Below are 57,671 nucleotides of genomic sequence, written 5' to 3' on the forward strand. Positions count from 1 at the left end.
CCGTCGATGACCACGTGACCGGCCCCGAAACCCTGCGGCCCGAAACCCTGCGGCCCGAAACCCTGCGGCCCGAATCCACCGGGCGGGAACGTACGGCCCGAGGCCACGGCCGTCTCGACGCGCCGGGCGGCGGACCGGGCGATGACCGGACGCAGCAGCGCGCGGGTCAGCGGGATCATCAGCAGCAGGCCGAGGACGCTCGAGACGAGACCGGGGATCGTCAGCAGGACCGAGCCGAGGGCCACGAGCGCACCGTCCGCGACCGCGCCGCCGGGTGAGCGGCGTCCGGCGTTGGCCGAGCGCAGTTCCGAGAGCACGCGCCGACCCTGGGAGCGGATCGCGACCATGCCCAGAGCGGACAGTGCGATCACCACGAACACCGTCCACAGGATGCCGATCGCCGAGCCGAGCCACACGAGGGCGCTGATCTCGACGACGAGGTAGAGGAAGAAGTAGAGCAGTGGCATCGCGGGAGTCCTTTCGGCGACTGGTCGAACCCGTCTGCCGTGTCAACGCGCGACCGCCTCGTTTTTCTCCCGGCCGGTCAGGCGCCCGGAGTGACCAGTCCGAGCTCGTAGGCGAGCACGACGGCCTGGACGCGATCGCGCAGCCCGAGCTTGGTGAGCATGCGGCCGACGTGGGTCTTGACGGTCGCCTCGGACAGGAACAGCTCACCCGCGATCTCGGCGTTCGACTTGCCGGCGGCGATGAGCAGCAGCACCTCGCGCTCACGGTCGGTCAGCGACTCGACGGCTGCCGATCGTCCGGGAACATCGCGCGGTTGCCCGGCGACGATGCGGGAGAGCAGACGTCGGGTCACCCGCGGCGAGACGACGGCGTCCCCTGCCGCCACGCTGCGGATCGCGGACACGAGGTCCTCCGGAGGCGTGTCCTTGAGGAGGAATCCGCTGGCACCGGCACGCAGTGCGCCCAGGGCGTGTTCGTCCAGGTCGAAGGTCGTCATGACGATGACCCGCACCTCGGGTTGCGCCGCGATGATGCGTTCGGTGGCCGAGACACCGTCGATACCGGGCATGCGGACGTCCATCAGCACGACGTCCGGTTCGAGGCGCGCGGCCGCGGCGATCGCAGTGGCACCGTCGGGCACGTCGCCCACCACGTCGATGTCGGGCTGCGCGCCGAGAACCATCGACAGACCCATGCGCATCAGTTCCTGATCGTCGACCAGGAGCACCGAGATGGACACGGGAGACAACCTAGCGGTCCGGGTGGTCCTGGTCGACGCCCAGCGCGGCCTTCAGTTCGAGGGGCAGCGTCGCGGCCACGCGCCACCGGCCGTCCGGCAGCGGACCGGCGCGGAGCTCTCCGCCCAGCACGGCGACACGTTCGCGCATGCCGATGACGCCGAAGCCGCTGGTGGTGGGTGCGGCGTGGATGTCGACGGCCGGGCCGGTGTCGTCCGAGGAATTGATCACCGACACCGTCACCGCGGACGGTTCGCGGCGCACGGCCACCACGGCTCGGGGCCGCTCACCGCCGTGGCGCAGCACGTTGGTGAGCGATTCCTGCACCAGCCGGTGCACCCCGAGCGACACCGCCGGCGGCAGGTCGTCGAGTTCGCCCGTCTGCTCGATGGACACCCGCAGCCCGGCGGCGCGCATCAACTCCACGATCTTGGCGAGGGCCGCGGTGCCGTACTCGGGGTGGGACTCGGACGACTCGTCGGTCCGCAACAGCGACACCGTGCGTCGGAGTTCGGTGAGTGCGGTGCGGCCGGTCGCGGAGATGTTCGCGAGTGCCGCCGCGGCCCGCTCCGGGTCCGACCGCAGCGCGTAGGACGCCCCGTCCGCCTGCACGATCATGACGCTCACCGCGTGGGCCACCACGTCGTGCAGTTCGCGGGCGATGCGGGTGCGCTCGGCGGACACCGCCTCGACGGCGCGTCGGTCACGATCGGATTCGGCGACGGCGAGCCGTGCGCTGACCTCGGCGACGTAGGCCCGGCGAGTCCCGAGGAACTCCGCCGTGATGTAGGCCAGGGCGTAGAGGAGGACGAAGAAGATGGTGGAGGTCCAGTCGGACCCGAGCACGAGTCGCACGACGACGATGTCGGCCGCGAGGCCCAGCGCGAAGAGGAGGGTCGTGCGCCGGTCGGTGTACACGGCCAGCGTGTAGAGCATCACCACGAAGCCGAGCTGCCCGGGCGGCAGCGTGCGCGGTTCCTCCGATGCCCACACCATCAGAGTCGCGACCTGGCCGAGTGCGAGCGCCGTCCAGGCGGCGGCCACCGGGTAGCGGCGGCGCCAGGCGATCGGCGTGGACACGGCGACCGCCATCGCCACGTAGACGAGTGGCTGCTCCACGGCAGCGACGGCCGTGAGCTCGATGAGGAAGAGTGACACCGCCAGCGCACAGTCGACCGCGAACGGACGGTGGCGGAGCCATTCGCTGAATCGGCGCATCGTGGTCGAAGCGTAGCGCGGGAGCTGTGATCGAATGTCCGCCATGGGTGCTGGTGACTGGTCGGTGTTGCTGGCTGCCGCGCTGGCGGCGGGTTGGGTGGACGCCGTGGTCGGTGGCGGCGGGCTCATCCTGCTGCCCGCACTCCTGTTGGTCACGCCGGCGGCCACGACCCAGCAGACCGTGCTGGCCACCAACAAGCTGGCCTCCGTCGCCGGCACCACCGCCGCGGTGCTGACCTTCTCCCGCAAGGTCCCGATGAACTGGCGGCTCCTCGCACCCGCCGGAGTGGTGGCCGCGGTCGGCGCGGCGTTCGGCGCCGCCACCGTCAGCCTCATCGACAAGGACCTCTTCATCCCCATCGTGCTGGTGGTGCTGGTCGGCGTCGCGGTGCTGGTGACGCTGCGCCCCACCGTCGGCGTCGTGGTGGGTGATCCGCCGACGCGCCGCCGCATCACCATCGTGGTGGTGGTGGCCGCCGTCGCCATCGGGTTCTACGACGGCATCCTCGGTCCGGGCACCGGCACCTTCCTCATCATCACGTTCGCCACCCTGCTCGGCACCGAGTTCGTGCGCAGCGCGGCGATGGCGAAGGTGCTGAATCTGGGATCCAACATCGGCGCCCTCCTGTACTTCTCGGCGACCGACGACGTCCTGTGGTTGCTCGGCCTCGCCATGGCCGTCGCGAACGTCGCGGGCTCGCTGGTCGGCTCACGCATGGCGATCTCGCGGGGCGCCGGGTTCGTGCGCATCGTGTTGCTGGTGGTGGTGTTCGCGCTCGTCATCCGACTCGGGTGGCAACAGTTCGGCTAGCGTCACCGATGTGAGAGACGTCGACAGCGATTTCGTCGCCCTGCCACTGCACGCGCTCGCGGACGCGGCGCTGACAGCGGCACGTGCGTCCGGTGCCACGCATGCGGATCTGCGGGTGCATCGACTGCGGACGCAGTCGCTCGCTCTCCGCGACGGCGAGGTGCAGTCGAGTGTCGAGGCGACGACGCTCGGCCTCGCGGTCCGGGTGATCGTCGACGGAACCTGGGGATTCGCGTCCGGTGCGGTACTGTCGGTGGACGAGGCCGTCTCCGTCACCTCGCGCGCCGTGCTCGTCGCACAGGCGTTGCGCGACCTGAACCGGGATCCCGTCGTGCTCGCCTCCGAGCCGGTGTACGAGAACGTGTCGTGGGTGTCGGACTACGAGATCGATCCCTTCGACGTCCCCACCACCGACAAGGTCGATCTGCTGGGCGAGTACTCCGGCCGTCTGCTGGCCTCGGACGGCGTCGACCACGTGAGTGCCTCCGTGCTGCAGGTCAAGGAGCAGTCGTTCTACGCAGACCTCGCCGGGTCGCGCATCACGCAGCAACGGGTGCGACTCCACCCGCAGATCGACGCCGTGTCCGTCGATTCCGCGTCGGGTGGCTTCGATTCGATGCGCACCCTCGCTCCCCCGACGGGACGTGGCTGGGAGTACCTGACCTCCGACGGGACCGGCGCCGACGGACTGTGGGACTGGGACGACGAACTCTCGCGCATCCCCGACTGGCTCGCCGAGAAGACGAAGGCCCCCGGCGTGGAGCCGGGTCTCACCGATCTGGTGATCGACCCGACCAACCTGTGGCTCACCATCCACGAGTCCATCGGCCACGCCACGGAATACGACCGAGCCATCGGCTACGAGGCCGCCTACGCCGGAACGTCCTTCGCGACGCCCGACCAGCTCGGCACGCTGCGCTACGGCAGTGAGTCGATGCACGTGACCGCCGACCGCACCGAACGCCACGGGTTGTCCAGCATCGGGTGGGACGACGACGGCGTGGCCTCGCAGTCGTGGGATCTGGTGCGCGACGGGGTTCTCGTCGGCTACCAGCTCGACAGGGTGTTCGCGCCCCGCCTCGGGCTCGAGCGGTCGAACGGGTGCTCGTACGCGGACTCGCCCCACCACGTCCCGATCCAGCGAATGGCCAACGTCTCGCTGCAACCGGACCCGCACGTCGATCGCAGCGTGGACGATCTCATCGCCGACGTCGAGCACGGCGTCTATGTGGTGGGTGACAAGTCGTGGTCGATCGACATGCAGCGCTACAACTTCCAATTCACCGGCCAGCGCTTCTTCCGCATCGAGAACGGGGCTCTCGCGGGCCAGGTCCGGGACCTGGCGTACCAGGCGACGACCACCGATTTCTGGGGCTCGATGGAGGCGGTGGGCGGACCGTCCACGTGGCGTCTGGGCGGCGCGTTCAACTGCGGCAAGGCGCAGCCCGGTCAGGTGGCGGCGGTGTCGCACGGCTGCCCCGCTGCTCTCTTCCGTTCGGTCAACGTCCTCAACACACGAACGGAGGCGGGTCAGTGAGCGTCAGCACTCCCCTCGGCGGCCACGATCTGGTGGAGCGTGCGCTGTCGTACGCCACCGTCTCGGACACCGTCGTGATCGTCGCCGACATCTCGGAGGCATCCCTGCGGTGGGCCGGGAACTCGATGACCACCAACGGCGTGGGTGACTCGAGGTCCTGGACCGTCGTCTCGATCGTGCGGGACGGCACGGCGGCGCGGGTGGGAACGGTCTCGTCCACGAGCATGGATCCGGATGATGTCGCCGGCGTCGTGGCAGCCGCCGAGGACGCCGCTCGTGCGGCTCAGCCCGCCACCGATGCGATGCCCCTCGTCCAGGGCGCCCCGACGCCGGACTCCGGATGGGGCGACGTCCCGCTCCGCACGGGGATCGACGTGTTCGACTCCGTGGTACCCGGCCTGGCGCGGGGATTCGACGGAGCCGATGCGTTGTACGGCTTCGCGCATCACACGGTCCGTACCGTGTGGCTGGGCACGTCCACCGGGGTGCGGCGGCGCGTCGTCGAACCTGTCGGGTCGCTCGAGATCAACGGTAAGAGGGGTGGTCTCTCGGGCGGTGCCAGTGCCTGGGTGGGCACCGGTACCCGAGACTTCCGCGACATCGATCTGGATGCGTCCCTGGCCGAACTGACGCGCCGGCTCGACTGGTCCGCCCGGACCGTCGACCTTCCCGCGGGACGCTACGAGACGATCCTCCCACCGTCCGCGGTCGCCGATCTGATGATCGATCTGCTGTGGTCGATGGACGGCCGGGGCGCGCAGGAGGGCCGCACCGCCCTGTCCGCTCCCGGCGGCGGCACCCGCGTCGGTGAGGTGCTCGGACACCTCGGTCTCACACTGTACTCCGACCCGTCCGAGAACGGCCTCGAGTACGCCCCGTTCGTGGTCACCGGATCCTCGAGCGACGCGGTGTCGGTGTTCGACAACGGAATGGACGCCGGCCGCACCGACTGGATCCGCGACGGTGCAATCACTTCCCTTGCCTACCCACGTTCCGCCGCAGCAGAATTCGGGGCCACACCCACTGTGCCCGGTGACAACCTCGTCATGGTGGGCGGCGCCGGCGGTTCCGTCGACGACCTCGTCGCGCGCACCGAACGCGGACTCTTGTTGACGACCCTCTGGTACATCCGCGAGGTGGACCCGACGACCATGCTCCTCACCGGGTTGACGCGGGACGGCGTCTACCTGGTCGAGGACGGCCGGGTGACTGCTGCCGTGAACAACTTCCGGTTCAACGAGAGCCCGCTCGACATCCTGCGCCGCGCGACAGAGGCGGGTACGACCGTTCCCACCCTGCCGCGTGAGTGGTCGGATTGGTTCACCCGCGCAGCGATGCCCCCGATGCGGATCCCCGACTTCCACATGTCGTCCGTGAGCGCGGCCCAGTAGGAGGGGTCTCACTCGCCGGGTGCGGTGAAGTAGTCGGTGCCGTGCGAGTCGCGGACATGGACGATCCCGTCCCGGACCATGCGGTGGTGCCACTGCCGCCGGGTCTTCAGGCCGTGGTGCCGGCGGCACAGCGGCGTGAGGTTGCCGGTGACGGTCCAGCCGCCTCTCCGGGGGTCGGTGTGGTCGAACGGGACCACGTGGTCGAGGTCGCAGTCCGCACTCGGTACAGCACACCCCGGATGGATGCATGTCGGATACAGGGCTGTCACCAGGGCGGCGATCGCCTCGGACGGCCGGTACGTCAACGCCCCGGCCGGGGGCACGGCGAATCCCCCATGTCCGTTGGGGTCTGCGACGGCACGGTCCAACGCCGATGGTGCGAGCGTGCGGAGGTACTCGACCTGCTCCCTGACTTTGCGGGCTGTCGTGCTGCCCAGTTTCCCCTTGATGGGGGTCCACCCCGCGGGCATGCGGCGGGTGCGGCGGACTTCCCGCCCGGCGGCGGGCACCGGCGGGCCCGGTGGTTCGGAGTCGGTCGGTGGGTCGTGCTCCGGGCATCGGCAGCTGCACCCCGCCCGCGGTTCCGCGACCTCCGCGGCGGTGATCATCGCCTGCCACGTCGCATCCCCGGCAATTCTCCGGGCTACATCAGCCGGTACCGGTCCCCAGCCGACGAGGTGGCCGGGTTCCCCCGCCAACCCTGCCGCGGTGGCAGCATCGAGGACGATCACGGCACGGGCCGGCGTACACGACACGGCCCCGGTCAAGAGCGCGTGCGCGGCGTCGAACAACCGAGCCGGCAACGACGTCGGATCGGTCACCCCGCGTGCGGCGGCAGCGGCGATGTTCCGCCACAGTGCGGCGACTTTGTCGGCCGGACCACGGATCTTCAGCTCGGCCTGATCGCGCGGGAGCTTGCGCACCGTCGCCGACCGCTCCAATGCTGCCCGTTCACGGATGATGCGGTGCCAGTCGGCGTCGAAGTCGGCGAGGATCCGGTCGATCGCCGACGCGACCGCACCCGGCGTGCACCGGGCTGCGACAGCAATGACCCGCTGCAGTAATGCTTCGGTCGCATGATGGAACCCGGCCAGGGATCGGCAGACCGTGCGGAACGCCGCGTACGCCAACCGGCCCGCATCGAACGCCTCCGCCACCGCAGGATGCGCGGTGCGGGTCAGAAACAGCCACTCCGTGACAGTGCGCGTCGAGACCGCCAACGCCGCCGCGACCTCCGCCACCGCACAGGTCTCGGCGGCTTCCGCATCGAACACCCCACCCGGACCGAGCACCGCCGGCCGACGCGACGACTCCTGCACGTACGCACACGACGCCGACACGGACCGGGCGAACGAGGCCTGAGCGTCAACCTTCGCCGACACCAACACATCCGTCGAAACCACTGTGTCGTACACGAATTCACCCCCCGGTGATGCCCCGATCAGACCGCCCCCCGACGACCTGACCAGACAGTAACCGACACCACCGACACGGAATCAGGCCGCGCGCAACGCCAACCCGACGGTGCTGCTCTTACCCTTGAAGAGCGAGCTCATCGTCACCACGATGCGGCCGGTGATGCCGTACTTCTCGATCACCACGTCGCGGGTACGCGCGGTGCCTGCGTCGTCCAGCACCTCGGCGACAGCGTCCATGGCCGGGCCCACGTTCTTTCCACTGCGATCGCAGGTGGCCACCGTGACGCGGGGAGTGTTGCGGATCCGCTTGACCTTCCACGACTCCCGTTGCGTCCACATGAGGAGCCGATCCCCGTCGAGGGCCGCCCAGATGGGTGTCGGCTTGGGGGTGCCGTCCTTGGTGAACGTGGTCAGGAGGACGTACTTCGCGGTGCCGACGTCACCGAACGGGTTGCTCATACGAGACAGGATAGGCCGGTCAGTCGCCCTCGAGCTCGCCTTCGCTCTCGAGGTAGGCCGCACGGAGGTCCGCGAGCACTGCCGGGTCCGGTTCCGCCCACATGCCGCGTTCCACGGCCTCGAGCAGTCGCTCGGAGATTCCGTGCAGCGCCCAGGGATTGGACGTCGACATGAACTTCCGATTGGTCTCGTCGAGGACGTACTCCTGCGTGAGCTTCTCGTACATCCAGTCCTGCACGACTCCCGTGGTGGCGTCGTACCCGAACAAGTAGTCGACCGTCGCGGCCATCTCGAATGCGCCCTTGTACCCGTGCCGCCGCATCGCGTCCATCCAGCGCGGGTTGACGACGCGCGCACGGAACACGCGGGACGTCTCCTCGTGCAGCGTGCGGGTGCGCACCGATTCCGGGCGGGTGCTGTCGCCGATGTACGCCTCGGGAGACGTTCCGGTGAGCGCACGCACGGTCGCCACCATGCCGCCGTGGTACTGGAAGTAGTCGTCGGAGTCGGCGATGTCGTGCTCGCGGGTGTCGGTGTTCTTCGCCGCCACCGCGATGCGCCGGTAGGACGAACGCATGTCGTCCGCTGCCGGGACGCCGTTCAGTCCGCGGCCGTACGCGAAGCCGCCCCACGTCGTGTAGACCTGCGCCAGATCCTCGTCACTGCGCCAGCTCTTGCTGTCGATCAACTGCAGCAGTCCGGCGCCGTACGTGCCGGGCTTGGATCCGAAGATGCGGGTGGTGGCTCGGCGGTCGTCGCCGTGCTCCGCGAGATCGGCCTGTGCGTGCGCACGCACATAGTTCTGCTCGTCGGTCTCGTCCAGGCCCGCGACCATGCGGACGGCGTCGTCCATCATCGCGAGCACGTGCGGGAATGCGTCGCGGAAGAAGCCGGAGATGCGGACCGTCACGTCGATACGCGGCCGTTTCAGCTCGTCCAGAGCGATCGGTTCGAGGTGCGTGACGCGGCGCGACGCCTCGTCCCACACGGGCAGCACGCCGAGCAGTGCGAACACCTCGGCCACGTCGTCACCCGAGGTACGCATGGCGCTGGTCCCCCACACCGACAACCCGACAGAGCGCGGGTACTCGCCGTGATCCTGCAGGTAGCGGGCCACGAGCGACTCGGCCATCGCCTGGCCGGTCTCCCACGCGAGCCGCGACGGCACCGCCTTGGGGTCGACCGAGTAGAAGTTGCGGCCGGTCGGCAGCACATTGATGAGTCCACGCAGCGGCGACCCGCTGGGGCCGGCCGGGATGAATCCGCCGTTCAGCGCATGCAGCACACGGTCGATCTCCTGGTCGGTCCCGCGCAGACGGGGAACCACCTCGGTGGCCGCGAAGCGGAGGATCTCGGCGACGGTGTCGGGCAGTCCCGCGGTGATGCCGTCGACGGCGTCCACCGACCAGTCGGCGCGGTGCAGTGCCGCAACGAGACCACGTGCCTGCTCCTCGACGGCATCGACCGACGTACGGGCCTCGTCGCCGTCCTCGCTGAGACCCAACGCTTCCCGCAGACCCGGAACGGTGCGCTCCCCGCCCCACATCTGACGGGCCCGCAGCATGGCCAGCACGAGGTCGACCTCCGCCTCACCGCGCGGAGCCTGCCCGAGGACGTGGAGCCCGTCGCGGATCTGCACGTCCTTGATCTCGCACAGCCAGCCGTCGACGTGCAGCAGCATGTCGTCGAACACCTCTTCGTCGGGGCGTTCCTCCAGGCCGAGGTCCTTGTGCATCTGGGCCGCTGTCATGAGCGTCCAGATCTGCTGACGAATCGCCGGCAGTTTGGCCGGGTCCAGCGTCGAGATGTTCGAGTGCTCGTCGAGCAACTGCTCGAGGCGGGTGATGTCGCCGTAGCTCTCGGCGCGGGCCATCGGCGGGATGAGGTGGTCGACGAGAGTCGCGTGCGCGCGGCGCTTGGCCTGTGTCCCCTCGCCCGGGTCGTTGACCAGGAACGGGTAGATCAGTGGCAGATCGCCCAACGCGGCGTCGGTGCCGCACGAGGCGGACATGCCGAGAGTCTTGCCGGGCAACCACTCGAGGTTGCCGTGCTTGCCGAGGTGCACGACGGCGTCCGCGGCGAAACCGCCGTCCTCCTCCGGGGCCGCGAGCCAGCGGTAGGCGGCGAGGTAGTGGTGGCTGGGGGGAAGATCCGGATCGTGGTAGATCGCCACGGGGTTCTCGCCGAACCCGCGAGGCGGCTGCACCATGAGGACGACGTTGGAGAACCGCAGTGCGGCGATGACGATCTCGCCCTCCGGATCCGCCGAACGGTCGACGTACAGCTCGCCCGGTGCCTCGCCCCAGTGTTCGACGACGCCGGATCGCAGGTCCTCCGGCAGCGTGTCGAACCAGCGTCGGTAGCGCGCGGCCGAGATACGGATGGGGTTGCCCTCGAGTTGCTCGGCGGTGAGCCAGTCGGCGTCCTGCCCACCGGCGGCGATGAGCGCGTGGATGAGGGCGTCGCCGTCCTGCGCGGCGAGGCCGGGCACCGCGTCGTCACCGTCGACGGGTCCGATGTCGTAGCCCAACTCGCGCATCCGCGTCAGCAGACCGATCGCCGACGCCGGGGTGTCGAGTCCGACGGCGTTGCCGATGCGGGCGTGCTTGGTCGGGTACGCGGACAGCATCAGCGCAACGCGCTTGTCGGTTGCGGGAATTCGGCGCAGTCGAGCATGCCGGACCGCGATGCCGGCGACACGCGCACAGCGCTCGTGGTCGGGTACGTACGTGCTGAGGCCGTCGGCGTCGATCTCCTTGAACGAGAACGGCACCGTGATGATGCGACCGTCGAACTCGGGCACCGCGACCTGGGTCGCGACGTCCAGCGGGGACATGCCGTCGTCGTTCGCGTCCCACATCGCGCGGGAGCTGGTGAGGCACAGGCCCTGCAGGATCGGCACGTCGAGCGCGGCGAGCTCGGCGACGTCCCAGGCCTCGTCGTCGCCACCGGCGCCCACGTTGGCGGGACGGGTTCCGCCGGCCGCGAGCACGGTGACCACCATGGAGTCGGCTTCGCGCAACGCCTCGAGCAGTTTGGGTTCCGCGCTGCGCAGCGACGCACAGTAGATCGGGAGCGCGCGGGCGCCCTTCGCCTCGATGGCGTCGCACAGGGCATGGATGTAGTCGACGTTGCCCGCGAGGTGCTGGGCTCGGTAGTACAGGACGGCGATCGTGGGCTCCGACGACGAAGTGCGCGCACGGGTACGCAGCACACCCCACGCCGGGAGATGGGCGGGCGGGGCGAACCCGTGGCCCGTCAGCAGCACCGTGTCGGACAGGAAATAGGCGAGCTGCTCGAGGTTGTCCGCGCCGCCCTCGGCCAGGTACTGGTGCGCCTGCGCTGCCACATTCGCGGGAACCGTCGACAGTTCCATCAACTCGGCATCAGGAGCCTGCTCGCCGCCCAGCATGACCACCGGAACGGGGCCGCGGAGCACCGCGTCGATACCGCTCTCCCACATCCGGCGCCCGCCGAGAATGCGCACGACCACCAGGTCGACACCGTCCATGAGCGTCGGCAGATCGGCGTCGACGAGGATGCGGGACGGGTTGGCCCAGCGGTACTCGGCGCCGGACGCACGTGCGCTCAGCAGGTCGGTGTCGGATGTCGAGAGCAGCAAGATCACGGTGGTGGAGCCTTCCCTGGGGTTTTCGCGCCCCGTCGGCGTCGGTGTGCACCCCAGGTCTGACTTCTCCGGAGACGCTGGAGTCACAGTGGCGCGACCGCGCCGGAGTCTCACCGGCTTCCGGGGTGCTTCGCGATGATCGTACGTCGTAGCCTGGACTGCATGAGTGATGCCGGGGACAGGACCAGACGGGACGCCTGCCCCGGGGCGCTCCAACTGCACGAGGCGAAGGACGGCTTGCTGGCTCGGGTGCGTCTGCCCGGCGGCGCGCTCAGCGCCGAGCAGATGGGTGTGCTCGCGGCGGCGTCGACAGATTTGTCCGACGGTGAGTTGGTGCTCACCTCCCGGGGGAACGTCCAGCTCCGCGCGGTACGCGATCCCGACGACCTGGCCGACCGGCTCGCGGCCGCGGGACTTCTGCCGTCGGAGACCCACGAGCGGGTCCGCAACATCCTGGCGTCGCCACTCTCGGGTCGTCTCGGCGGAACGGCCGACGTCCGCGACCTGGTGTCCTCGCTGGACACCTCGCTCACGAGTGATCCTGAGCTGGCCGACCTGCCGGGTCGGGTGCTCTTCTCGGTCGACGACGGCCGCGGCGATGTGACGGGTTTCGGCGCCGACATCGGCGTCCACGCCGTCGACGAGGACGCCTTCGCCCTCATCCTCGCGGGCGCCGACAGCGGCGTCCGGGTCCCGCGGGCCGACGCGGTCGCGGTGATGCTCGACGCGGCGCGCGGGTTCCGCCGCGAGCGGCAGGGGCACTGGCGCATCGCGGAGATGCCGAACGGTGTGGAGGCTGTGCTCGGTCACGTCGATCACGCTGTCGGCGACCACCCTCGGGTCGCCGTCGAGACGTCGGTGGAGCCGCCGATCGGATGGTTCGTGCAGGACGACGCCACCGTCGCGCTCGGTGCCGCACTCGCCCACGGCGTGCTTCCGGCCCGCACCGCCCTCTTCCTCGCGGCGGTCGAGAAGCCGATCCACGTCACGCCGTGGCGCGGCATCGTGCTCCTCGATCTCGACGAGGGCGTCGCCGAGCAGGTCGTGCGTGTGTTGGCCCCGATGGGCCTGATCTTCGACGCGGAGTCACCGTGGGTGCGGGCCAGCTCGTGCGTCGGCTCTCCCGGCTGCGCGAAGTCGCACTCCGACGTGCGCGCCGATCTCGACGCCGCCCTGGAGAACGGCGAGGTGGGCGACGGCCGGGAGCACTGGGTCGGGTGTGAGCGCCGATGTGGCCGACCCCGCGGTGAGGTCACCGACGTGGTCGCGACCGAGAGCGGTTACCAGCGCTCCTGAGCCGCCTGCATCCGATCAGGAGCCCGGTGCGGTCACGATCAGGTAGTACAGCGTGGCACCGATAGCCAGTATCTGTTGGCCCGGGAAGGCGTAGTTGTCGACCAGCCAGTGGCCGGCGAGGTCGAACAGATCGCTCGGAAACATGGTTCGGCTCCGTTCTCGTCGACGACCCCGCGGTCGTTCGTCTCGGCAACGTTACGGACGATGCAGCGCGACCGGAACAGACCGAGCGTCACGATTCGGTGTCGATCCGTGGTGCCTCCCCCCGGCGCCGCGGCGCCGGACCCTGGCCGACCGCGGCGCGTCGCCGCTCCCTATCGTGGAGTCATGCACGACTACATCCGCGACGGCGACGAGATCTACCGGCGCTCCTTCGCGACCATTCGCGAAGAGGCCGATCTGTCGGCCTTCTCCGACGATGTGGCACAGGTCGTCGTGCGCATGATCCATGCCTGCGGCGAGGTGAATCTCGCACAGTCGATCGCGTCCACACCCGACGTCGTGGCCAAGGGTCGCGCGGCACTCCGCGCCGGGGCCCCGGTGCTGTGCGACGCGACGATGGTCGCGTCCGGCATCACCCGTCGACGGCTTCCAGCCGACAACGAGGTGATCTGCACCCTCAACGCACCGGACGTCCCGGAGACGGCGCGCGAGCGCGGCACCACCAGAACGGCCGCAGCGGTGGATCTGTGGGTCGACCACCTCGACGGCGCCGTCGTCGCGATAGGCAACGCACCCACCGCACTGTTCCGGCTCATGGAGTTGATCCAGCAGGGCGCTCCGCGCCCGTCCGCGATCCTGGGTGGGCCCGTGGGCTTCATCGGCGCCGCGGAGTCGAAGGACGATCTCGTCGCCTCCGGTCTCGGCCTCGACCACCTGCTCGTCCTCGGCCGCCGCGGTGGCAGCGCCATTGCCGCAGCCGCCGTCAATGCCATTGCGACGGAACGCGAATGAGCGGCAAGCTCTGGGGTGTCGGTATCGGCCCGGGTGATCCGGAGCTGGTGACGGTCAAAGCCGCGCGGGTCATCACCGCCGCCGACGTCGTCGCCTTCCACAGCGCCCGGCACGGCAAGAGCATCTCTCGCCGCACTGCGGAGCCGTACCTGCGCGAGGGTCAGATCGAGGAGCACCTGGTCTACCCGGTGACCACGGAAGGCACCGACCACCCCGGCGGGTACGACGGCGCTCTCGCGGACTTCTACGTCGAAGCGTCCGAACGTCTGGCGGCGCACCTCGAGGCCGGTCGCTCGGTCGCGCTGCTCGCCGCCGGCGACCCGATGTTCTACAGCTCGTATCAGCACATGCACGTTCGTCTCGCGCACCGCTTCGACACCGAGGTGATCCCCGGCGTCACGTCGGTCAGTGCGGCGTCCGCGGCGGTCGGGGAACCGCTCGTCGAGGGTGACGAGGTCCTGACCATCCTGCCGGGGACCCTGCCCCGCGCTGAACTCACGCGGCGACTCGAGGACACCGACTCCGCCGCGATCCTCAAGCTGGGCCGCACGTATCCCGCTGTGCGCGAAGCCTTGCGCGACAGCGGCATGATCGACCGCGCCCGCTACGTCGAGCGCGCGAGCACCACCGGCGAACGCGTTCTCGCCGCCGACGATGCGACGGACGTTCCGTACTTCTCCATCGCCGTGGTCTCGAGCCCGTCCTACGTGGTCAGCGAACCCGCTGCGTCGGGCGAGGTGGTGGTCGTCGGATTGGGGCCGGGCTCCGCCGAGTGGACCACGCCGGAGGTGCGCGGCGAGCTGCTCCGCGCCACCGATCTCGTGGGCTACACCACCTACATCGACCGGGTGCCCGTTCGAGCCGGCCAGCGTCGACACGCGAGTGACAACCGAGTCGAATCGGAACGGGCCGAGATGGCACTCGATCTCGCGTCTCGCGGCGGTCGGGTCGTCGTCGTGTCCTCCGGCGATCCCGGCGTGTTCGCCATGGCCGCAGCGGTTCTCGAGGTGGCGGCGCAGGACCGATGGCGCCACGTTCCCGTGCGCGTCTGCCCCGGGGTCACGGCCGCCAACGCGGTCGCGAGCCGCGTCGGCGCTCCCCTGGGCCACGACTATGCCGTTCTGTCCCTGTCCGATCGCCTCAAGCCGTGGGACGTGGTCGAGCGCCGCATCCGCGCGGTCGCGGCGGCCGACATGGCGTTCGCCGTCTACAACCCGGCCTCGCGCTCGCGGACCTGGCAGGTGGAGGCGCTGAAGACGCTCGTGCTCGAGCACCGTGGCCCGGACACTCCCGTCGTCGTGGGCCGCGACGTCTCGGGACCCGAGGAGTCGGTGACCGTCGTCCGGCTCGGGGATCTCGACCCGGCCACGATCGACATGCGCTGTCTGCTCATCGTCGGAGCGTCCACCACGACGGTCGATCACACCGCGGACGGCCCGCGGGTGTTCACGTCACGGCGTTACGACACCGTCGATCCCATCGCCCGCGTCGGGAGCGGCGCGGGGAGTGCGTCGCTTCAGTAACCAGGTCACGCACTTGTCGGCTGTCGGCACCACGGGAACGTCGTCCTGAACGGGCGGCCGTTCCACCATGACGACGGGGATGCCGCGCTCGCGGGCGGCCTGAAGCTTGGCCGACGTGAGCTTGCCACCGCTGTTCTTGCTCACCACCACGTCGATGCGGTGCTCGTCCAACAGCTCGCGCTCGCCCTCGAGGTCGAACGGCCCGCGTGACTCCAGAATGCTCGAGTGCGCGGGGACCTCGCCCTCGGGCGGATCGATGCACCGCACGATGAAGTGCCGGTCGTCCAGGGACGCGAAGTGGTGCACGCCCTGTCGGCCGATGGTGAGCAGGACGCGGGCGAGAGCGGGTCGGTCGGCGAGTGCCTGCGCTGCCGCCTCCATCGACGGCACCGTGATCCAGTCGTCCTCGGCCAGCGGACTCCACGGCGCGCGACGCACCAGCACCAGCGGCACGTCGGCCGCCGTGCAGACCTCGACCGCGTGCGCCGTCATCGTCGCGGCGTAGGGATGCGTGGCGTCGACGACGTGCGTCACCTCGTGCTCCGTGATCCACTCGCGCAGACCGTCCACCCCACCGAAGCCGCCGATCCGCACCTCCCCCACCGGGAGCACGGGATCGGCCACTCGGCCGGCGAGCGAGGAGGTCACGGTGGTGCCGTGCAGTCCGTCCAGCTTGATCGCGAGCTGACGCGCTTCGGACGTGCCACCGAGAACCAGAACATGCATTGGGGCGACCTTACCGGCCCCGGACGGTCAGTGATCGAGCCGTCGCCGGGCCGCCGAGTACAGGAAGCTGTCCGGGAAGCCCTCGGCCGACAAGACGCGGCCCACGACCACGACCGCCGTCTTGACGATGCCCGCCGCCACCGTCGCGTCCGCGAGATCGGCCAGGGTGCCCCGCACAATGACCTCGTCCGCGCGGCTGGCGAAGGCCACCACCGCTGCGGGACAGTCGGATCCGTAGTGCGGCACGAGTTGCTCGGTGATGCTGTGGATCTGGCGCGCACCGAGATGAATGACCAGTGTCGCCCCGCTCCGTGCCAACGTGGGCAGATCCTCGCCGTCGGGCATGGCCGTCGACAACGTCGACACCCGCGTCAGCACCACGCTCTGCGAGATCCCGGGCACGGTGAGTTCGCGACCCAGCGCGGCCGCAGCTGCGGCGAACGCCGGAACGCCCGGCACGATCTCGTAGTCCACACCCGCCGCGTCGAGTCGTCGCGACTGCTCGGCGACGGCGCTGTACAGCGATGGATCGCCGGAGTGCACGCGGGCGACGTCGAGGCCGTCACGCGAGGCGGTGACGAGTTCGTCGACGATCGCGTCGAGCGTCATGCGAGCGGTGTTCACGACGCGGGCGTCTGCCGGGCACGTGTCGAGCAGTTCGCGTGGCACCAACGACCCGGCGTACAGGCAGACCGGGCTCGACGCGATGATGCGGGCTGCGCGGACGGTCACGAGATCGGCTGCACCGGGTCCCGCGCCGACGAATCTGACGGTCACGCTGTCTCCTTCTCGTTCTTCACGACGCTCCACTGCGTCACCGGCATCTGCGGACGCCACCCGGTGAATCCGCCGAGCGGTTCGCCGCGGTGCACCTGCAGTCGTCGCAGCAGACCGCCGTGCTGCGAATACCACTGCAGAAGTAGCGATTCCGACTCCGCGGTGACGGCATTGGCCACCAGCCGCCCACCCTCGGGCAGGGCGTCCCAGCAGGCGTCCATCACTCCGGGTTGCGTCGCGCCGCCCCCGACGAACACGGCGTCGGGTTCGGGCGCACCGGACAAGGAATCGGGTGCCGCGCCGCGGACGACGAGCGACGGAACGCCCAGGGCGACAGCATTGGTCCGGATAGTGGCGGATCTGGACTCGACGCGCTCGAACGCGATCGCGGAACATGCCGGATGCGTGCGCATCCATTCGATCGCGATGCTTCCCGACCCGCCGCCGACGTCCCACAGACGTTCACCCGGTGAGGGCGCGAGGGCGCTGAGAGTCAGCGCCCTGACCTCGCGTTTGGTCAGCTGACCGTCGCCCACGTAGAGCGCGTCGTCGAGTCCGGGTGCGCGCGAGACGGTGTGGCCCCGCACCTCGAGCGCGACGACGTTCAGTGAGTCGACGTCGCGCGCGTGTACCCAGTCGGTGACGGGCAGCGCACGCACCCGCTCGCGCGGTCCCCCGAGTTGCTCGAGCACGGACATGGCACTGGAGCCGAGGTCGCGGCTCAGCAGCAGAGTCGCGAGTTCGGCTGCGGTGCTCTCGTTCTCGGCGAGCACGAGGACGCGGCGTCGGTGTGTCAGGGCGGGCAGTACGGTCTCGATCGGCCTGTTCACCAGGGACACCACCTCGACGTCGTGGAGCGCCCAGCCGAGACGGGCGCACGCGAGCGACGCCGACGACGGGTGCGGAAGGACGCGCACCGCATCGGCACCGAGGAGCCGCGTCAACGTCACGCCGATCCCGTGGAACATCGGGTCACCGCTCGCGAGCACGCATCGCCGCGTACCGGCATGCTCGTCCAGCAGACCGGTCAGAGCAGGCAGCATCGGGGTGGGCCACGCGATTCGCCGAGCCGCGGTGCCCGGCACCGCGTCGAGTTGACGCTCGGAGCCGAACAGGACGTCCGCGGATTCGACGGCGTCACGGGAGGTCGGCGACAGCCCGGCCCACCCGTCGGCGCCCACGCCCACGACGTCGATCATCGCGGCATCCGGCGCCAGATCGGACGTGGGAGGACGCGCATCAGGGTGACGAGTAGGCGCAGACGGCCGGGCACCCACACGACGTCGGTTCGCGAGCTCAACGCGCGGACCACCGCGTCGGCCACCTGGCCGGGTGTGCTCGACATCGGTGCGGGAGACATCCCCTCGGTCATCCGGCCGATGACGAAACCCGGTCGGATCAGCAGCAACCGCACGCCGGTCCCGTGCAGCGCGTCGGCGAGACCGGACGCGAATCCGTCCAGTCCGGCCTTCGCCGACCCGTAGACATAGTTCGCTCGGCGGACCCGAGCGCCGGCGACGGAAGAGAAGACGACGAGCCGGCCGGATCCCTGCTCGCGCAGCGCCGTCGAGAGATGTGTCAGCATGCTGACCTGCGCCACGTAGTCCGTGTGGACGACGGCCACCGCGTGCGCCGCATCCGTCTCGGCGCGCGTCTGATCGCCGAGGATGCCGAAGGCCAGGACCGCCGTGTCGATCGGCCCGTGAGCCAGAACCGACGTCACGAGACCGTCGTGCGACGCCAGGTCGTCGGCGTCGAACTCGAGGGTCGTCACCCGACTCGCGCCGGCCGCGCGCACTCGTTCCGACTCGGCGACCAGATCGTCGGACCGCCGGCCAGCGAGGACGACGTGGCGGCCGCGCGCGAGGCGCTCCGCGATCTCGAGACCGATGTCGCTGCGACCACCGAGGAGCAGCAGAATGCCGGTGCTCGACTGGTCGGGTGTGGTCAGGTCACGGCCGGCCGGTGGGTGGGTCACGGCGTCCAGTGTCCTCGATTATCGTGGCGGTCATGCCCGCCACCCCCTCCTCGCTGAACGCCGACGCCGGAACCTTCCTCACCGAGCGTCATCTGGCAACGCTGGCCACGAAGCGTCAGGACGGCACACCGCACGTGGTGGCGGTGGGATTCACGTGGGATCCGGAGGCAGGTCTGGCGCGAGTGATCACGCGGGACGGATCGCAGAAGGTGCGCAACGCCGAGCGCGGCGGCTACGGCGCCGTGACTCAGGTCGACGGGGCGCGATGGCTGACCCTCGAGGGGCCGGCGCGCATCCTGCGCGAACCCGATGCCGTGCATGATGCGGAGAACCGGTACGCCCAGCGCTACCGGACGCCGCGGGAGAACCCGGAGCGCGTGGTCATCGAGATCACCGTCACCCGGGTGATGGGCTCCCAGTCGTTGCGGGACTGAGCAGTCGGGCGGCGGCCTCCCTGGCCGCCCGCGCGGTCTCGCTCGACCGCGTGATGGCCGCGGTGGTCTGAGCACCCTCGGCCAACAGCGCGATCTGCAGTCCCACGGTGGGCGACGCCCCGGCCGCGACGGCCAGCGTCGTGACATGGTCGATGAACGTCAGCTTGTGGGCGCGCGCGGCATCGGACACCGCGGGCATCGTGGCGCCGAGTTCCCCGAACGAGTTGATGAACGCGCACCCGCGGAAGTCGTCCTCGAGGAACCAGTCGTGCAGGAAGTCGAAGATAGACAACAGCTTGTCCCGCGGTGACTCGTGTGCGCTCTCGGCCTCGTCGATGCGGCTGTTCCACATCGTCGTCCGGCCGTCGAGCACCGCGGTGACGATCGCGGACTTGGACGGGAACTCCGCGTAGAGCCGTTTGAGCGGAACGCCCGCCTCGGTGCGCAGTTCGTCCATACCGACGGCCTGCACCCCCTTGGCATAGAACAGCGTGTCTGCCGCCGAGAGGATCCTGGCGCGATGATCGGTCTCCACGAACCCTCCTGTCGTCATGAGCACTTGCGGCGAGAACCAACGTTCTCTACTGTAGCCGACACGAGCGAGAACGCTCGTTCTCCACGAGAGACATTCCCGTCGAAAGGTCGCGCACGCCATGGGACACATCACTGTCGGACACGAGAACAGCACCCCGGTCGACGTCTACTACGAGGATCACGGCAGTGGACAGCCCGTCGTCCTCATTCACGGATATCCGCTCGACGGACACTCGTGGGAGCGCCAGACCGCGGCTCTGCTCGACGCCGGCCACCGCGTCGTGACGTACGACCGTCGAGGCTTCGGACAGTCGAGCAAGCCCACGTCCGGGTACGACTACGACGCCTTCGCCTCGGACCTGAACGAGGTGCTCGAAGCGCTGGATCTGCGCGACGTGATTCTCGTCGGATTCTCCATGGGTACCGGTGAACTGGCGCGGTATGCCTCGCGATACGGGACCGACCGTGTGGCGAAATTCGCCTTCCTCGCGTCGCTCGAGCCGTTCCTCCTGCAGACCGACGACAACCCGACGGGTGTGCCGCAGTCGGTGTTCGACAGCATCGAAGCCGCCGCACGCGGAGACCGCTTCGCCTGGTTCGACGCGTTCTACAAGGACTTCTACAACCTGGACGACACGCTCGGCACGCGCATCAGCGAGGCCGCCGTCCGCAACAGCTGGAATGTCGCGGCGGCGAGTGCGCCGATCGCCGCGTACGCGGTGGTTCCGACGTGGCTCACCGACTTCCGCGACGACGTCCGCACCGTTCGCGAGTCGGGCAAGCCCACGCTGATCCTGCACGGCACCGCGGACAACATCCTGCCGATCGATTCGACGGGTCGCCCGTTCCACGACGCCTTCCCCGAGGCCACCTACGTCGAGGTGGAGGGCGCGCCCCACGGTCTCCTGTGGACCCACTACCAGGAGGTCAACACGGCGCTGCTCGACTTCCTCGAGTGACGTCAGAAGCGGGACGCGTCGAGCAGTGACTCCGCGACCGAGGTGTCACCGAAGACGGTGAGCACGTCGAGTGGTCGACGACGGCAGAGCGCCAGCAGCAGGTGCTCTGCCGTACCCCGCAGTGCCACATCGGCTTTCGCGTGCCCGCGCGCACTGGCGAGGCCGTCGGCCCCGAGCGTGAACGTCCACTCCAGGTCGTCCACGTCCGTTCCGTGCACGTGCACGGTGCGCCCGATCGACTCGGGCGTCAGGCGGTCGAGGAGCAGTCGGTGCGGATACTGCACCTCCGTCAGCTCGGCCACGGCGTCCGCGGCGGCGTCGGGATCGAGCGCCTCGGGCGCCACTCCCCCGGCGGCGCGGACGGCGTCGGCGGCGTCGATGCGGTGCACGGCGACCTCGTGAGCCTGCCGTCGGAGCCACCACGCGGCCGTGCGCGCGCCGACGAACGTCTCCACGACCGCCTCGGGATCCGTCGACTCGAACGTGGCGACCATCGCCTCCAGCGACGATCGGTACGCGGGGAGACTGTCCGGGCCCTTGGGCAACGATTCGACCTGCTGCTTCGCCACCGCGCCCGTGTCCGCACCCGGGCCCGCCAGGATCACCGCGTTCGCCCACCGGTGGACCTTGCCCGTGTGTCGGACCACGTGCTCGAGCGTCCATCCCGGCACGGTGGGTACCGGCGCCGTCAGCGCATCGACAGGCATCGACGCGAGGCGGTCGCCCTCGCGTCGCAGTGTGGCGAGGAGGTCGAGGCTCATCGCACCGGAAGCACGGTCAGGCCATGCGGCCGCGTGTTGACCGACTCGCACCCCTCCGGAGTCACGATGACGATGTCCTCGATGCGGGCGCCCCACTCGCCGGTGAAGTACACCCCCGGCTCGATGCTGAACGCCATCCCCACCTCGAGCGGAATGTCGTTGCCCGCCACGATGTACGGCTCCTCGTGCACCGAGAGGCCGATGCCGTGCCCGGTGCGGTGCACGAAGACGTCGCCGTAGCCGGCGTCGACCAGGATGTCGCGTGCGGCGGCGTCGATCGCCTCCGCGGTGACTCCGGGACGTACTGCATCGACAGCTGCCTGCTGCGCGCGCTCGAGGACCGCCACGGTCGCAGCGACCGAGTCCGACGGCTCACCGATGCTGTAGGTCCGGGTGGAGTCCGAGTTGTAGCCCGGCTCGACGGGGCCACCGATGTCGATGACGACGACGTCGCCCTCCTCGATCACGCGCTCGGACACCTCGTGGTGCGGGTCGGCGCCGTGCGGGCCCGAGCCGACGATGACGAACGCCGCCTCGGTGTGCCCCTCCTCGAGGATCGCGGCCGAGATGTCGGCAGCGACCTGCGCTTCGGTGCGCCCGGCCGCGAGGAACTCGCCCATGCGCGCGTGGACGCGGTCGATGGCGGCGCCCGCCGTGCGCAACGCGCCGATCTCCGCGTCGTCCTTGGTCATCCGGAGCTCGCGCAGGACCGCCGTCGCCAGTACGGGCATCGCGCCGAGCGCCTCGGTCAGCGGAACGAGATGCAGGGCGGGCATGGCGTCGGTGACAGCGGTCCGGGCCGGGCCGGGAAGCAGCGCCGCGACTGCCTGATGCGGATTCACGCCGTCGACCCAGTCCCGCAGCTCGATTCCCAGGTCGGCCGCGGCCGAGTCCTTCAACGCCGCCAGTTCGATGCGAGGCACCACCACCGACGCGGGCGTGCCGTCCGCCGGGACGACGAGGCAGGTCAGACGCTCGAACGACTCGGCGCGCGAGCCGAGCAGATAGCGCAGGTCGGGTCCGGGCGTGATCAGCAGCGCGTCGAGACCGGCCTCGGCAGCGAGAGCCGCCGCTCGGTCGAGGCGGGTGCGATACAAGGAGGAGGGAAACCGAGACGTCATGACGCCAGGCTATCGACTCCGGTGCCGCCCACATGCGGCAGGATGTGGCGCATGACGGCCGAGAGCAGAGACACGGTACTTCTCCTCGATGCGGCGAGCCTGTGGTTCCGGGCCTTCCACGCGTTGCCCGAATCGATCACGGCGCCCGACGGTCGGCCGGTGAACGCGGTGCGTGGTTTCACCGACATGGTCGCGTCCCTCATCACGCGGACGGGTGCGTCCCGACTGGCCGTCTGCCTCGACCTCGACTGGCGTCCCACCTTCCGGGTCGATCTGGTGCCGTCCTACAAGGCGCATCGGGTGCTCACCGAGTCCGCTGCGGGCCCGGACGCGGAGGAGGCACCCGACGCACTGGGTCCGCAGGTGAACCTGATCCTGGAGATCCTCGAGGCCGCGGGCATCGCGACGGCCGGAGCGGAGGGTCTCGAGGCGGACGACGTGTTGGGCACCCTCGCCGCCACCGAGCGCGACGGCACCGTGGTGGTGGTCAGCGGAGACCGCGACCTGTTGCAGGTCGTCTCCGACGATCCGGTTCCGGTGCGTGTGCTCTACGCGGGACGCGGACTGGCGAAAGCCGAGCTGTTCGGCCCGGCAGAAGTGGCCGAGAAGTACGGGGTGCCCGCGGACCGACCCGGGCCGGGCTACGCGGAACTCGCACTGCTGCGCGGTGATTCGTCCGACGGGCTGCCCGGGGTGAAGGGCGTCGGGGAGAAGACCGCGGCGTCCCTCATGCAGAAGTTCGGCTCCCTCGAGGCGTTGCTCGCCGCCGCCGACTCGGGCGACCCCGAGATGTCGGCCGGGGTGCGCGCGAAGATCCAGAGCTCTCGCGACTACATCGACGCCGCACTCCCGGTGGTACGGGTGGTGACCGATGCGGACATCATCTGGTCGCGCCCCGACGTGCTGCCGCACGAGCCCGTCGATCCGGAACGCCTCGCGGCGCTCGCCGAGGAACTCGGCGTGCAGAACTCCGTCGGCCGCCTTCTCACCGCGATGGCGCGGTGAGCTACTGGGGCCGGCCGACCTCGTAGGTGCCCTGGTCGTCCTTGACGGTCACCGTCACCGAGCGCGCCTCACCGTCCACCGTCAGGTCGCAGGAGAAGGTCGTGTTCGCCTCCACCTTCTGGCCCGACGGGCAGGACACCGCGGAGACGTCGATCGCGCCGTAGGACTCCGTCACGATCTTGGCCACCCCGCTCTGCACCGCGGAGTTGTCCAGAGTGTCGCCGCCCAGCGACGTGGCCGCGTAGATCCCACCCGCCACGACGATCGCAGCGATGACGACGCCGCCCACGATGAACGGCACCTTCGACTGCTTCTGCGCCGGCGCGGCGTTCCACTGCTGGTTGCCCTGCGGGTAACCCGGCTGTCCGTAGGGCTGCTGGCCGTACTGGGGCTGCTGGCCGTAGGGCTGTTGGCCGTACTGGGGCTGCTGGCCGTACTGGGGCTGCTGGCCGTAGGGCTGTTGGCCGTACTGGGGCTGCTGGCCGTAAGGCTGCTGCCCGTACTGGGGTTGCTGACCGTAGGCCTGCTGGTCGTAGCCCGGCTGCTGACCATAGGGCTGTTGACCATAGGGCTGTTGACCGTAAGGCTGTTGACCGTAGGCCTGCTGGTCGTAGCCCGGCTGCTGTCCGCTCGGGTACTGGCTGGTGGGCGTGTCCTCACCGGCCGAGGAACGGTCGTCGGGGTTGTACGGGCCGCTCATCATCGCCTCCGGTGGGTGCCTGTGGTGACTGCTGTGACTGTGGTGACCATCATGCGGCATCTACGGCGACGACTCCGCGCCGTATCGCCGAGATCGCCTTCGTGGCGGTCGCGGTGACCTCGTCGTCGGGGGACGCCGAGCGGATCTGGTCGAGCAGATCGATGACCTGGCGGCACCACCGTACGAAGTCTCCGCCGGACAGGGCGCGGCCGTGCTGACCCGCGGCGAACAGCACGTCCTCGAGCGACTCCTTGCGAGCCCACTTGTAGACGGCCACCGCGAACCCGGTGTCGGGTTCCCGCGTCGGAGGCAGCTTCAGTCGGATCTCGTCCGCGCGGAGCTCGTGCCACGCGGCGACGGTGCGGGTCAACGCGTGTCGGATGTTCCCGGTCGGACCCTGCTCCGCGCTCTCACCCTCCTGGCGCGACTCGTACACGACGGTCGAGACCACGGCGGCGAGCTCGGCCGGCCCGAGGCCTCGCCAGATTCCCTCGGCGAGGCACTCCGCGACCAGCAGGTCCGACTCCGAGTACAGACGTCCGAGCTTGGCTCCTCGGTCGGTGACCGCGACCTCGCCGTCAGGACCGGCGGCCAGATAGCCGCGCTCGGTGAGCAGCGCCAGGATGCGATCGAAGGTACGGGCCAACGAGTTGGTGGTCGCGGCGACCTTCTGCTTCATCGCATCGGTGTCACGTTCGAGCCGGCTGTACTTCTCGGCCAGCCGGGCGAGATGCTCACGATCCGGCCAGGTGTGGCACGGATGCGAGCGGACGGCACGGCGCAGCACTCCGAGCTCGCGATCGTCGCCTGCCGACGACTGCCGGCGCCGACCGCGTCCCGGCGCGCTGATCCCCGTTCCCCGGAGCGCGGACGCCAGGTCCCGACGGGTCTGCGCCGTGCGGTGATCGACGTGGCGGGGAAGGCGCATGTGGCCGAGAGCCGACACCGGTGTGGGGAAGTCCGCCGACGACACGCGCCCCGCCCACTTGTCCTCGGTGAGCACCAGCGGCCGCGGGTCCGCCGAGTTCGCGTCGGTCTCCAGGACGACAGCCAGTCCCGAGCGTCGACCGGACGGGATGGAGATGACGTCGCCGCGCCGCAGCGACACCAGCGACGTGACGGCATCGTTGCGACGATCCGTGCGACCCTGACGCTCGAGCTCGCGTTCGCGCTCCTTGAGGCGCGCGCGCAGGGCGGTGTACTCGACGTAGGGCGAGTCCTCGCCGCCCAACTTGCCGAGCAACTCGCGCCGAGCCACGGCGTTCTTCTCGATACCGCGCACCAACCCGACGACGGACGCATCGGCCTGGTACTGCGCGAACGACCGTTCGAGCAGCATCCGGGACGCGTCGACACCCATCCGGTCGACCAGGTTCACCGCCATGTTGTACGACGGGCGGAACGAACTCCGCAGGGGGAACGTACGGGTGGAGGCCAACCCGGCCACCTCCGTCGGCTCGACACCCGACTGCCACAGCACCACCGCATGACCCTCGACGTCGATACCGCGACGACCGGCGCGGCCGGTGAGTTGCGTGTACTCCCCCGCCGACAGGTTGGCGTGCGCCTCACCGTTGAACTTCACGAGGCGCTCGAGCACCACCGTCCGCGCCGGCATGTTGATGCCGAGGGCGAGGGTCTCCGTCGCGAAGACCGCGCGGACCAGACCGCGGACGAACAGTTCCTCGACCGTGTGCCGGAACACCGGCAGCATCCCTGCGTGATGCGCGGCGATGCCCCGCTCGAGGGCGTCGCGCCACTCCCAGTAGCCGAGCACCTCGAGGTCGCTGCGCGGGATCTCGGCGGTGTGGCGTTCGACGACCTCGGTGATCTCGCGCGCCTGCTCCTCGGAGGTCAGCCGCAGTCCCGATCGAAGACACTGATCGACGGCGCCGTCGCACCCGGCGCGGCTGAAGATGAACGTGATGGCGGGGAGCAACCCCTCCTCGTCGAGGAGCTTGATGACGTCGGGCCGCGGGATCGGACGAGATTCCGGCCGGCCGGGGCGGCCACCGGACCGACCCGACCGCGGGCCACGGCCGCGTGGGGCCTCCCAGGCGCCCATGCGCTCGGCCTGCACTCGTTCCTTGACGTACCGGACGAGGTTCTTGTCCACGACCACGCCGCCCGGAGCACCGTTGTTCGCCTCGACGTCGAAGAGGTCGAACAGGCGACGACCGACGAGGATGTGCTGCCACAGCGGAACCGGGCGGGTCTCGTCGACGACGACGGTGGTGTTGCCACGCACCGTCTCCATCCAGGCGCCGAACTCCTCGGCGTTGCTCACCGTCGCCGACAGGCTGACGAGCCGGACGTCCTCGGACAGGTGCAGGATGACCTCCTCCCACACGGCGCCGCGGAACCGGTCGGCGAGGTAGTGCACCTCGTCCATCACCACGTGCGAGAGTCCGCGCAGCGCAGGCGATTCCGCGTACAGCATGTTGCGGAGCACCTCGGTGGTCATGATGACGATCGGTGCGTCCGAGTTGATGCTCTGGTCACCGGTGAGCAGGCCGACGTAGCCCTTGCCGTAACGCGCGACGAGCTCGGCGTACTTCTGGTTGCTCAGTGCCTTGATGGGGGTGGTGTAGAAACACTTCGCGCCGCTGGTGAGTGCGAGGTGGACGGCGAACTCGCCGACGACGGTCTTGCCGGCTCCGGTCGGCGCGCACACCAGTACGCCGTGCCCGTCCTCGAGGGCCGAGCACGCACGGATCTGGAAGGGATCGAGCGGGAACGGAAGCGACGCCGCGAACTCGGTCAGCTTCGGCCCGTCCACGAGTCGAGTCCGGATGTCGCCGGTGTTCTGCTGCCCGCTGTGATTGGCCACGACTCCAGATTAGAGGGTGTCCGCCGATGGGGGTCACTCAGACAGCGTGGGCAACTCAGAGAGTGTCGGAGTAGTCGGCGTCGGCGTCGTGACGCACCGGGACGGGCCTGCCGACCGGGGCGGCGGAGGTGTCGAGAGGCGACGCCTCGTCGTCGGAGACGTTCCCCCACTCCTCGGTCTCGCGCCGTGCGCGCCGTCGATCGTTGACGCGCGCGATCTGGATGGCGAACTCGACGAGGATGCTCAGCGCGAGCGCCAGCGCGGTCATCGAGAAGGGGTCACCGCCGGGCGTGACGACGGCGGCGAAGGCGAACATCGCGAAGATGAGCCCGCGGCGCCAGCCGCGGAGCTTCTCGTACTTCAGGACGCCGACGGCGTTGAGCGCGACGATCAGGAGCGGGATCTCGAAGCTGACGCCGAAGATGACGAGCAGGTTGATGACGAAGCCGAAGTACTCGGCGCCGCTGAGGGCGGTGACCTGGACGTTGTCGCCGATGGTCAGCAGGAAGTGCAGGGCCTTCGCGACGACGATGTAGGCGAGGACGGCGCCGGAGACGAAGAGCACGGCCGCCGCCGTGACGAACGAGATGGCGTAGCGCCGTTCCTGGCGGTAGAGGCCGGGCGTGATGAACGCCCACACCTGGTAGAGCCAGATGGGGCAGGCGAGCACGACGCCCGCGGTGATGGCCACCTTGAACCGGAGCATGAACTGCTCGAACGGTCCGGTGGCGAGCAGCCGACACGTGCCGTCGTCGGTGAGCTCGGCACGACTCTCGGACGGGAGCGAGCAGTACGGCCCGCGGAGCAGGTCACCGAGCGACTCGATGCCCAGCAGCGAGTGCGAGTACCAGAAGAACCCCACGATCGTGGTGAGGACGATGGCCAGCATCGACCACAGCAGACGCGTGCGGAGCTCGTAGAGATGCTCCACCAACGACATGGTGCCGTCGGGATTGACGCGACGCCTGCGCTGTCGCGGATCGAACGGTATGCGCACGGTGACTCTTCGCCTGTCGACTGCGGTGCCTGGACTGAAGACTGTGGTTCGCGGTAGCGGGTGCCGAGGTGCGCACGCCGCAGCGGGCGCGAACCTCGGTCACCACCCACGAAACGGCCGAGGCGACATCGCCCCGACCGTGGTGCCTGCGAGTGTCAGGCCGAGCGCGGGTGCTGCTCGTGCGTCGGTTCGGTCGACGCGACGGTCGGGGTGACCGTGTTCGGGGACGGCAACTGCGACTGCGGTGCCGGCGCCGTGTTCGTGGTGGTGTCCGGCTTCTTGCCGTCGTTCTGCATCTCCTGCACTTCACTCTTGAAGATGCGCATCGAGCGTCCCAGGCCACGTGCGGCCTCGGGCAGCTTCTTCGATCCGAACAGCAGTACGAGCACGACGATCAGGACGATCCAGTGCCAGGGTTGTAACGCACCCATGAAAACCTCCCAGTTTCGGTGGATTCGATGCTACCGGACCCGAGGGCTCCCACCCGGTGTCCGGTGGACCCGCGTACCTACCGTTCGCCGAGAGTTCACCGGACGAGTCCTGCATGTCCGGACGACTCGAGATGGGCCGGTCACGCTCCCGAGACGGCGCGATAGACGTCGAGGGCGTCGCGCGACCGAGCGGTGACCTCACGAACCAGTGCGGGCGGTCCGAGCACCCGCACTCCCGACCCCAGACCCAGCGCCAGACGGCTCATCCAGTCGAGCGTCGCGAATCGCATCGAGACCTCGATCGAGCCGTCGTCGTGCGCAGCGGTCTGCGTCATGGGGTAGTAGTCCAGAATCCACACGTGGTCGGGTGCGATGACGAGCCGTGCGAGCGGCAGTGACGGATCGTCGTGGAAGAGATCGAGTGCGTCCCCACCGGTCCGGGCCTGCTCGGGCGGTGCGGACGGCTCGTCCAGCTCGGTCGCGGCATCGATGCGGTCCAGCCGGAACAGCCGGACGCCCTCCGCGTCGCGGCACCAGGCCTGCAGGTAGCTCTGATCGTCGACGAGGACGATGCGCAACGGATCGACGGTGCGTTCGGACACCACGTCCCGCGATGCCGAGTAGTAGGTGATGTGCAGCGCGCGACCGCGGGCGAGCGCCCCACGGACGGTCGTGACACTGGGACTCTCCTGCGGCTCGGGCGTGTCGTCCGGCCCCTCGGCCGCCGCGACACCCGCCGCGGCCTCGATCTTCGCGATGGCGCGGTACGCCGCGGACGGGTCCACCATGCCGGGCATCTCGACGAGTGACCGCAGCGCGATGAGCAGCGCGGTCGCTTCCGTGGACGTCAGGCGCAGCGGCCTGTCGATACCGGCGGAGAACGTGACCTCGATGCTGTCCTCGGAGAACGACAGATCGATGAGATCGCCCGGACCGTATCCGGGCAGTCCGCACATCCACAGCTGGTTCAGGTCGTCCATCAGTTGTTTGGTCGTGACCCCGAGCTCGGCCGCGGCGTCGGCCGCGCTGATACCCGGATTGGCGATGAAGTACGGCACGAGGTTGAGCAGCCGGGCCAGCCGCGAGGACAGGCGAACGCTCATGAGCTGCTCCCGGGCGAGACGGCGGCGTCGGTCGGCGCGCGGTGCGCGCTCACGGACAGGGTGCCGACGACGATGTCGCGGAGTTCGGTCGGCGACAGCACGATCGCGTCGGCGCCGTGGCCGGCGACCACCCGGGCGATCCACTCCCACGACCGCACCGGGATGCGGACCACGGAACCGCGTCGCCCCACGAGATCACGTGTCTCCACCTCGGTGCCGAGACGGCGCAGCTCGAGTCCGCGTCCCTCCGACACCCAGACGTCGGCGCTGCCCGCCACGTCACCGCTCGCGGCGGCACGGGCCACGATGACACCGAGATCGACGTCGTCGGGCTTGCGCACCGATCCCGCCGGTCCGAAGGCCACGACGTCGTCCCCGATCCGTGACAGGCGGAAGGTACGGACGGCGTCGCGCTCGGTGTCGTGCCCGACGAGGTACCACCGTCCGGAGTGGGTGACCACTCCCCACGGCTCGACGGTGCGCACTCGGAAGGGGGCGGCCGGGGTGGAGCGGTGCGAGAACCGCACGGACCGGCCGGCGTCGATAGCGGCGAGCAGCTTGCCCAGCGCGGGCTCGGAACCTCGACTGCGGGACGGAACGGCGGTCACGGCGGCCGGCGAGTTCTCGGTGTCCACCTGCACGCCCGCGGCGCGCAACTTCAACATCGCGCTCTGAGCGGCGGAGGTGAGCTCGGGCGACTCCCAGAGTTGGACGGCCACGGCGACCGCAGCGGCCTCGTCGCTGGCCAGGTCGACGTCGGGGAGTTCGTACCGATCGCGGTTGATGCGGTACCCCTCGACCGTCGAGAAGCGCGAGATCTGACCGGTCTCGAGCGGGACGCCGAGATCACGCAGCTCGTTCTTGTCGCGCTCGAACATGCGACTGAAGGCCTCGTCGCTCGCCGAGTCCTCGTATCCGGCGACGGACTCGCGGATGCGCTCGGCGGTCAGGTACTGCCGTGTCGAGAGCAGGCAGATGACGAGGTTCATCAACCGCTCGACTTTGGAGATCGCCACCGACCCAGCCTAGTGGCTGAGCATCTCCCCACCCGTGCGCATCGCCGGGGTGGGGAGGACGGGACTCCTGTGGAGAAGGAGGACCGTCGGCCTCTACATCGACGCGATCAGGCGCTCCACGCGCTCGTCGACCGAGCGGAACGGGTCCTTGCACAGCACCGTGCGCTGAGCCTGGTCGTTGAGCTTGAGATGCACCCAGTCGACGGTGAAGTCGCGTCCCGCCTCCTGTGCGGCGCTGATGAACTCGCCACGCAGCTTCGCGCGTGTCGTCTGCGGCGGCGTGTTCACCGCCTCGTCGATCTGGTCGTCCTCGGTGACGCGCTTGACCAGTCCCTTGCGCTGCAGCACGTCGAAGACGCCGCGGCCGCGCTTGATGTCGTGATAGGCCAGGTCCAGCTGGGCGATCTTCGGGTCGGACAGATCCATCGAGTACCTGTCCTGATAGCGATCGAACAGCTTGCGCTTGATCACCCAGTCGATCTCGGTGTCCACCTTGGCGAAGTCCTGCGCCTCGACGGCGTCGAGGGTGCGGCCCCACAGGTCGACGACCTGCTCGATCTGCGCGTCCGGCTCGCGGTTGCGCAGGTGCTCGACGGCGCGGGCGTGGTACTCGCGCTGGATCTCGAGTGCACTGGCCTGGCGTCCCCCCGCGAGACGGACGGGGCGCCGCCCCGTCGAGTCGTGGGACACCTCGCGGATGGCACGAATCGGGTTGTCCAGGGCGAAGTCTCGGAACGAGACGCCCGCCTCGATCATCTCCAGGACCAGCGCTGCGGTGCCGACCTTGAGCATGGTCGTCGGCTCGGCCATGTTGGAGTCGCCGACGATGACGTGCAGACGACGGTACTTCTCGGCGTCGGCATGCGGTTCGTCGCGCGTGTTGATGATGGGCCGTGAGCGGGTGGTCGCGGACGACACGCCCTCCCAGATGTGCTCGGCGCGCTGCGAGAGGCAGAACGTGGCGGCCTTCGGCGTCTGCAGGATCTTGCCCGCGCCGCAGATGAGCTGGCGGGTGACCAGGAACGGCAACAGCACGTCGGAGATGCGGGAGAACTCGCCGGCGCGCACCACGAGGTAGTTCTCGTGGCAGCCGTAGGAGTTGCCCGCGGAGTCGGTGTTGTTCTTGAACAAGTAGATGTCGCCGCCGATGCCCTCCTCGACGAGACGCTGCTCGGCGTCGATGAGCAGGTCCTCGAGAACACGCTCGCCGGCGCGGTCGTGCGTGACCAGCTGCAGAAGGCTGTCGCACTCGGCAGTGGCGTACTCGGGATGGGAGCCGACGTCCAGGTAGAGCCGCGCACCGTTGCGCAGGAACACGTTGGAGCTGCGTCCCCACGACACGACACGCCGGAACAGATACCGGGCCACCTCGTCCGGGCTGAGTCGACGGTGCCCGTGGAACGTGCACGTCACACCGAACTCGGTCTCGATCCCCATGATTCGTCGCTGCACACTTCGACAGTACAACGGCATCGACCGCGGCATCGGCTACCCGAGCCCGTGGCAGCCGTAGTGTGGCGCAGGTGAATCCCCGATCGCTGCGCGGCCGCACCCGTTCCGTCGATCTGGCGCTGGTGAAGGCCAGTTTCGCGTCGCGACCGTCGGGGTTGGACCCCGCGCTGCGCACGCTCACCGGGCTCGCCGATCACAGCGTTCTGTGGGCGATCGTGGCGTCGGCGCTCGCCGCGTCCGGCGGCCCCCGACGACGAGGTGCCGTACGCGGCATGCTCGCGGTCGTGGGTGCCAGCTCGCTCGCGAACGGGGTGCTCAAGCCGCTGCTCCCCCGCGATCGTCCACCGGCCGCGTCGGTCCCCGCGCTCCGGCGGATCATGACCCCACCCGTGTCGTCGTCGTTCCCGTCCGGTCACGCCGCCTCCGCCGCGGCGTTCGCGACGGGCGTGGCGCTCGAGGCTCCGCTCGCCGGTCTCCTCGTCGCCCCGCTGGCCGCGACCGTCGCGTACTCGCGAGTGCACGTCGGTGTGCACTGGCCGTCGGACGTGGTGGTGGGCGCAGCGCTCGGGGTCGCGGTCGCGCTGTCGACCCGCCGCTGGTGGGCCGTGCGCTCCACCGAGTCGGCCGAGTTGGGCCCCGCGGGGCTGGCGCCCGCCCTGCACGAGGGTGAGGGAATGCTCGTGCTGGTCAATCCGGGCGCAGGCACCCACAATTCGGAAGTCGTCGCCGACGTGGCGAAGGCCCTGCCGAGGGCGCGGTTCCTCGAGCCGGACGCCGACGACGACTTCACCGCCCAGTTCGTCCGCGCCGCAGGATCGGACGTGCTCGCGCTCGGAGTCTGCGGAGGGGACGGCACGGTGGCCGCTGCCGTCGCGGCCGCGGTGCGGACGGGGCTTCCTCTCGCGGTGTTCCCCGGCGGCACGCTGAACCACTTCGCACGGGACGTCGGCGCGGTCGAGGTGTCGGTCACCGCGGACGCCGTCACTCGCGGCGCGTCCAGCAGGGTTGATCTCGGCGGTGTGAGCATCGACGGCGGTGAGGAGATCCTCTTCGTCAACACCGCCAGCATCGGGGGCTACCCGGATTCGGTTCGGCTGCGGGACAAGTGGAGCTCACGCATCGGGAAGTGGCCCGCGGCCGCGGCCGCGATGGTGGCCGTCCTGGCGGTGGCCGAGCCGATGCACGTGGAGATCGACGGGCGCCGCGACTCGGTGTGGATGATGTTCGTCGGCAACGGCACCTACACGCCGGGTGATCAGGTGCCCATGTCGCGGCCGTCGATCGCGAGCGGTGTGCTGGACGTGCGGTTCCTGCGCGCGCACATGCGGCTCTCGCGTACCCGCCTCGCACTCGCCGCGATGACCGGGACTCTCGGCACGTCGCCCACCTACCGTCATCTGCGGGTGCCGGCGGTCTCGGTGCGCAACCTGCAGACCACGGTCGCGGTGGCGGTGGACGGGGAGGTGGCGGGCGAGGGCCGGGCCTTCGACTACCGGGCCCGGCCCTCGCTGCTCACGCTGTACGGAACGGGCACCGCCGACGCGCCGCGCGCGTGACGGGTGCTTCGTACCCGATCGGTCAGGTGCCCGCAGGTTCCGAACCGGGGGGCAACAGTCCCTGGAGCGCCGCTCCGGAGATCCGCCGGAACGCACGCCTCGGCCGCGTCTGTTCGAGAACGGCCACTTCGAGGCTCGTGACCTCGAGGACGCGCTTCTCCGCGGGCTCGCTCGCGGCACCGTTGGTCGGCGGCGTCGACGTGGAGTCCTGGAGCGCACCGACTGCCAGCGCGACCGCCGCGTCGAGATCGAGCCCCGAGCGGTACTTCTCGCGCAGCACCGTCGAGATCGGTTCGGTCGCACCGCCCATGACCACGAAGTCGACCTCGTCGACGATCGAGCCGTCGTACGTGATGCGGTAGAGCTGGGACCGGGGGCTCTCGTCGACGGCACCGACCTCGGCCACGCAGATCTCCACCTCGTACGGCTTGAGCTGCTCGGTGAAGATGGTGCCGAGCGTCTGCGCGTACGCCTTGGCCAACGATCGTCCGGTGACGTCCGCACGGTCGTAGGTGTAGCCCTTGGTGTCGGCGTGCACGATGCCGGCGCGGCGCAGATTCTCGAACTCGTTGTACTTGCCCACCGCGGCGAAGCCGAGGCGGTCGTACAGCTCGCTCACCTTGTGCAGTGCGGAGGACCGGTTCTCGGCGACGAAGAGCACGCCGTCCGCGTAGGTCAGCACGACCACGCTGCGACCGCGTGCGATTCCCTTGCGCGCCAGTTCCGAACGATCGCGCATGATCTGTTCGGCGGACGCGTAGTACGGCATCGTCATCGGCGCGCACCCCCTTCTTCCGATCGGTCCTGCAGTACCGCACGGGCCAGAGCCTCGATGCGGTCCGATCCCACCAGGTTCGCTCCCCCGGCACCGATGGCCACCGCCGTCGGGTAGATGCCGCGGGTCAGATCCGGTCCGCCGGTCGCCGAATCGTCGTCGGCAGCGTCGTACAGCGATTCGACCGCGACGCGCAGTGCCTCGTCCTCGGTCATGTCCTCGCGGTAGAGCTTCTTCATCGCCGACTTCGCGAACAGCGATCCCGATCCCACCGCGTGGTAGCCGGACCGTTCCTCGTAGCGGCCACCGACCACGTCGTAGGAGACGATGCGCCCCGCATGGCGGGCGTCGACGGCGTCGAGGTCGTAACCGACGAGCAGCGGAACCACAGCCAGACCCTGCATGGCCGCACCGAGATTGGCCCGCACCATGGAGGACAGCTTGTTGGCCTTGCCGTTGAAGGTGAGGGAGACGCCCTCGATCTTCTCGTAGTGCTCGAGTTCGACCGCGAACAGCCGCACCAGCTCGATCGCCATGCCGGCGGTACCCGCGATGCCGGCGGCCGAGTAGTCGTCCGTGACGTACACCTTGTCGACGTCGCGACTGGCGATGAGGTTGCCCATCGTCGCGCGGCGATCACCCGCGAGGATGACGCCGCCGTCGAAGGTGACGGCCACGATGGTGGTGCCGTGCGGTGCGATGTCGGACTGCATCGTCGCCTCCGGGGACAGAGCGAGATCCGCACGAAAACGGTTCTCGGGCAACAGGTGCGGTGCGTAGGCCCGCAGGTGTTCACTGAAGGAGGAGAACGGCGACCCGTAGCGCAGGGTGGTGTCGCTCTCGTGGGGACGGGGAACGGAGTTCGCGTCCGTCACTGGCCGCCCTTTTGCACGTAGGCGCGGACGAAGTCCTCCGCGTTCTCCTCGAGCACGTCGTCGATCTCGTCGAGGAGATCGTCGGTCTCCTCGGCGAGCTTCTCGCGTCGTTCCTGACCCGATGCGCCCTCGGCCGAACCGTCGTCGTCATCGCCACCGCCGGAGCGTGTGGTCTGCTCTTGTGCCATAGCCGACCTCCTCGTCACGAACCGCGTGTTCTCTCGACACGCAGCGAAACTTCACCCTACCGAGCATGCGCCGTCACAGGGTGACAACCCACCGTACGTCCGGCACGGGCGGACCGTCAGGTGGTGAGCTGGTCCACCAGTTCTGCGGCCGAGTCCACCGATTCGAGCAGAGCACCGACGTGGGCCTTGCTCCCCCGCAGTGGCTCGAGGGTGGGGATACGCACCAGCGAGTCTCCACCGAGGTCGAAGATGACCGAGTCCCAGCTCGCGGCCGCGATGTCGCGGCCGAACTTGCGGAGGCACTCGCCGCGGAAGTACGCGCGGGTGTCGGTCGGGGGGTTCGAGACGGCGTCCATGACGTCCTGCTCGGAGACCAGCCGTTCCATCGATCCGCGCGCGACGAGCCGGTTGTAGAGACCCTTGTCGAGGCGGACGTCCGAGTACTGCAGGTCCACGAGGTGCAGTCGCGGCGCCGACCAGCCGAGTCCCTCGCGGTTGCGGAACCCTTCGAGCAGCCGCAATTTCGCCGGCCAGTCGAGGAGGGACGCGCAGTCCATCGGGTCGCGCTCGAGCTTGTCGAGGATCATCGCCCACTTCTCGACCACGTCGGCGGCGCGCGGATCCTTCTCGCCCTGTGCGTCGAGATGCGCGGAGACGCGCTCGAGGTAGATGCGCTGCAGTGCCAACGCCGTCAGCTCGCGACCGTCCGCGAGCGCGACCGTGCGGCGCAGCGTCGGGTCGTGACTGATCTGGTGCACCGCCGTCACCGGACGGGCCAGCTGCAGATCGGACAGGTCCACGCCGGCCTCGACGATGTCGAGCACCAGGGCCGTCGTTCCGACCTTGAGATAGGTCGCCATCTCGGCGAGGTTGGCGTCACCGATGATCACGTGCAGGCGCCGGTACTTGTCGGCGTCGGCGTGCGGCTCGTCGCGGGTGTTGATGATGCCGCGCTTGAGCGTCGTCTCGAGGCCCACTTCGACCTCGATGTAGTCGGCGCGCTGCGAGAGTTGGAATCCGGGCTCGTCCCCGGACTGACCGATGCCGACGCGGCCCGAGCCGGTGAACACCTGGCGGGAGGCGAAGAACGGCGAGAGCCCGGCGATGATCGCGGAGAACGGGGTCTCGCGAGACATCAGGTAGTTCTCGTGGGTGCCGTAGGACGCGCCCTTGCCGTCGACGTTGTTCTTGTACAACTGCAGGCGCGGGGCGCCGGGCACGCTCGAGGCATGGCGCGCAGCCGCTTCCATGACGCGCTCCCCCGCCTTGTCCCAGATGACGGCGTCGAGCGGATCGCGCACCTCCGGTGCGGAGTACTCCGGGTGGGCGTGGTCGACGTAGAGACGCGCGCCGTTGGTGAGGATCATGTTGGCCGCGCCGACCTCGTCCGCGTCGATGATCGGCGCCGGGCCACTGAACCGGCCCAGGTCGAACCCGCGTGCGTCACGCAGCGGCGATTCCACCTCGTAGTCCCAGCGCGTCCGCTTGGCCCGCGGCACACCCGCCGCGGCGGCGTACGCCAGCACCGCCTGGGTGGACGTCAGGATCGGATTGGCGGAAGGCTCGGTAGGAGAGGAAATTCCGTACTCGACCTCGATGCCGATGATGCGCTGCATGCTCTCGACCCTAGGCTATCGACCCTGTGACCCCTGATCGAGTGGGAGCGGTGACGCATGCCTGACGACGAGATCGTGGCCGTGTACGACGAGCGTGGCCACGTGGTGGGTGCGGCGCCGCGCACCGAGGTGTACGAGCGCGGTCTGTGGCACGCGAGTGCCGGCGTGCTGGTGCGATCCACCGACGGGTCACGCGTGTACGTCCACCGCCGCACGACGACCAAGTCGGTGTTCGCGGGGATGCACGACGTTCTGGCCGGTGGGGTCGTCGATGCCGGGGAGGCCCCTCGACAGACCGCCTCGCGAGAACTCGCCGAGGAACTCGGCGTCGTAGCGGACGTGACGGGCGACCCGGTGGTCGGCCGCTGGACGGGACGATCCGGCGCTGCGACGGTGCGCTGCCACCTGTTCGCGTACGAGGTGCGTCACGACGGACCGATGCACCACCAGCCGTCCGAGATCGCGGACGGCTGGTGGTGGTCGGACGTCGAGGTGCTGACACACCTGGATGATCCCGCGTGGCCCTTCGTTCCGGACACCCGCGTGATCGTCTCGGCGCTGCTACAGGTGGGCGGTCAGAGGTACTGACCCGTGTTCGACTCGGTGTCGATCGACCGGCTCGCACTGGCGTTCTTACCGGTGACGAGCGTGCGGATGTAGACGATCCGCTCACCCTTCTTGCCCGAGATGCGGGCCCAGTCATCGGGATTGGTGGTGTTGGGCAGATCCTCGTTCTCGGCGAACTCGTCGACGATGGAGTCGAAGAGGTGTCCGACGCGCAGACCCGGTGTCCCGGTGTCGAGCACCGACTTGATGGCGTACTTCTTCGCGCGGTCGACGATGTTCTGGATCATCGCGCCCGAGTTGAAGTCCTTGAAGTACAGGACCTCCTTGTCACCGTTGGCATAGGTGACCTCGAGGAATCGGTTGTCGTCGCTCTCGGCGTACATGCGCTCGACGACCCGTTCGATCATGCCGCGGATGCAGGCAGCGCGATCGCCGCCGAACTCCGCGAGATCGTCGGCGTTGACGGGCAGCGAGTCGTCGAGGTACTTCGAGAAGATGTCGAGCGCGGACTCGGCGTCCGGGCGCTCGATCTTGATCTTCACGTCCAGACGGCCCGGGCGCAGAATGGCCGGGTCGATCATGTCCTCGCGGTTGGACGCACCTATCACGATGACGTTCTCGAGGCCCTCGACACCGTCGATCTCGGCCAGCAGCTGAGGAACGACGGTGGTCTCCACGTCGGACGAGACGCCCGACCCACGGGTACGGAAGATGGAGTCCATCTCGTCGAAGAACACGATGACGGGAGTGCCCTCGGACGCCTTCTCGCGAGCCCGCTGGAAGATCAACCGGATGTGGCGCTCGGTCTCACCGACGAACTTGTTGAGCAGCTCGGGGCCCTTGATGTTGAGGAAGTAGGACTTCGCGTCGCGTGCGTCCTGCCCCCGTGCCTCGGCGATCTTCTTCGCCAGTGAGTTGGCGACCGCCTTGGCGATGAGTGTCTTGCCGCAGCCGGGAGGCCCGTAGAGCAACACACCCTTGGGCGGGCGCAGCGAGTACTCACGGAACAGATCCTTGTGCAGGAAGGGCAGTTCCACGGCGTCGCGGATCTGCTCGATCTGCCGCCCGAGGCCGCCGATGTCCTCGTAGCCGACGTCGGGGACCTCCTCGAGCACGAGGTCCTCGACCTCGGCCTTGGGAATGCGCTCGAACGCGTAGCCGGCCTTGGTGTCGACCAGCAACGAGTCGCCGGGGCGCAGGCGGCGCGACGGCCCGTCCGGATCCTCCGGTGCCTCGTCGTCGGCCATCTCCTGCAGCGGAGTCGCCAACCACACGACACGTTCCTCGTCGGCGTGGCCGACGACGAGGGCGCGCTTGCCGTCCTCGAGGATCTCGCGAAGGGAGCTGATCTCGCCGACGCGTTCGAATTCACACGCCTCGACGATGGTGAGGGCCTCGTTCAGACGCACGGTCTGGCCGGGCCGGAGTGCGGTGGCGTCGACGTTCGGCGAGCACGTCAGGCGCATCTTGCGGCCCGAGGTGAACACGTCCACCGTCGCGTCGTCGTAGGTGTGCACCAGGACGCCGTAACCGCTGGGCGGTGCGCCGAGCCGGTCGACCTCCTCGCGCAGGGCGATGAGCTGCTGGCGCGCCTCCTTGAGCGTCTCCATCAGCTTCGTGTTGCGTGTGGAGAGCGAGTCGACCCGCGACTCGAGATCACGCACGTCGGTGTTACGGGTGTCCGCCGACGGCGCACCCCCACGGGAAGCGTCGAGTTGTCGGCGCAGGACGGTGGCCTCGGCTCGCAGGGCATCGAGTTCGGCCAGGACTGCGGACTGGTCCGGGTTGTCTGTAGGGCTCATGCAGGACTCCTCCCAAAGCGATTTCTCAACGCTACCGGGCGAAACGCAAACGTGTGTGACGACCGTGGTCAGACACTGTCACCGACCACCGACACACAGCGGACGAACGGCACACGGTCGGTGCATGAACCCCCGGTGTCAGGCGGGTTCGGTGGGGGTCTTGCCGGCCCGTCGCTGCGGTTTCGGGGTGACGGTGCCCTCGGCCAGACGACGCGCACTGACCAGGAACGCGGTGTGCCCTTGCATGCGGTGCTCGGGTCGCACTGCCAGCCCGACGACGTGCCACCCGCGCACGATCGACTCCCACGACCGCGGCTCGGTCCAGCACTCCTGCGCACGCAGGGCCTCGACGACCTTGGACAACTGCGTGACGGTGGCCACGTAGACGATCAGCACGCCGCCCGGAACCAGCGCACCGGCGACGGCGTCGAGTGCGTCCCACGGCGCCAGCATGTCCAGCACCACCCGGTCGACCATGCCCTCGTGACGCGCGACGTCGAACGCGGCGACGTCGTCGATCACCAGGTCCCAGTTCTCCGGCCGCTCGCCGAAGAAGGTCTCCACGTTGCGCACCGCGTGCACGGCGTGGTCCTCGCGCACCTCGTAGGAGATGACGCGCCCCTGCGGACCGACGGCACGCAGCAGCGAACACGTCAGGGCGCCGGAACCGGCGCCGGCCTCGAGCACGCGGGCACCCGGGAAGACGTCGCCCTCGTGCACGATCTGGGCGGCGTCCTTGGGGTAGATGACCTGCGCGCCGCGCGGCATCGACAGCACGTAGTCGACGAGAAGCGGGCGCAGAGCGAGATACGGGGTGCCGTTCGTCGACTTCACGACGCTGCCCTCGTCGACACCGATCAGATCGTCGTGGCGGATCCCGCCGCGGTGGGTGTGGAACTCCTTGGCCGCGTCGAGCACCACCGTGTAGTGCCGCCCCTTGGCGTCGGTGAGCTGCACGCGATCACCGACGCGGAACGGTCCGCTCGCGCGCGCAGACGTGTCGGTGTCGGTCGGTTCCACGGGTGGTCCTCTTTCCGGTGCACTCTGGTCCCGCCCACGAAGCGGGGCGCTCTCGGGGCGCGACGCGCCCCGGGGAACTGTAGGGCAGATACCGGATCGTGTCGGTGAGCGGGCATAGTGTCGGCGCCGTGAGTATCTCGACCGAAGACCCCGTCGTCACCGACGTCACCGCGGCGGCACCCGACCGTCCTCGCCGTCGTCCCGCGTTGTCGCCCTCGCGCGCAGCGGATTACAAGCAGTGCCCCCTGCTCTACCGGTTCCGGGCCATCGACCGCCTGCCCGCACCGCCGTCGAAGGCGCAGTTGCGCGGCACACTCGTGCACTCCGCCCTCGAGTCGCTCTACGCGTTGCCCCCGGCGGACCGGGTCTCGACGCGGGCCGGCACCCTCGTGCAGGAGGAATGGGACGCCATGGTCGTGTCGCACGAGTACGCGGCCGATCTCGTCGAGGAGCACGAGCGCGAGAAGTTCGTCGCCGAGGCGCAGTCGCTCGTGGCGTCCTACTACTCGCTCGAGGACCCCACACGGTTCGACCCCGAGTCGTGCGAGCAGCTCGTCGAGACCGAACTGGACGACGGCGTGCTGTTGCGCGGCTACATCGACCGCATCGACGTCGCGCCCACCGGGCAGCTGCGCGTCGTCGACTACAAGACGGGCAAGGCGCCGCGCGAGATCGCCGAGGCCAAGGCGTTGTTCCAGATGAAGTTCTACGCGGTGGTGCTGATGCGCACGCGCGGCATCGTTCCCGCGCAGCTGCGCCTGCTGTTCCTGAAGGACAGCCAAATTCTCACCTACGCCCCGGACGAGGACGAGCTCCGCCGGTTCGAACGGACGCTGTCCGCCATCTGGACGGCCATCCGGTCCGCCGGCGAGACGGGCGACTTCCGCCCCAAGCCCGGAAAGCTGTGTGGGTGGTGCGACTTCCAGGCCCTGTGCCCGTCCTTCGGCGGCACTCCGCCCGAGTACCCGGGGTGGCCGAGCGAGCCGACGGAGGTCACGGCGTGAGCGAGGATGCACTCTTCGTCCGTGTCGAGGGAACCGATCGCTATCGCGCCACGCGGCTCACCACGAGTGTGTGGGCGGAGACCATGCAACACGGCGCTCCCCCGTCGGCGCTGCTCGCGCGAGCACTGGAGCAGTGTTCGCCGGTGCCGGGCACCCGGCTCGCGCGGGTGACGATGGAGATCCTCGGGCCGGTGCCCGTCGGAGAACTCACCGTGCAGGCCCGTGTGGAACGCCCCGGTCGCCGGGTGGCCATGCTGTCGGCCGACCTCGTCGCGGATCTGCCCGACGGGTCGACCAGGGCGGTCGCGCGTGCCACGGCCTGGCGCGTGGCGATGACCGACACCTCGGCGGCCGGACAGACTCTCGATCCACCGCTGGTGCCCGGTCCGGACGAGTCCGAGGCCGGGTGGGCATTTCCGGACCACTGGCACGGCGGGTTCCTCGACAGTCTCGAGTTCCGGGGCGCCCGCCCGGTGACGGCGTCGGAGCCCGGCCGGGTGTGGGCACGTCCGAGGTATCCCGTGGTGGCCGGCGAGCAGACGTCGCCGATCGTCGGACTGTTCGCCGTGGCGGACATCGCCAATGGCGTCGCGGCGCTTCTCGATCCGACGGAGTGGACGTTCCTCAACACCGATCTGACGGTGCAGATCGTGCGCGAACCCGTCGGCGAATGGGTGGGTGTGCAGGCCCGCACCGCGATCGGCGACGACGGCATCGGGCTGTGCACCTCGACGTTGTACGACGCGACGGGGTCGGTGGGCCGCACGTTCCAGACACTCGAGGTGCGCGCTCGCGCCTGACGTCTCCACACCGGATCAGCCGAGCCGGACCACCTGTCCGACGCGGAAGATCCCCGCGGGATCGTGATGCTCGGCCAGGGCTCCGAGCCAGGCCCGAGTGTCCTCGTCGTAGACCCGTGCGAGGTGAGCGGGGTCGTCGGACGCCGCGAAGTTGGGCAACGCGCCACCGGTCGACCACGGTGCCAGAGCCTCCACGACTGCCTCGCCGTGCGCGATCACCGCATCGGCGACAGGAGGCGCCAGCACTCCGATGCACAGGAGGCTGTAGGCGGCCTCGCGATGGCAGTACACGTCGGGATGCGGTCCCGGCCGGCCGAGAGCGCCGCCGAGCAGCCTCAGCTCCACGATCACCTGCGGTGAACTCGACGCGGGGCCGGTCATGACCAACACGGTCGCTGCCGCCTCCTCGTCGAACACGCGGAGCATCGTCGTGGCCTCACGTGTCGGCATCGGATCCACCGGGTCTGCATGCACCGACCCCACCGCCGCGTACGGAATGGTCGTGACCGTGTCGATGACGGTCGGGGCCGCAGCGCGCATCGGTGCGAGAACGTCGGCTGCGATCCCCGGCTCCGCGACCGATGCGAAACGCACCGCGACCACGAACTTCCCGGCCAACGGTTCCGGCACGCCGGGCAGCGGTGGGAGCTGGAGGAACGCGAGCGAGGTGTTGTGCTCCTCGGTCAGCGTGGCGCTCCACACCCGCCACGCCTCGAGTACCGCCGCCGCGTGCCGGCTGTCGTAATACAGTGCGCCCGCGTAGAACTCGGCGATCGGCAGCAGCTCCGTCTCGACCGCGGTGACGATGCCGAGTGTCGACTTGCCCCCACACAGGCCGCGGAAGAGATCGGCGTCGCTGTCCGGTGTCACCCGGCGCAGTGTGCCGTCGCCCGTGACGAGATCGAACGCGCGCACACGACTCGACGAGACCCCGTACGTCCGAGCCACCGGCCCGATTCCCCCACCGGTCAGAAATCCCGTGACGCCGGTGTTCGGCGACGACCCACACAGCGGCGCCGATCCGGACGGCGCGCCGGCGTCGAGAACCTGCTGCCACCGGACCCCGGCGCCGAGTCGGGCGACGCGCGTGTCGGGGTCGATCGTCAGTTCGTCGAGATCACCGGTGAGGACCAGAATCGTGTCCGGACCGATGCGCACCGCCCCGTGTCCGGTGGCCTGTACGGCCACGCGAAGCCCGGCCTCGCGCGCTGCCCGCACGGTGGCGGCGACGTCGTCCGCGGTGGCGGCCGCGACGACTGCCACCGGATCGACGGGGACAGCGACGTTCCACGGCACCGACCGCTCGTATCCGGGCTCCCCCGGACGCGACAGTGTTCCGGTGAGTGCAGCGGCGAGCGCGACCAGCAGGTCGGGGCTCGCAGAATCGACGACGGTCATGACGGATCCTCTCGACGACGCGACTCTAGCGACGAGAGGAGACTGGTCGGTACCGATCAGGAACTACTGGGACCGATCACAACGGAGCGGACGCGTCAGAATGCGCGGCACGACCGGATGTCGGACGCGAGAATCGCCTTGGCGCCGAGCTCGGCGAGCTCGTCCATCACGGCGTTGTGTCCCTTGCGCGGAACCATGGCACGAATGGCCACCCACGCCTCGTCCGCGAGCGGGGACAGCGTCGGCGACTCGAGGCCGGGCGTGATCTTGACGGCGTCGTCGAGGATGCTGCGCGGGCAGTCGTAGTCGAGCATCAGGTACTGCTGGGCGAAGACGACGCCCTGGACACGCGCGATGAGCTGGTTGCGCGCCTTGTCGTCGACGGGCGAGCCCGCCTGCTCGATGAGCACGCCCTCCGAATCGCACAGGGATTCACCGAACGCCACCAGGTTGTGTTGGCGCAGTGTGCGTCCCGAGCCCACGACGTCGGCGATCGCATCGGCGACACCCAACTGGATGGAGATCTCGACGGCTCCGTCCAGACGGATCACGGTGGCCTCGAGGCCCCGCGCCGCGAGGTCCCGGCGGACGAGGTTGGGGTACGACGTGGCGATGCGGAGCCCCGCCAGATCGTTCGGGGTCCACTCCTTGCCGGCCGGCGCGGCGTAGCGGAAGGTGCTGTTGCCGAATCCGAGTGCGAGCCGCTCGGTCACGGGTGCGCCCGAATCGAGCGACAGATCCCGGCCGGTGATGCCGAGATCGAGCTCACCCGAGCCCACGTAGATGGCGATGTCCTTGGGACGGAGGAAGAAGAACTCGACGTTGTTGGCGTTGTCGAGCACGGTGAGATCGCGGGAATCGGCGCGGCGACGGTAGCCCGCCTCGCTCAGAATCTCTCCGGCGAGCTCGGACAGGGAACCTTTGTTGGGGACGGCGACGCGAAGCATGGTGGGACTCCTGGGGTGCGGGAAGATCGGTGGCGGTGGAAGTGGGTCGGTCCGCTCACAGATGTCGGTAGACATCCTCGAGGGAGAGGTTCTTCCCGACCATCAACACCTGGATCCAGTACAGGAGCTGCGAGATCTCCTCGGCCAGCGCCTCGTCCGTCTCGTGCTCCGCGGCGATCCACACCTCGCCGGCCTCCTCGAGGATCTTCTTGCCCTGCTGATGCACACCCGCGTCCAACGCGGCGACGGTGCCCGAGCCCTCGGGCCTGGTGGCAGCGCGGTCGGTGAGCTCGGCGAACAGGGACTCGAAGTTCTTCACGGGTGATGATTGTTCCACGACGCGGCCCGCGGACCGCTATCAGTGTCCCCCGGCGCGCGCAGACCGGAGATCGTCGAGGGTGAGCCCCTCGAGGGTGGTGCGGAACGTACGGCCCGGTCCGCTGGGCACCTGCACCTCGGAGGGCACCACGACGACGGCGCATCCCGCCGAGACGGCGGACTCGGTTCCCGTGGGCGAATCCTCGACGGCGACGCACGACGCCGTGTCGACACCGAGCAGCTCTGCGCCCCGGCGGTACGGATCGGGAGCGGGCTTCGCGTGCGTCACCTCGTCGCCGCACACGGTCGCGCCGAAGCGGTGACGGCCCAGCGTCTCGAGCGCGATCTCCGTCAGCATGCGCTCGGTGTTGGTGACGAGGGCACACCCCAGACCGGCCGACTGCACCAGATCCAGCGCCGCCTCCGCACCCGGACGCCACGGCAGACCACCCGCGAACAGATCGACAACACGGCCGTTGAGCCAGGCAGCGGACTCCGCCAGGTTCTCCGGCGACGCCTCCCGTCCCACGTGCGCGTAGACCTTCGCCAGCGCACCCATCATCGAGTTGCCCAGAGTCGACTCCCGCACCTCCGGAGTGAGCTCGCGCCCGAGTGACTCAGACAGCTCGTACACCGCGATGTCCCACAGGCGCTCCGAGTCCAACAGCGTCCCGTCCATGTCGAACAAGACGGCCTGGAGCTCAGACATCCGACCGGCCTCCGGCCTGCCCGCTCAACTCCGACCGGCCTCCGGCCTGCCCGCTAGACATTGAAGTACTTCGCCTCCGGGTGGTGCAGCACGAACGCATCTGTGGACTGCTCGGGGTGCAACTGCAACTCGTCGGACAGATCCACCCCGATGCGCTGGGGTTCGAGCATCGCGACGAGCTTGATGCGGTCCTCCAGATCGGGGCACGCGCCGTACCCGAACGAGTACCGGGCACCGCGGTACTCGAGCTTGAAGTACCCCTCCACGTCGGACGGATCCTGATCCACGAGGGAGCGGCCGCTGGGCAGCACCAGCTCCTCGCGGACGCGGCGATGCCAGTACTCCGCGAGCGCCTCGGTGAGCTGCACGCCGATGCCGTGCACCTCGAGGTAGTCGCGGTACGCATCCGCCTTGAAGAGCTCGTTGGCGAAGTCGGCGATGGGCTGACCCATCGTCACCAGGTTCATCGGCAGGACGTCGACCACCCCCGTCGCACGGGCGAGGTCTCGCGACCGCACGAAGTCCGCGATGCAGAGGAACCTGCCGCGGTCCTGGCGCGGGAACGTGAACCGGAAGCGCTCCGCCGCATCGGGTTCCGGGGACTCGAGAACCACCACGTCGTCACCCTCGGACACTGCCGGGAAGTACCCGTACACCAGTGCCGCGTGCGCGAGGATGCCATCGGTGCTGAGGCGGTCGAGCCAGTACCGCAGGCGCGGACGGCCCTCGGTCTCCACCAGGTCCTCGTACGACGGGCCCTCACCGGCGCGTGCGCCGCGCAGACCCCACTGACCGAGGAACAGGGCACGCTCGTCGAGAAGCCCCGAGTACTCGGACAGCGAGATGCCCTTGACGATCCTGCTGCCCCAGAACGGCGGCGCCGGAAGCTCCTTCTCGACAGAGACGTCGGAGCGCTCGGGAACGACGACCGGTGTCTCCGCGGCCTTGCGCTTCTCGGCGATGCGCCGGGACCGCTCGTGCCGCTCCTTGCGCTCCGCGGTCTTCTGCTGAGCGGCGAGCGCCTCCTCGCTGTCGGGAGCCGGCGCCACACCGCGTTTGGTGTTCATGATCGTGTCCATCAGGCGCAAGCCCTCGAACGCGTCACGCGCGTACGACACCTCACCCTCGTAGACCTCGGCGAGATCGTTCTCGACATAGGACCGGGTGAGCGCTGCGCCACCGAGCATGACGGGGAACTTCTCGGCGACGCCCTTGGCGTTGAGCTCGAGCAGGTTCTCCTTCATGACCACCGTGGACTTCACCAGCAGACCGGACATGCCGATGACGTCGGCACGCTTGTCCACCGCGGCGTCGAGAATCGCCGAGATGGGCTGCTTGATCCCGAGATTGACCACCTCGTAGCCGTTGTTGCTCAGGATGATGTCGACGAGGTTCTTGCCGATGTCGTGGACGTCGCCCTTGACGGTGGCGAGCACGATGCGGCCCTTGCCGTCCTCGTCGGACGCCTCCATGTGCGGCTCGAGGTGTGCCACAGCCGCTTTCATCACCTCGGCGGACTGCAGCACGAACGGAAGCTGCATCTGCCCGGACCCGAACAGCTCACCGACGGTCTTCATGCCGGACAGCAGCGTCTCGTTGATGATCGCGAGCGGCGGCTTCTCCTGCATCGCCTCGTCGAGATCGTCTCCCAGCCCGGCACGCTCACCGTCGACGATGCGGCGCTCGAGGCGATCGAACAAGGGAAGGCCGGCCAGTTCCTGCGCCCGCGACTCGCGTGCGGACGCCGCGGAGACGCCTTCGAACAGCGCCATGAGCGCCTGCAACGGGTCGTAGCCCTCGCGGCGACGGTCGTACACGAGGTCGAGCGCGACCTGGCGCTGCTCCTCGGGGATACGCGCCATGGGGAGGATCTTCGACGCGTGGACGATGGCCGTGTCGAGGCCGGCCTCCGTGCACTCGTGCAGGAAGACCGAGTTGAGCACCTGCCTCGCAGCAGGATTGAGGCCGAACGAGATGTTCGAGATACCCAGGGTGAAGTGCACCTCGGGATGACTCTCGTGCAGTCGACGGATGGCCTCGATGGTCTCGATGCCGTCCCGCCGGACCTCTTCCTGGCCCGTCGAGATGGGGAACGTCAGGGTGTCGAGGATGATGTCCGATTCCGGCAGACCCCAGTTGTCGCGGATGTCGGCGATGAGCCGCTCCGCGATGCGGATCTTCCAGTCCGCCGTCCGGGCCTGACCCTCCTCGTCGATCGTCAGCGCGACGACCGCCGCTCCGTGACGCTTGACCAGCGTCATGATGCGCTGGAAGCGCGAGTCCGGCCCGTCGCCGTCCTCGTAGTTGACGGAGTTGACCGCGCTGCGCCCACCGAGGTGCTCGAGCCCGGCCTCCAGGACTGCGGGCTCGGTGGAGTCGAGCATGATCGGCAGCGTCGAGGAGGTGGCCAGGCGCGAGGCCAGAGCCGACATGTCGGCAGCACCGTCGCGGCCGACGTAGTCGACGTTGAGATCGAGCATGTGCGCGCCGTCGCGCGTCTGGTCCTTCGCGATGTCGAGGCACTTCTGGTAGTCCTCGGCCAGCATCGCGTCACGGAACGCCTTCGAACCGTTGGAGTTGGTGCGTTCGCCGATCATGAGGATGCTGGCGTCCTGCTCGAACGGCACCGCTGCGTAGAGAGACGAGACACCCTTCTCGGGCTTCGGGTCCCGCACTCCGCGGCGCGCGTCGTGCACCGCGTCGGCGACCTGACGGATGTGCTCCGGGGTGGTTCCACAGCAGCCACCCACCAGGGAGAGGCCGAACTCGGTGACGAAGCCGCTGAGAGCCTCCGCCAGCTCGTCGGGACCGAGCGGGTACTCGGCACCCTTGGGGCCGAGCTGCGGCAGGCCGGCGTTGGGCATGACCGAGACCGGCACGGTGGCATGCCTGCTGAGGTGACGCAGGTGCTCGCTCATCTCGGCGGGGCCCGTGGCGCAGTTGAGGCCGATCAGGTCGACCCCGAGCGGCTCGATCGCGGTCAGTGCCGCGCCGATCTCGCTGCCCAGCAACATCGTGCCGGTGGTCTCGACCGTCACGTGCGTGATGATCGGGATGCGGATGCCCAGCTGCTCCATCGCGGCCTGACTGCCGAGGATGGCGGCCTTCACCTGGAGCAGGTCCTGGCACGTCTCGATCAGGACGGCGTCGGCGCCACCGTCGATCATTCCCAGCGCAGCTTCGGCGTAGGCGTCGCGCAGCGCCCGGAACGGGGCGTGGCCGAGGGTGGGCAGTTTGGTGCCCGGCCCCATGGACCCGAGCACGAAGCGGCCCATGCCGTCTCGCCCGGTACCCATCTCGTCGGCGACCTCGCGGGCCAGGATCGTTCCCTTGTACGACAGCTCGCGGATGCGGTCCGAGATGTCGTAGTCGGCGAGGTTGGGGAGGTTGCACCCGAAGGTGTTGGTCTCGACGGCGTCCGCGCCCGCCTCGAAGTACTCCCGGTGGATCTGGCGGAGCACGTCGGGACGCGTGTCGTTGAGGATCTCGTTACAGCCTTCGAGGCCGCGGAAATCGTCCAGCGTCAGGTCTGCGGCCTGCAGCATCGTTCCCATGGCACCGTCGCCGATGACAACACGCTGGGACAGCGCATCGAGCAGGCGTGATCGGAATTCGACAGGCATGCCCCCAAGCGTAGTGGTCTGTCCCGACAGCTCTGGTCGTAGGCTGGGCGGGTGAGTGCGCCAGAAACGCCCGAGGGCGATCTCCCCGTGGTCCAGGACCCCCCGACAGACCTCGCCGCCGGCGTCGCTGCCGAGCTGGTGGCCGGTGTCGGAGCGGACGATCAGGACTCCGCGACGGACGAGTCCGAGCTGGACGAGATCCTGCCGACCCTGCGCAGCCCGATTCTCGTCGCGGCGTTCGAGGGATGGAACGACGCGGGCGACGCCGCGAGCGGCGCGGTGGAGCATCTCGAACTGATCTGGGACGCGACGCCCCTGGCCGAGCTCGACTCCGAGGATTACTACGACTACCAGGTCAACCGCCCGACGGTCCGACAGGTGGACGGTGTGACGCGCGAGATCGAGTGGCCGTCGACGCGATTGTCGGTGTGTTCGCCTCCCGGCAGCGACCGCGACGTCGTGCTGCTGCGCGGTATCGAGCCCAACATGCGGTGGCGGAGCTTCTGCGACGACCTGCTCGAGTTCATCGACCAGCTCGGGGTCGAGACGGTCGTGATTCTCGGCGCACTGCTCGCCGACACGCCCCACACCCGGCCCGTTCCCGTGACCGGCACCGCGTACAGCACCGAGTCGGCGGAGCAGTTCAACCTCGAGCAGACCCGGTACGAGGGCCCGACCGGCATCACCGGTGTTCTGCAGGACGAGTGCGTCAAAGCGGGGATTCCGGCAGTGTCCCTGTGGGCGGCGGTACCGCACTACGTGTCCCAGCCGCCGAACCCCAAGGCCACCGTCGCCCTGCTCCAGCGGGTCGAGGACGTCCTCGACATCGAGGTGCCGCTCGGCGAGCTGCCGTCCCAGGCGGAGGACTGGGAGGAGTCGGTCACCGAGATGACCAAGGACGACGACGAGATCGCCGAGTACGTCCGCACCCTCGAGGAGCGCGGCGACGCCGAGGTCGACATGTCCGAGGCCGTCTCCAAGGTGGACGGCGATGCGCTGGCCGCCGAGTTCGAGCGCTACCTGCGCCGACGCGGGCCGGGCAGCTTCGGGCTGTGACGCGCGCTCGTCACCGGTGAGCGCGCGACTCGCACGGCTCCGCATCGGCGCTCTGTACGCCGGTGGCTTCCTCGGCCCGTTCGGCGGCGGAGTGGTGTCCTCGATGCTGCCCGAGATGGGCGCGGATCTGGGGGTGTCCACCGGGTCGGCGGCATCGACTCTCAGCGCGTACCTGTTTCCGTTCGCTCTGGCCATGCTCGTGTCGGGCACCCTCGGCGCGCGATGGGGCCGGGTGCGCACCGTGCGCCTCGCCTACCTGCTCTACGTCGTCTCCTCGCTCCTGTGTGCGGTCGCGCCCACGCTCGACCTGTTGCTGGGTGCGCGCGCGCTGCAGGGCATCGGCAATTCCTTCACGACGCCGCTGCTCCTCGCGTCACTGGCTGCCGTCACTCCCCGCGAGCGCCTGGGACGGGTGCTGGGTACCTTCGGCGCCCTGCAGGCGGCGGGTCAGACCAGCGCGCCGCTGGTCGGTGGCCTCGCCGCCGAGTTCGACTGGCGGTACGCGTTCGTCGTGCTGGCCGTCGTCGCCGCGACCCTCGGGCTGGTCGGGCTCCCCGCGGCCACCGCGCCGTCCACCCCCGGCGGTCGTCCCGAACGGTTGCGCGACGCTCTCACCGTCCCGGTCCTCCGCGTGGCAGTGGTCGCGCTCCTCGGCTGGGGCGCGCTCGGGGGACTCAACTTCCTCGTCGCTTTCCGCGCCGAGGACACGTTCGGTCTGTCCTCCACACAGCGCGGACTGCTGCTGACCGTGTTCGGGGTCGCCGGAATCCTGGTGGCGCGACGCGTCGGTGGACTGATCGACCGCATCGGGCCACGCCGAGCGATCGTGGGTGCCGCTCCTGTCGGCGCGGTCCTCATCGCCCTCGCCGGCACCATGCCCAGCCTGGTGGTCGTCGGCCTCGTCTGGGCGGCAGCGGGTGTCGCCAGCCAGTTCATCCTCGTCGGCGTCAACGCCGCTGTCCTCGGCTCGTCGGGGGCGAACCGCGGCGGCGCCGTGTCGGTCGTCCAGTCGTTCCGGTTCTCCGGGGCGGCCTTCGCTCCTCTCGCGCTCACCCCGCTGTACGCGGTGCACCCGACGTCGGCCTTCGTCATTCCCGCCGTCCTGCTGGCAGTGGTCGCGCCGCTGGTGATGACCGGGCGGAAGACCTGACACTGCGGCGGCCGCGCTCGAGAGTGAATGATGACGCCGCCGTAACACGGGCGCAGCAGTGCCGTCACCGCGTGCACGGACAGTCGTCCCATGGCCAGCACTCCGAAGTTCATCCAAGGCGTCTTTCCCTTCGTCGGGCACGGCCTGGGCAAGTCCGAGCTTCTCGACGCCGCCACGGCGTACACCGTTCCGTCGGGCCTGACCGCCCAGCCGCTCTACTTCCGCGGCGGTAACTCCTCCGACGAACTGGTCGTCGTCACGCTCACGCGCGACGGAGAGTCGATGCGCGTGTTCCCGATGGGCGCGAAGGCGAGCGTCAACGTTCCGCTGCGCGTCGTCGAGGACGTCGATCCCGACTCGGTTCTCGAGCTCACCGTCGCGGCGCCCGACGGCTGCAGCGGCGAGGTCGTCGTCGATTTCGGGATGATGATCTTCTGATGCCGGCTACAGGAGAACGGCAGCGCCTGCTCGTCGTCGGCAACGGAATGGCGGGGGCCCGCACCGTCGAGGAGATCCTCGGCCGCGACCGTGCGAAGTTCGACGTCACGATGATCGGCGACGAGCCGTACGGCAACTACAACCGCATCATGCTCTCGCACGTGCTCTCGGGCGAGTCGTCCATCGACGACGACGATCTGATGCTCAACCCGATGGCCTGGTACCGGGAGAACGGCGTCACCCTCCACTCCGGAGACCGGGCGGTGGCACTGGACCGCTCCGCCAAGAACGTGACGTGCGAGAGCGGACGCGTCGTCCCCTACGACACCGTGATCATCGCGACCGGGAGCACGACGTTCTTTCCCAACATGGACGGACTGCGTGAGGCCGACGGCAGACTGGCGCGCGGCGTCTTCGGTTTCCGGACGATCGAGGACACCAACGGCATGCTGCAGATGGCGTCCTCCCGCGACGGCATCCGCGCCGTCGTCATCGGTGGCGGACTGCTGGGCCTCGAAGCCGCCTACGGTCTGCGCACGCAGGGCATCGACGTGGACGTCGTGCACTCCCCCGGTCACCTGATGAACCAGCAGCTGGACGAACGTGGTGGACGCGTGCTGCGCAACAAGATCGAGGACCTCGGCGTCGGCGTGTACACGTCCAAGCGCACCACGGCGGTGCTGCGGGACGAGAGCGGTGCCGTCACCGGGGTCGCGTTCAACGACGGCTCCACCCTGCCCGCGGACATGATCGTCGTGACGGCCGGTATCCGCCCCAACGTCGACCTCGCGCGGCGTGCCGGACTGGTGATCGAGCGCGGCATCGTCGTCGACGATCAGATGCGGTGCGAGGACGAGGGAGCGATCCACGCAGTCGGAGAATGCTGCCAGCATCGCGGTGAGGTGTACGGCCTCGTGGCTCCCTTGTGGGAGCAGGCGTCGGTCCTGGCCGACGTGCTGACCGGTGCGAATCCGGCTGCGGCTTATCATGGTTCGCGACTGACGACGAAGCTCAAGGTCGCGGGCGTCGACGTTGCGGCGATGGGCGTCAAGGGTCCCGAGCGGGACACCGACGAGTTCGTGCAGTTCTACGAACCCCGCAGCGGCACCTACAAGTCGGTGGTCGTGCGCGACAACAAGCTGATCGGCGCGATGCTGCTGGGCGACATCAGCAAGGTGAGCTTCCTGACTCAGGCGTTCGACGAGAAGGTACCGCTTCCCGACGAGCGCATCAGCATGCTGTTCGACATGGGTACGCCGAGCGCGGAGACCGGCGCCGCCGAACTGTCCGACGATGTCCAGGTGTGCAACTGCAACGGGGTCACGAAGGGCGACATCGTCGCCTGCGTGCACGGCGGGGCCACCACCGTCTCCGAGGTCGTGGGAAAGACCCGTGCGGGCAAGGGATGCGGATCCTGCAAGGGCCTGGTCGCCGACATCGTCGCCTGCGCCGCCGGTGGAGCGCTCGCGGTCGATCCCGCGGCGGACTGGTACGTCCCCTGTATCCCGATGTCCAAGCGCGAGCTGATCGAGGCCGTCCGCTCGCAGAACCTCCGGTCCGTCTCCGCAGTCTTCGATGCGTTGGCCGACGCCGAGGACGCGACCGCGAAGATGCCGCTGGCGTCGCTGCTGCGCGTGGTCTGGGGACCCGACTGGGTCGACGAGCGAGGCGCGCTGTTCATCAACGACCGCGTTCACGCCAACATCCAGCGAGACGGCACCTTCTCCGTCGTGCCGCAGATGAAGGGCGGCGTGACCACCCCGGACCAGTTGCGGCGCATCGCCGATGTGGCCGACAAGTACGGGGTCCCGCTGGTCAAGGTCACCGGTGGGCAGCGCATCGATCTTCTCGGCATCAAGAAGGAGGACCTGCCGAAGGTGTGGGGCGATCTCGACATGCCGTCCGGGTTCGCGTACGGCAAGAGCATGCGCACCGTGAAGACCTGTGTCGGAAGCGATTTCTGCCGTTTCGGACTCGGTGACTCCACCGCACTCGGCATCGCGATCGAGGAACGGTTCCAGGGTCTCGAAACTCCCGCAAAGCTCAAGCTGGCCGTGGCCGGATGCCCCCGCAACTGCTCCGAGGCGCTCTGCAAGGACTTCGGTGTGGTGGCCGTCGGCGACGGCCGCTGGGAGATCTACATCGGCGGCGCGGCCGGCGCACACATCCGCAAGGGCGACGTCCTCGCCACGGTCGACTCCCCCGAGGAGGTCCTGACCCTCGCGGGCCGATTCATCCAGTACTACCGCGAGGAGGCGAAGTGGCTCGAGCGGACCTACGCCTTCGTCCCGCGGGTCGGCCTCGAGACGTTGCAGCGACTGCTCGTCGACGACGCCGAGGGTCTCTGTGCAGGACTCGACGAGCGCATCCAGATATCCATCGACGGCTACACCGATCCGTGGAAGGAACGCGCGGCGCCGCGGTCACCGGCGCAGTTCGCGCCCTCCCTCCCGCTTCTCCCGCTGCCTCAGGTGCCGGTTCGATGACGACGGCACAGGCGACCGTGGTGGGAACCGTCGACGATCTCACCCCCGGCGAGGGCCGGACCTACGTGGTCGACGGACGACAGATCGCCGTCTTCCTCCTGACCGACGGGACGGTCCGCGCCATGGACGCGGTGTGCCCCCATCGCGGCGGGCCGCTGGCGGACGGGCAGATCGACGGGGCCGTCGTCGTGTGTCCCCTGCACCAGTACCAGTTCTCCCTGGACACCGGCCGGTGCACCACCGACGGCATCGGCACGGTCGCGACCCACCGTGCCGACGTCGTCGACGGGCAGGTGGCTGTCCGACTGTCCTGACCGCCTACCCTGTTGCAGTGACCGAATCCGCCGACTCCTTCGTGGTGGACGACAGGCTCCGGCTCTTCTCGTTCGCGACAGCCGAGAAACGGGCCGACTACCTGCGGGTTCTGCGCGCTTTCGAACATGCCCGTACCGGCTATGTCGTTCTGCTGCACGCCGGCGAGGTGGCCGAGATCCTGGCCCGCACCGACGGCGGCGACACTCTGACCGGCCTCGAGATCGGCCCGCTGCTCGAACAGTTGCACACGTGGGGCGTTCTCGAACGCAGCTACGACGGCACCCGCGCGGCCACGCTCGCCGAGTACCGCAATCGCCACTACGTCTACCAGTTCGGTCAGGTCGGCTACCAGGCATACCGCGCCGTCGAGGACGTCCTGGCCGCCCGCCCCGAGGACGCCTCGCTCTCGCGTCTGGTGCTGCCCGAGCTGCTCGCCGACCTGGAGGATCTCGCGGCGGCGAACCTCGCGGGGGACGCCGACCTGGTGTACCGCAAACTCGATCGGCTCGACACCGCTCTCAACGACATGGCCACCCGCGCCGCGCACTTCTACCTGTCGCTGGGCGACCTCGTCCGCACCACGGACGTCACACCCGAGTCGTTCCTGGCACACAAGGACGCATTGCTCTCCCACATGCGGGAGTTCTCCCTCGACCTCGCCCGCTTCGGCCCCAAGCTCACCGCCGCCATCGAGCGGGTGGACGCCACCGGACTCGACTCGCTGCTCGACCGGGTGGCAGCCAGTGACGAACGCGTCTTCCTCAGCCGCGAGGAGCGCCGCGCCGACTGGGCGGGCCGGTGGACCGGTCTCGTGCACTGGTTCACCTCCACCGACGGCGAGCTCACCGAGTCGGATCGTCTGCGGGAGGGCACCATGAGCGCCATCGCCGCCGTGCTGTCGCTGCTGCGCCGCGTCACCGAGACCCGCAGGGGCGGAGTCAGTCGCGAGTCCCAGCTGCGACATCTCGCCGGGTGGTTCGCGTCCGCTCCCTCCGAGGAGTCCGCCCACGCCCTGTTCGGTGCCGTGTTCGGCCTCGGCCGGCCTCGTCACCTGTCGATGGTCCACCCCGACGACGACATCATTCCCACCACGCGATCGTGGTGGGACGCTCCGCCTGTCGAGATCTCGCGCACGCTCGCCGAGACCGGTCGGCCCCCCGCCGCCGGTGCTCCTGCCAGGGTCCACCGCAACGACGCCGGTGTCCGGCGTCTGCGCGAGGAACAGCTGAGCGTGCAGCGTCGCCGCGCTCAGGCCGCGCGATCACTCGCCGAACACGGTGTGTACGAGCGGGATCTGACCAACGAGGAGACCGACGTGCTGCTCGGGCTGCTCAACGCCGCCCTCACCGCACGCGTCCCGGTCAGCGGCCGCGTGGGCAGCTCGACCGGATCCGAGGGTGGCGTCACCCTGACACTGGCACCGCACGAGCAGTCCACCGTGGTGCGCACCGAACGCGGTCTACTGCACCTCGAACGGCTGTCACTCACCATCGGCGCGCGGCGATGAGAGCACGCACCATTCCGAGCCTGGCACTCGACTCGTACCAGCGCGCCGCCCGAGTCGTGTTGTCCCACCACCTGATCACCCGCACCTACCCGGACCGCATCGCCCTGCCCCTGGTTCGCCGATGGGCCACGGAACTGCGCGAGGACATGCTCGATCTCTTCGGATACCGACTCGAGGTCACGGAGACCACGGCCCGGCTCTACCCCGTACTCGACCGGTTGGACGCGAGTCGACCGGCCCGCACGACCTCCGACCGCGTCTTCGACCGTCGCCGCTACGCATTCCTGGCGCTCACCCTGGCGGCACTCGGTCGCGCGGGTGACCAGATCACGTTGTCCGAGTTGGCGGTTCAGGTCGCCTCCGATGCCGGACGGGTGGTCGGGGTCGACCTCGACACCGAACGCGCGACCGACCGGGACGCCTTCGTCGACGCCGTCGGCTGGTTGTCCGTTCGCGGTGCGATCACCCTGGCCGACGGCGATGCCGGCGGGTGGGCGCACAACCCCGACGCGGGAGAGGCCTTGTACGACATCGACCGCTCCGTCGTCGTGGCCCTGTTTCGTCCACCGCGCGCGCTCCAGCATCTGCGCAGCACGGCACACCTGCTGCACAGCACCACGGACGACCCGGCCGATCGCGCTCGCCGTGCCCGCCGTGCGCTCGTCGAGCAGCCCGTGGTCCACGGCCCCGACTCGGTGCCGGACGACCGGTCCGTCGAGGATGTCCGGCTGCTGACCGGACTGTCCGTCGAACGCCGGGCGGAGGGCATCGCGCTCATCGACACGTCGGGACGCCTGTCGGACATCAGGTTTCCGTCCACCGGCACGGTCGCGCAGGTCGCCCTTCTCCTCGCCGGTGAGATCGCGGAGCGGGTACTCGATCCCGATGCCGACGATCGGACCACGCTCGAGGCGGACATCGACCCCACCGACGAGCTGCTCGCGGCACTCGACAGCGCGATCCCGGACGGCGGCGTCGTGGACGACCTGGTCGACGACTCGGTCGCCCCGGACACGGTGGAGGCATCGGACGAGACGATCCGGCACCCGTTCGTCGCGGACTCCTGGCTCGACGAGACCGTCGGCGCCCTCGTCGACGCCTACGGCCGCACCTTCGCCGCTCAGTGGCAGGCGGACCGTGCCGGGGTTCGCGCGGCCGCTGTCGCACTCCTGACGAACCTCACTCTGGTGGCACCGGTACGCGGGGGCATCGTCGCGTTGCCGGCCCTGGCGCGCTATCGGGGAGTGGTCGTCACCG

At 69.3% G+C, this 57,671-nt stretch carries 52 protein-coding genes and 1 riboswitch (2 of these 53 cut by a window edge); of the genes, 20 read left to right on the top strand and 32 right to left on the bottom strand.

Features of this window, described 5'->3' with window-relative positions; translation table 11 throughout:
* The 3 genes from HQ308_RS00510 to HQ308_RS00520 all read right to left on the bottom strand — a co-directional run.
* Window positions 1-467 carry the 5' portion of an FxsA family protein gene (locus HQ308_RS00510; RefSeq protein WP_222645202.1) on the bottom strand. The gene continues 85 nt to the left of window position 1, outside the view, so only the first 467 of its 552 coding nucleotides appear in the window; the start codon lies at window positions 465-467; its stop codon lies off the left edge, out of view.
* 77 nt (window positions 468-544) lie between these two features.
* Window positions 545-1,207, bottom strand: coding sequence for a response regulator transcription factor (locus tag HQ308_RS00515; protein ID WP_056444522.1), 663 nt, complete (start codon window positions 1,205-1,207; stop codon window positions 545-547).
* A 10-nt stretch (window positions 1,208-1,217) separates the two neighbouring features.
* The gene (locus HQ308_RS00520; protein WP_051613278.1) at window positions 1,218-2,423 is read right to left on the bottom strand and encodes a sensor histidine kinase; all 1,206 of its coding nucleotides are present in this window, start codon (window positions 2,421-2,423) and stop codon (window positions 1,218-1,220) included.
* Window positions 2,424-2,466: 43 nt separating this feature from the next.
* On the opposite strand from HQ308_RS00520, the gene HQ308_RS00525 reads away from it, so the two are divergent.
* The 3 genes from HQ308_RS00525 to HQ308_RS00535 are packed head-to-tail and all read left to right on the top strand — an operon-like array spanning window position 2,467 to window position 6,162.
* Window positions 2,467-3,234 (top strand): TSUP family transporter, encoded by a 768-nt coding sequence (locus HQ308_RS00525; RefSeq protein WP_056445145.1) that lies wholly within the window; start codon window positions 2,467-2,469, stop codon window positions 3,232-3,234.
* A 10-nt stretch (window positions 3,235-3,244) separates the two neighbouring features.
* The gene (locus HQ308_RS00530) at window positions 3,245-4,771 is read left to right on the top strand and encodes a TldD/PmbA family protein (protein WP_222637525.1); all 1,527 of its coding nucleotides are present in this window, start codon (window positions 3,245-3,247) and stop codon (window positions 4,769-4,771) included.
* On the top strand, window positions 4,768-6,162 hold the full coding sequence (locus tag HQ308_RS00535) for a metallopeptidase TldD-related protein (RefSeq protein ID WP_222645203.1): 1,395 nt from the start codon (window positions 4,768-4,770) through the stop codon (window positions 6,160-6,162). The genes HQ308_RS00530 and HQ308_RS00535 overlap by 4 nt, the downstream gene beginning before the upstream one ends.
* An 8-nt stretch (window positions 6,163-6,170) precedes the next feature.
* Here the strand turns inward: HQ308_RS00535 and HQ308_RS00540 are convergent, their stop codons facing one another.
* From HQ308_RS00540 to cobN, 3 genes are all read right to left on the bottom strand, one after another.
* Entirely contained in the window at window positions 6,171-7,544 is a 1,374-nt protein-coding gene (locus HQ308_RS00540) for an HNH endonuclease signature motif containing protein (RefSeq protein WP_222645204.1), read from the bottom strand.
* Window positions 7,545-7,658: 114 nt separating this feature from the next.
* The gene (locus tag HQ308_RS00545) at window positions 7,659-8,039 is read right to left on the bottom strand and encodes a PPOX class F420-dependent oxidoreductase (RefSeq protein WP_222631154.1); all 381 of its coding nucleotides are present in this window, start codon (window positions 8,037-8,039) and stop codon (window positions 7,659-7,661) included.
* A 19-nt stretch (window positions 8,040-8,058) separates the two neighbouring features.
* Entirely contained in the window at window positions 8,059-11,667 is a 3,609-nt protein-coding gene (gene cobN, locus HQ308_RS00550) for a cobaltochelatase subunit CobN (protein WP_222645205.1), read from the bottom strand.
* A 57-nt stretch (window positions 11,668-11,724) separates the two neighbouring features.
* A riboswitch (cobalamin riboswitch) is annotated at window positions 11,725-11,789 on the bottom strand.
* A 40-nt stretch (window positions 11,790-11,829) separates the two neighbouring features.
* Between cobN and cobG the strand changes: the two genes are divergently transcribed.
* On the top strand, window positions 11,830-12,963 hold the full coding sequence (gene cobG / locus HQ308_RS00555; RefSeq protein WP_222645206.1) for a precorrin-3B synthase: 1,134 nt from the start codon (window positions 11,830-11,832) through the stop codon (window positions 12,961-12,963).
* A gap of 15 nt (window positions 12,964-12,978) precedes the next feature.
* On the opposite strand, the gene HQ308_RS22375 is transcribed toward cobG, so the two are convergent.
* Window positions 12,979-13,107 (bottom strand): hypothetical protein, encoded by a 129-nt coding sequence (locus HQ308_RS22375; RefSeq protein WP_261775611.1) that lies wholly within the window; start codon window positions 13,105-13,107, stop codon window positions 12,979-12,981.
* Window positions 13,108-13,290: 183 nt separating this feature from the next.
* Here HQ308_RS22375 and HQ308_RS00560 point away from each other — a divergent pair, with 183 nt between their 5' ends.
* Complete coding sequence (locus HQ308_RS00560) at window positions 13,291-13,917, top strand: precorrin-8X methylmutase (RefSeq protein ID WP_222645207.1); 627 nt, start codon at window positions 13,291-13,293, stop codon at window positions 13,915-13,917.
* Entirely contained in the window at window positions 13,914-15,440 is a 1,527-nt protein-coding gene (gene cobJ, locus HQ308_RS00565; RefSeq protein ID WP_222645208.1) for a precorrin-3B C(17)-methyltransferase, read from the top strand. The genes HQ308_RS00560 and cobJ overlap by 4 nt, the downstream gene beginning before the upstream one ends.
* Here the strand turns inward: cobJ and HQ308_RS00570 are convergent.
* From HQ308_RS00570 to HQ308_RS00585, 4 genes are read right to left on the bottom strand one after another with little or no spacing between them, the layout of a single operon-like run.
* A complete protein-coding gene (locus HQ308_RS00570; RefSeq protein ID WP_056444555.1) occupies window positions 15,369-16,166 on the bottom strand; it encodes a cobalt-precorrin-6A reductase in 798 nt (265 codons plus the stop codon). The two genes, cobJ and HQ308_RS00570, sit on opposite strands and share 72 nt — an antisense overlap.
* Before the next feature lie 27 nt (window positions 16,167-16,193).
* Entirely contained in the window at window positions 16,194-16,943 is a 750-nt protein-coding gene (gene cobM, locus HQ308_RS00575) for a precorrin-4 C(11)-methyltransferase (protein ID WP_027505376.1), read from the bottom strand.
* Complete coding sequence (cbiE, locus tag HQ308_RS00580; RefSeq protein WP_222645209.1) at window positions 16,940-18,142, bottom strand: precorrin-6y C5,15-methyltransferase (decarboxylating) subunit CbiE; 1,203 nt, start codon at window positions 18,140-18,142, stop codon at window positions 16,940-16,942. The genes cobM and cbiE overlap by 4 nt, the downstream gene beginning before the upstream one ends.
* Window positions 18,139-18,921, bottom strand: a complete 783-nt coding sequence (locus tag HQ308_RS00585) for an SDR family NAD(P)-dependent oxidoreductase (protein ID WP_308115634.1) — start codon at window positions 18,919-18,921, stop codon at window positions 18,139-18,141. The genes cbiE and HQ308_RS00585 overlap by 4 nt, the downstream gene beginning before the upstream one ends.
* Window positions 18,922-18,953: 32 nt before the next feature.
* Here HQ308_RS00585 and HQ308_RS00590 point away from each other — a divergent pair, with 32 nt between their 5' ends.
* Window positions 18,954-19,355 (top strand): PPOX class F420-dependent oxidoreductase, encoded by a 402-nt coding sequence (locus HQ308_RS00590; RefSeq protein ID WP_222632360.1) that lies wholly within the window; start codon window positions 18,954-18,956, stop codon window positions 19,353-19,355.
* Here HQ308_RS00590 and HQ308_RS00595 read toward each other — a convergent pair.
* The gene (locus tag HQ308_RS00595) at window positions 19,318-19,908 is read right to left on the bottom strand and encodes a TetR/AcrR family transcriptional regulator (protein WP_027505372.1); all 591 of its coding nucleotides are present in this window, start codon (window positions 19,906-19,908) and stop codon (window positions 19,318-19,320) included. The two genes, HQ308_RS00590 and HQ308_RS00595, sit on opposite strands and share 38 nt — an antisense overlap.
* 100 nt (window positions 19,909-20,008) lie before the next feature.
* Between HQ308_RS00595 and HQ308_RS00600 the strand changes: the two genes are divergently transcribed.
* Window positions 20,009-20,848 carry an alpha/beta fold hydrolase gene (locus tag HQ308_RS00600; RefSeq protein ID WP_222645210.1) on the top strand — a complete coding sequence of 280 codons (840 nt, stop codon included), beginning with the start codon at window positions 20,009-20,011 and terminating at the stop codon, window positions 20,846-20,848.
* Window positions 20,849-20,850: 2 nt separating this feature from the next.
* On the opposite strand, the gene HQ308_RS00605 is transcribed toward HQ308_RS00600, so the two are convergent.
* Together HQ308_RS00605 and HQ308_RS00610 are read right to left on the bottom strand one after the other, a co-directional pair.
* A complete protein-coding gene (locus tag HQ308_RS00605) occupies window positions 20,851-21,609 on the bottom strand; it encodes a maleylpyruvate isomerase family mycothiol-dependent enzyme (RefSeq protein WP_222645211.1) in 759 nt (252 codons plus the stop codon).
* Window positions 21,606-22,730: a Xaa-Pro peptidase family protein gene (locus tag HQ308_RS00610; RefSeq protein WP_222645212.1), complete on the bottom strand. Its 1,125-nt coding sequence runs from the start codon at window positions 22,728-22,730 to the stop codon at window positions 21,606-21,608. The genes HQ308_RS00605 and HQ308_RS00610 overlap by 4 nt, the downstream gene beginning before the upstream one ends.
* Before the next feature lie 42 nt (window positions 22,731-22,772).
* Between HQ308_RS00610 and HQ308_RS00615 the strand changes: the two genes are divergently transcribed.
* Entirely contained in the window at window positions 22,773-23,735 is a 963-nt protein-coding gene (locus tag HQ308_RS00615) for a 5'-3' exonuclease (protein WP_027505368.1), read from the top strand.
* Between the two features lies 1 nt (window position 23,736).
* On the opposite strand, the gene HQ308_RS00620 is transcribed toward HQ308_RS00615, so the two are convergent.
* From HQ308_RS00620 to pafA, 7 genes are all read right to left on the bottom strand, one after another.
* The gene (locus HQ308_RS00620) at window positions 23,737-24,435 is read right to left on the bottom strand and encodes a DUF4333 domain-containing protein (protein WP_222645213.1); all 699 of its coding nucleotides are present in this window, start codon (window positions 24,433-24,435) and stop codon (window positions 23,737-23,739) included.
* 49 nt (window positions 24,436-24,484) lie between these two features.
* A complete protein-coding gene (locus tag HQ308_RS00625; RefSeq protein WP_222645423.1) occupies window positions 24,485-27,214 on the bottom strand; it encodes an RNA helicase in 2,730 nt (909 codons plus the stop codon).
* Window positions 27,215-27,320: 106 nt separating this feature from the next.
* Complete coding sequence (tatC, locus tag HQ308_RS00630; protein ID WP_056444573.1) at window positions 27,321-28,262, bottom strand: twin-arginine translocase subunit TatC; 942 nt, start codon at window positions 28,260-28,262, stop codon at window positions 27,321-27,323.
* 155 nt (window positions 28,263-28,417) lie between these two features.
* Window positions 28,418-28,693 carry a Sec-independent protein translocase subunit TatA gene (gene tatA, locus HQ308_RS00635; RefSeq protein ID WP_027505364.1) on the bottom strand — a complete coding sequence of 92 codons (276 nt, stop codon included), beginning with the start codon at window positions 28,691-28,693 and terminating at the stop codon, window positions 28,418-28,420.
* A 140-nt stretch (window positions 28,694-28,833) separates the two neighbouring features.
* On the bottom strand, window positions 28,834-29,796 hold the full coding sequence (locus HQ308_RS00640; RefSeq protein WP_056444576.1) for a YafY family protein: 963 nt from the start codon (window positions 29,794-29,796) through the stop codon (window positions 28,834-28,836).
* Window positions 29,793-30,812 (bottom strand): YafY family protein, encoded by a 1,020-nt coding sequence (locus tag HQ308_RS00645; RefSeq protein ID WP_222645214.1) that lies wholly within the window; start codon window positions 30,810-30,812, stop codon window positions 29,793-29,795. The genes HQ308_RS00640 and HQ308_RS00645 overlap by 4 nt, the downstream gene beginning before the upstream one ends.
* A 93-nt stretch (window positions 30,813-30,905) precedes the next feature.
* Entirely contained in the window at window positions 30,906-32,264 is a 1,359-nt protein-coding gene (pafA, locus tag HQ308_RS00650; RefSeq protein WP_197027762.1) for a Pup--protein ligase, read from the bottom strand.
* A gap of 272 nt (window positions 32,265-32,536) precedes the next feature.
* Here pafA and HQ308_RS00655 point away from each other — a divergent pair, with 272 nt between their 5' ends.
* On the top strand, window positions 32,537-33,820 hold the full coding sequence (locus HQ308_RS00655; RefSeq protein WP_374197744.1) for a bifunctional phosphatase PAP2/diacylglycerol kinase family protein: 1,284 nt from the start codon (window positions 32,537-32,539) through the stop codon (window positions 33,818-33,820).
* Window positions 33,821-33,842: 22 nt separating this feature from the next.
* Here the strand turns inward: HQ308_RS00655 and prcA are convergent, their stop codons facing one another.
* The 4 genes from prcA to dop form a co-directional block, all read right to left on the bottom strand.
* The gene (gene prcA / locus HQ308_RS00660; protein ID WP_027505359.1) at window positions 33,843-34,595 is read right to left on the bottom strand and encodes a proteasome subunit alpha; all 753 of its coding nucleotides are present in this window, start codon (window positions 34,593-34,595) and stop codon (window positions 33,843-33,845) included.
* Window positions 34,592-35,470, bottom strand: a complete 879-nt coding sequence (prcB, locus tag HQ308_RS00665) for a proteasome subunit beta (protein ID WP_222631127.1) — start codon at window positions 35,468-35,470, stop codon at window positions 34,592-34,594. Before prcB ends, prcA begins: the two co-directional genes overlap by 4 nt.
* On the bottom strand, window positions 35,467-35,658 hold the full coding sequence (locus tag HQ308_RS00670) for a ubiquitin-like protein Pup (RefSeq protein ID WP_027505357.1): 192 nt from the start codon (window positions 35,656-35,658) through the stop codon (window positions 35,467-35,469). Before HQ308_RS00670 ends, prcB begins: the two co-directional genes overlap by 4 nt.
* Window positions 35,659-35,774: 116 nt before the next feature.
* Window positions 35,775-37,274: a depupylase/deamidase Dop gene (gene dop / locus HQ308_RS00675; RefSeq protein ID WP_027505356.1), complete on the bottom strand. Its 1,500-nt coding sequence runs from the start codon at window positions 37,272-37,274 to the stop codon at window positions 35,775-35,777.
* Window positions 37,275-37,331: 57 nt separating this feature from the next.
* On the opposite strand from dop, the gene HQ308_RS00680 reads away from it, so the two are divergent.
* Complete coding sequence (locus tag HQ308_RS00680) at window positions 37,332-37,862, top strand: NUDIX domain-containing protein (protein ID WP_222645215.1); 531 nt, start codon at window positions 37,332-37,334, stop codon at window positions 37,860-37,862.
* Here the strand turns inward: HQ308_RS00680 and arc are convergent.
* Window positions 37,850-39,643, bottom strand: coding sequence for a proteasome ATPase (arc, locus tag HQ308_RS00685; protein ID WP_027505354.1), 1,794 nt, complete (start codon window positions 39,641-39,643; stop codon window positions 37,850-37,852). The two genes, HQ308_RS00680 and arc, sit on opposite strands and share 13 nt — an antisense overlap.
* Before the next feature lie 138 nt (window positions 39,644-39,781).
* A complete protein-coding gene (locus HQ308_RS00690) occupies window positions 39,782-40,663 on the bottom strand; it encodes a tRNA (adenine-N1)-methyltransferase (RefSeq protein ID WP_027505353.1) in 882 nt (293 codons plus the stop codon).
* 128 nt (window positions 40,664-40,791) lie between these two features.
* Here HQ308_RS00690 and HQ308_RS00695 point away from each other — a divergent pair, with 128 nt between their 5' ends.
* Both HQ308_RS00695 and HQ308_RS00700 read left to right on the top strand, forming a co-directional pair.
* The gene (locus HQ308_RS00695; protein WP_222645216.1) at window positions 40,792-41,667 is read left to right on the top strand and encodes a RecB family exonuclease; all 876 of its coding nucleotides are present in this window, start codon (window positions 40,792-40,794) and stop codon (window positions 41,665-41,667) included.
* Complete coding sequence (locus HQ308_RS00700; RefSeq protein ID WP_056445157.1) at window positions 41,664-42,467, top strand: thioesterase family protein; 804 nt, start codon at window positions 41,664-41,666, stop codon at window positions 42,465-42,467. Before HQ308_RS00695 ends, HQ308_RS00700 begins: the two co-directional genes overlap by 4 nt.
* Window positions 42,468-42,482: 15 nt before the next feature.
* Here the strand turns inward: HQ308_RS00700 and HQ308_RS00705 are convergent, their stop codons facing one another.
* The 5 genes from HQ308_RS00705 to metH form a co-directional block, all read right to left on the bottom strand.
* The gene (locus HQ308_RS00705) at window positions 42,483-43,865 is read right to left on the bottom strand and encodes an FAD-binding oxidoreductase (RefSeq protein WP_222645217.1); all 1,383 of its coding nucleotides are present in this window, start codon (window positions 43,863-43,865) and stop codon (window positions 42,483-42,485) included.
* Window positions 43,866-43,960: 95 nt separating this feature from the next.
* Complete coding sequence (hisG, locus tag HQ308_RS00710; protein WP_027505349.1) at window positions 43,961-44,812, bottom strand: ATP phosphoribosyltransferase; 852 nt, start codon at window positions 44,810-44,812, stop codon at window positions 43,961-43,963.
* A gap of 55 nt (window positions 44,813-44,867) precedes the next feature.
* Window positions 44,868-45,131 carry a phosphoribosyl-ATP diphosphatase gene (locus HQ308_RS00715; protein ID WP_027505348.1) on the bottom strand — a complete coding sequence of 88 codons (264 nt, stop codon included), beginning with the start codon at window positions 45,129-45,131 and terminating at the stop codon, window positions 44,868-44,870.
* Window positions 45,132-45,170: 39 nt separating this feature from the next.
* Window positions 45,171-45,839, bottom strand: coding sequence for an HAD family phosphatase (locus HQ308_RS00720; protein WP_222645218.1), 669 nt, complete (start codon window positions 45,837-45,839; stop codon window positions 45,171-45,173).
* A 53-nt stretch (window positions 45,840-45,892) separates the two neighbouring features.
* Window positions 45,893-49,462 carry a methionine synthase gene (gene metH / locus HQ308_RS00725; RefSeq protein WP_222645219.1) on the bottom strand — a complete coding sequence of 1,190 codons (3,570 nt, stop codon included), beginning with the start codon at window positions 49,460-49,462 and terminating at the stop codon, window positions 45,893-45,895.
* Between the two features lie 189 nt (window positions 49,463-49,651).
* On the opposite strand from metH, the gene HQ308_RS00730 reads away from it, so the two are divergent.
* From HQ308_RS00730 to HQ308_RS00760, 7 genes are all read left to right on the top strand, one after another.
* Entirely contained in the window at window positions 49,652-50,518 is an 867-nt protein-coding gene (locus HQ308_RS00730; RefSeq protein WP_197027772.1) for a PAC2 family protein, read from the top strand.
* 16 nt (window positions 50,519-50,534) lie between these two features.
* Window positions 50,535-51,668 (top strand): MFS transporter, encoded by a 1,134-nt coding sequence (locus tag HQ308_RS00735; protein ID WP_308115635.1) that lies wholly within the window; start codon window positions 50,535-50,537, stop codon window positions 51,666-51,668.
* 90 nt (window positions 51,669-51,758) lie between these two features.
* Window positions 51,759-52,106 (top strand): hypothetical protein, encoded by a 348-nt coding sequence (locus HQ308_RS00740; protein WP_042572487.1) that lies wholly within the window; start codon window positions 51,759-51,761, stop codon window positions 52,104-52,106.
* On the top strand, window positions 52,106-54,592 hold the full coding sequence (nirB, locus tag HQ308_RS00745) for a nitrite reductase large subunit NirB (RefSeq protein WP_222645221.1): 2,487 nt from the start codon (window positions 52,106-52,108) through the stop codon (window positions 54,590-54,592). The genes HQ308_RS00740 and nirB overlap by 1 nt, the downstream gene beginning before the upstream one ends.
* Window positions 54,589-54,906: a Rieske 2Fe-2S domain-containing protein gene (locus tag HQ308_RS00750; RefSeq protein ID WP_056444601.1), complete on the top strand. Its 318-nt coding sequence runs from the start codon at window positions 54,589-54,591 to the stop codon at window positions 54,904-54,906. The genes nirB and HQ308_RS00750 overlap by 4 nt, the downstream gene beginning before the upstream one ends.
* 17 nt (window positions 54,907-54,923) lie before the next feature.
* A complete protein-coding gene (locus tag HQ308_RS00755) occupies window positions 54,924-56,414 on the top strand; it encodes a TIGR02677 family protein (protein WP_307108869.1) in 1,491 nt (496 codons plus the stop codon).
* On the top strand, window positions 56,411-57,671 hold the 5' portion of the coding sequence (locus HQ308_RS00760) for a DUF2398 family protein (RefSeq protein WP_222645222.1). Its footprint extends 71 nt past the window's final position; 1,261 of the gene's 1,332 nt are visible here — the first part of the coding sequence; its start codon is at window positions 56,411-56,413; its stop codon lies off the right edge, out of view. Before HQ308_RS00755 ends, HQ308_RS00760 begins: the two co-directional genes overlap by 4 nt.

Origin of the sequence: Rhodococcus sp. BP-241, assembly GCF_019836145.1 — a bacterium.
Classification (GTDB): Bacteria; Actinomycetota; Actinomycetes; order Mycobacteriales; family Mycobacteriaceae; genus Rhodococcoides.

What these genes read in the sequence shown, in the direction of transcription:
- HQ308_RS00520 (WP_051613278.1), bottom strand. Translation starts at nt 2,423, where the DNA reads ATGCGCCGATTCAGCGAATGGCTCCGCCACCGTCCGTTCGCGGTCGAC.
- HQ308_RS00525 (WP_056445145.1), top strand. Translation starts at nt 2,467, where the DNA reads ATGGGTGCTGGTGACTGGTCGGTGTTGCTGGCTGCCGCGCTGGCGGCG.
- HQ308_RS00545 (WP_222631154.1), bottom strand. Translation starts at nt 8,039, where the DNA reads ATGAGCAACCCGTTCGGTGACGTCGGCACCGCGAAGTACGTCCTCCTG.
- cobG (WP_222645206.1), top strand. Translation starts at nt 11,830, where the DNA reads ATGAGTGATGCCGGGGACAGGACCAGACGGGACGCCTGCCCCGGGGCG.
- HQ308_RS22375 (WP_261775611.1), bottom strand. Translation starts at nt 13,107, where the DNA reads ATGTTTCCGAGCGATCTGTTCGACCTCGCCGGCCACTGGCTGGTCGAC.
- HQ308_RS00560 (WP_222645207.1), top strand. Translation starts at nt 13,291, where the DNA reads ATGCACGACTACATCCGCGACGGCGACGAGATCTACCGGCGCTCCTTC.
- cobJ (WP_222645208.1), top strand. Translation starts at nt 13,914, where the DNA reads ATGAGCGGCAAGCTCTGGGGTGTCGGTATCGGCCCGGGTGATCCGGAG.
- HQ308_RS00570 (WP_056444555.1), bottom strand. Translation starts at nt 16,166, where the DNA reads ATGCATGTTCTGGTTCTCGGTGGCACGTCCGAAGCGCGTCAGCTCGCG.
- cbiE (WP_222645209.1), bottom strand. Translation starts at nt 18,142, where the DNA reads ATGATCGACGTCGTGGGCGTGGGCGCCGACGGGTGGGCCGGGCTGTCG.
- HQ308_RS00590 (WP_222632360.1), top strand. Translation starts at nt 18,954, where the DNA reads ATGCCCGCCACCCCCTCCTCGCTGAACGCCGACGCCGGAACCTTCCTC.
- HQ308_RS00595 (WP_027505372.1), bottom strand. Translation starts at nt 19,908, where the DNA reads ATGACGACAGGAGGGTTCGTGGAGACCGATCATCGCGCCAGGATCCTC.
- HQ308_RS00600 (WP_222645210.1), top strand. Translation starts at nt 20,009, where the DNA reads ATGGGACACATCACTGTCGGACACGAGAACAGCACCCCGGTCGACGTC.
- HQ308_RS00605 (WP_222645211.1), bottom strand. Translation starts at nt 21,609, where the DNA reads ATGAGCCTCGACCTCCTCGCCACACTGCGACGCGAGGGCGACCGCCTC.
- HQ308_RS00610 (WP_222645212.1), bottom strand. Translation starts at nt 22,730, where the DNA reads ATGACGTCTCGGTTTCCCTCCTCCTTGTATCGCACCCGCCTCGACCGA.
- HQ308_RS00615 (WP_027505368.1), top strand. Translation starts at nt 22,773, where the DNA reads ATGTGGCGCATGACGGCCGAGAGCAGAGACACGGTACTTCTCCTCGAT.
- HQ308_RS00620 (WP_222645213.1), bottom strand. Translation starts at nt 24,435, where the DNA reads ATGAGCGGCCCGTACAACCCCGACGACCGTTCCTCGGCCGGTGAGGAC.
- tatA (WP_027505364.1), bottom strand. Translation starts at nt 28,693, where the DNA reads ATGGGTGCGTTACAACCCTGGCACTGGATCGTCCTGATCGTCGTGCTC.
- HQ308_RS00640 (WP_056444576.1), bottom strand. Translation starts at nt 29,796, where the DNA reads ATGAGCGTTCGCCTGTCCTCGCGGCTGGCCCGGCTGCTCAACCTCGTG.
- HQ308_RS00655 (WP_374197744.1), top strand. Translation starts at nt 32,537, where the DNA reads ATGCTCGCGGTCGTGGGTGCCAGCTCGCTCGCGAACGGGGTGCTCAAG.
- prcA (WP_027505359.1), bottom strand. Translation starts at nt 34,595, where the DNA reads ATGACGATGCCGTACTACGCGTCCGCCGAACAGATCATGCGCGATCGT.
- HQ308_RS00670 (WP_027505357.1), bottom strand. Translation starts at nt 35,658, where the DNA reads ATGGCACAAGAGCAGACCACACGCTCCGGCGGTGGCGATGACGACGAC.
- dop (WP_027505356.1), bottom strand. Translation starts at nt 37,274, where the DNA reads ATGCAGCGCATCATCGGCATCGAGGTCGAGTACGGAATTTCCTCTCCT.
- HQ308_RS00680 (WP_222645215.1), top strand. Translation starts at nt 37,332, where the DNA reads ATGCCTGACGACGAGATCGTGGCCGTGTACGACGAGCGTGGCCACGTG.
- arc (WP_027505354.1), bottom strand. Translation starts at nt 39,643, where the DNA reads ATGAGCCCTACAGACAACCCGGACCAGTCCGCAGTCCTGGCCGAACTC.
- HQ308_RS00705 (WP_222645217.1), bottom strand. Translation starts at nt 43,865, where the DNA reads ATGACCGTCGTCGATTCTGCGAGCCCCGACCTGCTGGTCGCGCTCGCC.
- hisG (WP_027505349.1), bottom strand. Translation starts at nt 44,812, where the DNA reads ATGCTTCGCGTCGCCGTCCCCAACAAAGGTTCCCTGTCCGAGCTCGCC.
- HQ308_RS00720 (WP_222645218.1), bottom strand. Translation starts at nt 45,839, where the DNA reads ATGTCTGAGCTCCAGGCCGTCTTGTTCGACATGGACGGGACGCTGTTG.
- metH (WP_222645219.1), bottom strand. Translation starts at nt 49,462, where the DNA reads ATGCCTGTCGAATTCCGATCACGCCTGCTCGATGCGCTGTCCCAGCGT.
- HQ308_RS00740 (WP_042572487.1), top strand. Translation starts at nt 51,759, where the DNA reads ATGGCCAGCACTCCGAAGTTCATCCAAGGCGTCTTTCCCTTCGTCGGG.
- nirB (WP_222645221.1), top strand. Translation starts at nt 52,106, where the DNA reads ATGCCGGCTACAGGAGAACGGCAGCGCCTGCTCGTCGTCGGCAACGGA.
- HQ308_RS00750 (WP_056444601.1), top strand. Translation starts at nt 54,589, where the DNA reads ATGACGACGGCACAGGCGACCGTGGTGGGAACCGTCGACGATCTCACC.